The organism is Planctomycetaceae bacterium (assembly GCA_041398825.1).
In the GTDB taxonomy this organism is placed as follows: Bacteria; Planctomycetota; Planctomycetia; order Planctomycetales; family Planctomycetaceae; genus F1-80-MAGs062.
The window spans coordinates 461,370-519,040 of record JAWKTX010000001.1 but is presented as its reverse complement, the minus strand read 5'-3'; the positions used below and the strand labels follow the sequence as shown (position 1 = coordinate 519,040).

Below are 57,671 nucleotides of genomic sequence, written 5' to 3'. Positions count from 1 at the left end.
CACAGAATCATCAAACGATATCGGCCCGTCCGGAGACAGGATCTCGAACCCTTCGATGGATGCCGTAGCACCGTCTGATTCGGATTCGAACAGTACCTGGCCGACCGGATTTGACGGTCGATCATTCGAATTGCCTTCTGCAGGGCCTGATGCAGCCCAAACAGCAATCATGGCACACAAAGACGCTATCAACAACAGGGCAATGGCCATCAGTCCGGCAACAGCATGATCATGACGCTGGAGCGGAGCAATCCGCCGCGTAGACAGGGATGCCTGAACCCGAAGTGCGGGAATGGGCAGTGAATCTGTAAGCATTGATTCTCCCAACTCAGGATGCCTGACAAGCGATCCTGCCTCAGACACGGACTACTTCAATTTCTGATCAGTCACTTTGAACGCATAACCGCTTCCGGATCGCTGAACTTCAAAGTAGGTCCGACGAATCTGTTCTGCCGGGCGTCCGGCAAACGACAACTCCAGTTGAGCCAGCTGCTGCTCAAGTTCAGTGGGATAAAAGTGAAGGATGGCAGCCTGTGTTGCATCGATTCCTGCCTTCTGAAAGAGCTCTTCATCGGCTTTCTTTCGCTCACCACCTTCCCAGTTCATGAACAGCCGCTTTTCGTTGTCGCCGGTCGACACTTCACGAATCGTCGGACGATCACTGCTGACGTTCGACATGTAGTACAGCTTCTGCTGTGCCGCGAACATCGCTCCCAACTCGATTTTGAAGAAGTCCAGCTGGCGTGCGTAACTCTTCAGATCTCCTTTTTCAGCGAACTGCACAAACCAACGCTGTTCACGCTTCGCCCCCCCTCGTCCGGGACCACCGCTTCCAAGCGGACGTCCTCCAGTCCCCTCAGCACTTCCTGGGTTACCCGAATTGTTCGGGTCAGTGAACGACGTCGGTTCTACCAGTGCAGCAGCCGAATCAGCCGCTTCCATGACAGGGTCTGTGATTTCCATAAGCTCGGTCACGTTTGACTGATCATTGGAGACAGAAGGATCGTCGGTTGGATCTTCCGGCGACTCAACATCCGGAGTCGCATTCTCTTCACCATCTTCATACCCACCATCGCCAGGCGTCATCATCGGGGCCAGCGTGACCTTCGTGGGAATCATGTTTGCAAGCCAGATCGCGATCAGTGTAATCACGGCCATCACAAGCATGCCCAGACAAGCAATCAGCATTGCCGTCGTAATGTCGTATCGCGTAACTTTGGTCTGCGGCAAGTGAGTCGCGTGCGACTTACCAGATCGCTTCGGTGGCGGTGAAACGGTAGCCATTAAAAACCCCGGCGAAGGTGCCGTGTAACGAGTGACAATGGATGACAGGATCCCAGCCTGAAACAGCCGGCAGATGGGTCGGACCTTCGAAGGATGACACCCACCTACTCATATGTCAACGAATTCAACCTTCAATACCCGAGCCGAACGAAGGGTTGGAACGGATGGGATACAGAGGCTCGCCCACTGCGACAACACAAACTCACTTCCCGCGAACCCCGCGGTTCACCAAACCCAGCGCAGCCGAACGCATTTCTAAACAGTCATCACAAAAATCAGGCACGGCCGCAGCGGTCTCATCCGCCATCGGTCCCCACGCTTCCCGCACCCGGCGCTACGGGCCGAACTTCCGAATTCCTGAAGCAATCGTCCAGCATCGTGAGGCAAGATCCTGATCGATGTGACCGCTCTCGAGCGAAAAAATAAGCCCGATCGATATCGACCGGGCTTCAGCAGTTTCAATTCACGTCTGAAAACAGAACACGAATTTGGCTCTAGCGGGCCGTGGTGGCCGGGAAAGATGCGGCGGAGTCGCTTCCATCCCCGGCAGATCCCTTGACTTCTTTCTCCAGTTCCTGAATCTCTTCCAGCAATTGTGTCGCCTTTGGGTCTGCCGATTCAGCCACACTGTCGTTCGTGTCACCACGAACTCCCAACCCGACTTTTGCAACCAGGGCAACCACGGCTGAAAATACCGAAAACACCGCGCCCATCTTTGCCGCACCCATCAGAGCAGGATCAGTGAACGCCTGCCCGCAAACAAACAGGGCAACGGTCAATCCCAGGCCTGCAACTGAACTCGTAACGATCAGATGTCGATGCGACATGCCGGCGGGCAGAGGAAAACCGATCACCTGAGCGACCGAAGAAAACAGCGTGATGCCAATCATCTTCCCGGCAACCAGAGACAACATGATGATCCAGCTCAGGCCGCTGACTTCCCCGAAGGAAACCCCGGCATTCACCAGGGCAAAGAAAAACAGCCCCAGATCCACAAACAATTTCAGGCTGTGTTCGAAGTTTTCCAGCGGGCTGTGTGAATGATGATCGGTGTTCTCATCATCGACGAACAAACCAAGGTCTTTCTTTGGTCCGGGCAGAAATGGAACAATGAAGACGAGAGCCAGCGCCGGATGCAGATGAGCACTGTAAAGGCCCCACCAGGTCAGAACGCCACCACCAAAAATGTACGGCACCCAGTTGTGGACTTTTGCCTTGCGAAGACCGAATGCAAGCGCCATGCCTGGCACACACCAGAGCAGATTCATCCATTCCGTCGGGTGAGCCGGATCGGGGTAGCCGAAGGCGATGATGCCCAGACCAATCGCATCGTCAGCGACGGCCAGTAGCAGCAGAAAACTGACCGAAGGATGACGAGCTCCAAACAACAACTTGATCACCAGCCATGCCAGCGCAATATCGGTCGCTGTTGGAATCCCCCAGCCGCGCTGCCACTCGGTTTTACCGAACGCCAGATTCAGGAGCAGAAACACACCGATCGGTCCGACGACGCCGCCGACCGTCCCGAACAGCGGATTGACCGCCTTGCGGACAGGATTCAACGCCCCGTTCGGCAGACATGCTTCCGTAATTTCCTTCGCCGCAATTCCGAAGAACAACGCCATGAAAATGTCGTTGATCAGAAAATGCAAAGTCAGATAATGATCCCAGCCGTGGGCTGCAGCAGACGTTTCATCGGACGTCTTCACCGCTTCAGACTCGTGCCCCGCGTCAAGGCCCGGGCCATCTGTCTCTGCGACCGAATGATCGGGCTCATGGCCCGCCTGATGATCGAAGATCGTTCCAATCCTGTGGACAGGTGTGTGCACAAGATTGTGGTAGCTGTCAGGCGATACGTTGGCCCACAGCATTGCCATGATGACCCCTGCAATCAGAGGGATACTGAATTCCTGAAGCCGCTGAACAACTTTACGCATAACCCGATTCTCACTGTCTGGCCGAAGATTGAAAGCATTGACTGAAACACTAGCTCGAACAACAACCGTTCGCGCAAAGCATTTCCCATAGCGCGTGACCAAACGCCCAACGGGCGGCGTCATCGAATTTTCAGTCCGCGTTCTGCAGCGCATTCATCGGTAAAACAGACAATCCTGGAAAAGCATGACGACTCTGTCAGTCGTTCGTCATATTCCTGCCGAGACGTCAGGAAAACCCTTCCATTTCCTGCTCACGCAGGATGGCTTCACCCGCAAGAGTCCGTTTCACTTTCGCGAGCATCGCATCCTGATCACCAGTTTCCTCGCTGCCGGGATACAAAGTTTCAGGAGGAAATCTATGCAATGTCTGTGCCGGAAGCTGAAGTTTACAACTCACAGGAAAATCGCCCGGCCACTCGTTCCGGGCAATTTCTGCCTGGATCCACGTTCCAAAGCGTCCCGCTTCAGGAGAGTTCGAAGCCCGAAACACTTTCCGCGGTGCTGCTGCCAAACCGACCCACTTCCAGTCCCATGTGCTGCGTGATCGATACCAACAGGTTCGCGAGCGGCGTATTGTCTTTCGGATCACCGGCCACATGACCGGCATGACGGAAACTGCCCCCGGCAACCACAATGGGGACATTATGCCAGTCATGAGCACTGGCGTTGCCGAGGTTGGACCCAAACAACACGGCTGTGTGATGCAGCAGTGACTGCCCATTCTCATCCACAGATCGCAGTCGGCCGAGGAACCTGTTGAACGCTTCGAATTCCGCTTCTTCAATAATCTTCAGCTCATCGATCTTGTCCGGGTCTTTGCCATGATGAGACAAATTGTGCCAGTCATTCTTCACGCCAGGGATCACCGGCACTGCATTCATGCCGGACAACTGAAACGTGACCGTTCGAGTCGAATCGGTCTGCAGCGCCAGAGCAATCATGTCATACATCAAATTCTGCCGACCGATGGCATCGTTCTTCTCTGAAATATCCTTCGGCTGCGCAGTATCCACTGGTGGCTTCGGTTTCGTTGCCCACCCCTCGGACTGCTGCAGTCGAAACTCCAGATCTCGCACGCTGGTCAGATATTCGTCCAGTTTGTCACGATCCCTTTGACCAAGCTCCCCCTCCAGTTTGTGAGCTTCCCCAAGAACGGTGTCCAGAATACTGCGGCCTCGCCGTAACTGCCGAAGCTCTGCCGCCACTTCCTTTTCTGTGCCATCGATAAACAACATTTTGAACAAACGTGAAGGACTGGTCTCCCCCGGAATTTCAACGCCGCTGGACGTCCATGACATCGAGCGGCCGCTGGTGGAGAGCACCAAAGATGGAAATCGAGTCCTGATGCCAATCTCCTGCGCAATCATTTGATCCACGGAGATCGTATTGCGAAAGCCGGCGAGGCCCGGTCGCTGTGCTGACGTCAGCCAGGTCATTTCAGATGCATGACCGTTGTTCCCCTGTTGTTCGGGATGAGACAATCCGGAAAGTACGGTGAAATGTTCCCGGTGATCTTTCAGCTTCTCCAGATAGGGAGTCAGCTGGTAATCCTTGCCCGTCTGTTCCGGAAAAAGAAACGGTGTGTGAAACCCCAGCGTCGCACAAGCTGCAACGAACCTCTTCGGCGGCGTGCGGGTTTCATCTGCAGCTCGCGCAGCAGCCGAAGCAAACGTCGGGACCATCGCTTCCAGAAAAGGCAGCCCGATAGCAGCGGCTCCGAAGCCCCTGAGCAAACGACGGCGACTGAGTGCGGTTCTTGTCGAAACGACCGGTGCAAACGAAAATGCCATTGTCTGATCATCCTTTGGCCTGAACTTCACGGCCTGTATTTGTTGGACGGGTTGTCATTCATTTGGTCAGGAATCATCACTCCATCCTGACGAAATCTCTATTGCTCAAAATCACTGGTGCCGGGAATCACTGGTGCGAGAAGTGACCGGGCTTCGACCGTTTACTTTTTCGCGACAGCATCCTGATCCCGTTTCGAAATCTGTTGCAGAGTCGACTGCAATTCCGCCAGATGCTGCAGTTCGACCTGACTCTGATCGTCCGATTCCTGCGGATCCGTCGACAAATTGTACAACTCATAACGTACCTTCGCACCATCTTTCAATTCGATCAGTTTCCAGTTGCCCAATCGGACAGAGCGACCTCGCCACCCGGGAGCAACAGTGTAGAGCGGCCGACTGACGGGTACTGTCCCCTCCGTCAGCAGGGACGTCAGGTCGATGCCATCCCATTTCAGGTCGCTTGTTGGTACAAAACCCGCCAGACGGCAGAACGTCGGCATCCAGTCGATAATCTGAACCGGCGATTCTGCCTTCCCGGCTTTGATTTGTCCCGGCCAATTCACAATTGTAGGTACGCGGGTTCCACCTTCGTACAGCGTTCCCTTTTGGCCGCGCAATGGCAGATTGTTGCCCGGCAACCTGCCGTTGGGACAATGGTCGTCCGGGTACTTCAGGTCGTTGTTCTGAGCCCAGCTGCCTCCGTTGTCACTCGTGAAGACTACCAGCGTGTTGTCGCGTTTGTGTGTGGCTTCTAACGCCCTGACAATCTGACCAACAGCATCGTCCAGATGCATAATGCTGGCGGCGTAGTGTCGCGGCACCTCGCCCTGAATTTCCGCTGGAACGCGGGCAAGCCATTCTGTCGGTTCCTTGACCGGCAAGTGCACCGCAGTAAACGGTAGGTACAGAAAGAATGGCTGATCAGTTCGAGATGTGATCCACTGCACAGCTTCATTCGTAATGAGATCGGTGACGTGCCCCTCTTCCTCAATCAGGGCTTCATCACGATGCCATGTCGTAACGTATGGACCCTTCTTGTAAAAGTGATTCCATGGGCTGACGCCGCCTGCCAGGGAACCGTAGGAGTGATCGAATCCGAAATGATTGGGGCCCCATTTCGGCAGAGACCCCAGATGCCACTTGCCAGTCAGGCACGTTTCATATCCGGCCTTTTTCAGAGCGCGAGGAAGCGTTACTGTGTCAAAGGGCAGGGCAAGCTCGTTTTGAGGATTGGTGACATTGAATCGGCTCCAGCACCGCCCCGTTAAAAGGCCCGCTCGAGTCGGGCTGCAAACCGGGGCGACGTAATGCTGCGTCAGTTCGAGTCCGGTCGAGGCCAGCTGATCCAGATGCGGTGTCGGCGCGTTGCCGCCATGAAACCCAACGTCTGCCCAGCCGAGATCATCTGCTATGATAAATACGATGTTCGGCGCGCCTGCGAATGACCGTTCGCATCGCAAAACAACGACCAGCGCCAATACGGTGGCCACCCGGATTAGAATTCTTTTCACGGCTCTTGGACCTGACGGGGAGTACGCTTCAGGATGTGCGAGTGGCGATCAACTGCCACCTGTTCGCACGACTTGTCGGCAACAGTCTACCCGCCGCCACCGCCGTTTGCGATTGTCCCACCTCGGCAGACTGCAGCCCCCACCAACGACTGCTCTGTCTCTCCGCAAATGCAATGACTGCCGCCCCGGTGTATCCGCAGCTTGTCTGGTGAAAAACCAGAGAATGTGCCAAGCCGTTTGCGTCGAGTCGACGGCCGATTCAGAACGATGTGTGGCCCCCATTTGTCGATCAGAGCCTCAAATCTCTAACCATCTGCGTGGTCAGACCGGTGAACGTCGACTGACTGAAATCATCTCGGGTGGAAACGTCCGAACAAGCGGCACTCCGGCTCGCAGAGAATCCCCTGATGGCAATCCATCTTCCTGGCCAATTGTATGAGTGCAGAATTGGCATGACCGCGTTCAGTGTCCAGTTGGATACTTGAGACGCCACTGGTCTGATTAAATCTAACAAACGGAAGTTCAGGGAGAAGGGCTGACATCAGAGCTAAGTTTCTGCGGTTCAACGCGAACCAGGACACCATGAACAGCATCACGCTCCGGCTTGTTTTTCAGAAACGCCGATGCACGTACAAGCGGGCTTTCAGGTTGTGAAGGTGTCGTCTGGCTTTCGGGCCACCACGCGAAGATCAGTTGCTTGTCCCGCATCCTGGCAGAAAACTCCAGGACTTCCGTCGCAGTCTCCGGCACCTGAATCATCGCACTCCCACGACCTGTGCTCGATTCACGAACCGTTCGGATTGACGCCATGCGAAGACCGCAATCCAGCTGAAAGACGGTACTGGAAAGGGGCTGTACCCGAACCGCGACCCGATTTCCGTCCCGAAGTATCTCCGTCATCGGCTTCAAACGAGTCAAATCGACCCCATTTACATCAGGCGCGAAACCCACAAACAGAGGACGTTTCATTTCGTCAGAAAGTTCACCGGTGCGTCCGGCATCCAAGACGATCTTCGGGCAGAACAACAACTCGCTGCTTTCGTCCTGCTCGATGGAAACAATCAACCTTCGGGCCTGATCCTCCGAGACAGAAACGATTGAAACCGGAGGTTGACATTCCACAGCCGCGCGACTTGTTCCGACGTAGACGCCCGGCCCATCCAGCGAAAGCTGAACTCCCTTCAACGAAGAAAATGCGTCTGTTTCTCCACGGGCAGGTACCGTAGCAAAACCTGAAATCTCTGCATTTCGGATGACTTCGGCATGCGTGACAAGGTACCGGACCTCCACTGAGAATGTGCCCGGAATTTCATCTGCCCGAATCCATCCGGTAAGAAATGGCAGCACTATCGACAAAGCAATGATCGATTTCATAGTGGAATCCTTTCCTGGCTGACTTTGCATCGGATCATGCGCATTTTTCAGGATTGCGTCGAGAGCGAATTCCTGCCAACCAGCCCGGTCGTCGAACAGCCACTGGATTCGTAACAATTCGGGGATGTCGCAGCTGAATCCTTCCGAGCTGATCTGCCAGGTACGCTCAGACGTCTTCAAGATCCGGCCGCATACGAAAGTGGAAAAAGGGCCAGACGACATGTCGCTGATCCCATTCAGGAAGTGCTGACTTTAAACCGGCAAGCGACTGCCACTTGAGCTGAACCCTCTGGTATTTCAAGCAGCGTTCTGTCGGCCTACCGATTCGAAGGCCCCGCGAATAGGTGCACAAAGACAAATCTGCGTCAGATCTGTAGTCGACTCTCCTGATGATTCTTCTTGTGACTGCGGCCCCCAACCGGTGAAAACGGCGGGCGATCGCGGCTATCTGCTGCCGGCACAGATTGGCTCAATCTTCGGTCGAACCGAGAGCTGCTGCCGTCGGTTCGTCATCTGTCTGTTGAGATTTCCGGACGAACCAGGGACTTGAAAAAGAATCGCAACCAGCACTTCCTGTGAGTCGCTCAGCCTTTGTAGAATCAAAGCCGTTTCATGGGTGCTCGTCACGCAGTGATTGCGGGCGACCAGCCAGATAACAAGTGGGTAGCCGGAGCCTTCGTCCCCCCGCCGTTAAAAAACAACCGCCTTGCTCCGACTCGGTTACCTGTCGCGTTATGCCACAAACACTAAGCTACCCCGATCAACTTCCTTGCTCCGTAACAGCATCTGCACGCCGCGGGCAACCATGACCGAAAACCCATACCAAACAGCCAACACTATTTCCCGAAAGCCTCCAACGAAGTCGACGCGGTGGCTGGTTCGGTCCGGCATTGCGTGCCTTGCAGTTGCATTCGCTTGTTTCCTGGCGACTCTCGTCGGCATGCTCCAGGCATTCGACTCAATTGCCAGTTCCACAACAGCACCGAAACCATCTGAGTTAGCCGAAGGTATTAGTGCCGCATCAATTCCGTCAATTGCCGTCGTTCCACCTGAAATCCTCGGTAACATTCTGATTATTGCAGGGCTCATTATTCGTCAACCCATTCAATCCGGAGATCGGCTGACGCAGGCGACGTGAGCGTACAAGCGAATAGGCATAACACCACTGTGAACCGGAGCGATCATATACACACGAATTGAAATCAAAGTCTCTTGTTCGTGCCCGTTACGGCAATCTTAATCTGACAATTTCAGGAGCACTCCCATTCGACGCGGAATTTTTTCAGATCGCTATTTTTGCACCGGCCTTGTTTGTCTCGTGGTTGCAGCTTATTTTGGTTTCGACTCCCTGTTGCCGCGCGGCCCAACGACGATTAACGGAGAATACGGCGAGTACGATCCTGCATTCCCGAATATTTCGGCCGCTGCAGCTGCCCTGGGATTCGCGATCGCCAGCGGCTTCTGTATGCTGGCTTCCGTCATTTGCCAGCTTATTCCGGCGCTCAGTCGTAAATCGCAACTGACTTCAAGCCTCCACTCAAGCTCTGGAGACTCGCAGGTGCCAACGATTGACCCAGAATAAAGTGAAGCATTTGACAACGTACGTGATCGGATCGGCAGTCGCCAAGTACCCTGCGGTCGAGGTTGCCGTATCATTTTGTTCCGATTAGATCGCGGTTCAAGTACGGCGAACCAAGCCACGCATCGGCGAATTCAGAGTCATTGGAAGCAGCGGGATTCAAAGGAAACCTGTTCCCCCATGCGTCCACTGGCACATCGATCGATAACACACACTCAAATCCTGTGAATCAGAATCTCTGCCGTACTGCTGATACCACCACGACCGACTTGATTACTGCAGAGCTCTTCGATTCCGGAGGGAGTTGGCGAGTAGTGTTGTAAACAGCGCGACCGAGCAGAGGGTAAAAATCGTTCTGAGAAGAAGGTATGCGCCGCACGGTATGCCTTTGGATTTCTGTGATGTAGTCCGGCTGAGTGATGCTGAAGTAATCTTTCGAGCGGCTTGGGGACATCGCAGCAGTGATCTCGCTCGGCTTTGGAAGTCCCTCGACGAGGAATCGGAAATCACTTGCTTCTTCGGGTGACTGGTCGCGGACATCCAGCGTCATCAGGATCAAAGACAGGGATTGATTCTGGATCGCGTCTCTCGACGGATTGCTCTACAGCTCATCGAAGTCCTGATTGCCGATAGAAGCCGCCGCCGGGATCAACAAACGAGCGAGTTTTGGTGACATCGAGCCAGCGTGAAGATGATCGTCCGTTTCCGCAGAAGAAACCTCCTCAGGTTTCACGCGTTTCAGTATCAGGACAATGTCATTGACTGAGTTCGGCTGGGAGTCGAAGGCTGTTGGACGCTGTTCGCCGCTTTCCGCGATGCATATTCGTAGCGTGTCGCCCACCAGATCGTAGATGCCTTGCTTCGTGCGACCTTTCTCTGTGATATCGATGGATTTTGGACTTGTCGACGGATCGAGTTTGTAGGTCGAGACACTCTTTCGCCCGCCAATTTCAGTGGTCAAATTTTGCTCGTCAATCACAAAGCGAAGTTCTTTCAGCATCTCCTGCGGAGCGAGTCTGCCGCCGTCTTCAGAGTAAGTCACCTGCCAGGTGCCTTGAATGGCCGACATATCTTTCCACACCACGGGTTGTTGCGCTACAACTTTAACAGTGCTATCTGGTGCCCGCCGAAACTCCATCAGAAGCAAGTTGCTGCCAATTGGAGAATCGAAAGCCGTGGGCCGCTGCACTGGCGTCGCTTCCGGGATGCGTTCCTCGTCGGGAGCATCAGTCACGTGTTGTTCGACCACGCAAATTCGCAGCACACCGCCCCTGAATTCGTAGATACCGATCGTTGACTGGGAGCGACCAATGAAGTCAATCGCCCCGGGTGTCGTTGTGTTGTCAATCTCGATCCGACCAGTGTCAACCTCTGACTTTTCACCATCAGGCTGCCTTTCCGCAATGACAAACGTGTTGTCCTTGATCTGGAGCAGGAGACCGCCAGCGCCGTCTTCGGTGGTAAGTGTTTTTCCGCTTTCGGTGAGTGACACCGTTTCCCAGTCTCCCTGCAGTCGTTTGAGTTCCGGACTCGCGGGCGACCAGTCGACCGTAACGAACAGGAAGGTGGTATTGCCGTCTTTTGTCGCTGCGGTCATCGACTCCAGCGAACGATCATGAGAGATTTCCCCTTTCCAGTATCCCAGGGCCAGTATCAGTTCTGTTTGACCGGAGGCGATGTTCGCCAGATCTTCCTGTTCAATTCGGTCGCGGAAGGTTTCTTCGACGTCGATTGAGAACACCTTGTCTTCATTGACAGTTGCACTGCGCGAAGGGACTGGAGATTCGACAAAGAGAGCTGCGTTCACACGACGTCCTTCTGGACTCCTCGCATCGTCTTTTACCTCCAGGCGAATCTTGTTGGCAAACTCAGCCGGAAGTTCTTCGAAATCAAATTCCTGGACGACGTCGGTCTTTCCATTCTGAGCGAGCAGTAGTCGCACCGTCAGCTGACCGACGTCAAAACCCTTGAAGTTCCAGTCGTACACACTTGGGAACCCTGGCGTGCCCTTGTTGAAGGTCTTGCCGGTGATTTTGAGTTCAGGCTTGCTATTCGATGCGCCGCGCGACCTGGATTTCCCATTACCCGCAGATTCCCAATGCAGTATGACGACGAGAAATTCAGCTCCCTGCTGGGATGCCCGCTCCATAGCCCCGAAGTCGTCCATGCGATGACCGGTGCCGGCATTCACATCAGAGGGATATTGAGCTCGGGTTAGAAGGAATGCGATGTCATCTTCCCCGATGTGCTGAGCATCCCAAAGGCTCTGTGACGATATGGAACTCAGACCAAGCCCCTTTGCAAAGGAAACGGGCTCGGACTTCGATTCTCCATGATCGTTTCCAAATGAGAGATCGAGTGACAAAGCAACCTGGCCATTCGGGCGATCCTGGCTGTTGAGCACAAGCTGCCCCTGCCGATCACCTTGACCGTCGTCATTCAATTCAAGTTTTGTTTGATAGGCGGTCCGCCTTTCTCCATTCGAAATGTGCAGAATCTGGGCGAAGACCATGTCCATACCGCGGCCCTGCAGCTTCCATGTTCTCTTGACATCATTGCCGAGATTTGTCGATTCCTCCTCAACCCGCATGATTTGCAACGTTGGGAACGCGCCGCTTACCTGATCCTGGTCGCGAACAAATGGATGACCATTCCCCGATCCCGCCATTACGCGCGTAATCTCAACTCGGTCATCCACGATGCGGATCGTGTCGGTCGGATGCTCGAGCGTATATTTTTCGCCGTTCACCGTCAGCACATTGTTGACCAGCGTGATCCTGTATCGACCGTTGGCACTTTTGAAGGAATGGGTTGTGACTCCAGAGGCATCGTCCTGATGGGTGCTGGCTGTGCCGCCCAGCGGTTTCTCTCCGGAAGTATCAACGATTGTCAGGGGGTGTGTCCCCAGAGTCATACGGTCAGATTGCGGCGTTACCTCGAGGTGCCCATTACCGTCGCTCATGTGGTTTAAGAAAATAAAGGCAGAGACGGCTAAGCAGATAACAATCAGTGCAGTCTGGTCCTTCGTCACCTGGTGAGCGTGCTGACCATCACGAATGCCTGATAGCCCTTGATGGATACCTAATATGATGCCGCCAATAGTGCTCAACACCACCGTTGTGAGCATGCCATACCAGAACCAATCCGTTTCGCCGCTGAATATTCCCAGGGGAACGAATTCGTTCACGACGATAAACCCGATAGGAAGTAGCGACGTGTAGAGCAGAAACTTCGCCACCATCGGCAGCCAGCTGGGATTCGATTCGTCATTCAGGAACTTTTGCCCGAGTGAACCGGAATCGTTTCCACCATTTGAGGCACCTTGTCGCAGCGAATTCTCCTCACCTGGTTGCCACCTTCGCAAGAACGACTCAAGAGCTTCGGCAACTTCTTTCGGTGTGAGATATCGCTCATCGGGATCCTTGGCCATCATTCTGGACGCGATGGCCACAAGTTCTTCAGGCACGTCGTCGCGCAACGAACTCAACGGGGCAGGTTCGACCTGAGCGTGACTCTTCAGTTTGTGCATGACGCTGCCATCAACAAACGGAACTCGACCGGACAGCAGGTAGTACAGAGTTGCCCCGAGGCTGTAGATGTCGCTGCGAATGTCGGCCTGGCGAGCGTCTTCGGCTTGTTCGGGTGAGATGAAATCGGGAGTCCCTATGATGGCTCCCACTGCCGTCAGGTCAGATCGGGCTGCCACAGCGTCAGAGGCTTGCAGTGCTGCGGGGGCTGGCATTGCGTCGGGGGCTGACATTGCGTCGGGGGCTGACATTGCTTCGGGGGCGAGTGAAGCGAGGCCGAAGTCGAGAATCTTGACCGTGCCATCTTGAGTGACCATCAGGTTATGAGGCTTGATGTCGCGGTGCACCATGCCGCGTTCATGGGCGTGCTGCAATCCAATTGCCGCCTGTCGGATGTACTCGCATGACTCGTCGATTGGAAGTGCGCCGCGGTCTTTGATGGTTCGAGCCAGGTCCACGCCGTCAACGTATTCCATGACCATGAAGTGGAATTCGCCAGCCTGATCGGCATCGTAAGCGGTCACGATGTTTGGATGGGCCAGTTGTGCGGCTGCCTTGACTTCACGATGGAATCGATCAATGACTTCGGCTTTTCGAAACAGTCCGCGATTGATGACCTTCAGCGCCACAGTGCGTTCCATCTTGCGATGACAGGCTTTGTAGACATCGCCCATTCCGCCTTTTCCGATTAAACCGAGAATCTGATAGCGAGGATGCTCAGTCAATTCTGCCGGAACGTCCGGAAATGACACTGAAGGCATCGCGGAGCGATGATCGACCGTCCGTTCTACTGGCAACTGCCGGGCTTCTTTTAACAGGCCAATAAACGTGTCGTCGGTAGACAGACTCATGATCGTATCGCAACACGGCTCACACTCGTTGATGTGGCTTTCAATTGCGTTTGCTTTATCGGGCGGCAGTTGCCCCAGGTTGTAGGCGCTCAGTTGCTCACGACTGGGATGCGCTGTCTTTTGAGTCATGGTAAACCGGTCCGAAGGGTCGTGGGTTTTGGATTCGGGAGTCAGCCAAAGTCACCAGACTCCTGGCGGCGTTGGTATTCCACTGAACTCTCACGAGTCCAGTGATCTTCCGGGATATTCATGAAGACCCGCTCGCCACCAAACATTTCAGTTCCTGGCTGGAAAACCGGAAGAAGATTCGACTAACCCTTCGGATTCCTGCCTTAACCTTTTCAGAACACGGCACTTAGCAACGATCACTGCATTTCTGGAAATCCCCAGTTCCTGGGCTGCGACGTCAGCTTTCAGCCCGTCCAGCGACACCAGACAAAATGCTTTCCAGGTTTTCGGGTCGAAATGAGGCTCAACCAGGGCCATCAGCTGCCGGAGCACGTACTGGTCGTGTTCCCGATTCCAGATCTGGCTCATCTCGCTGGCCGGATCGTCCAGTTGAGCGAGTCTGGCGTCGACATCCGAGTCTCCGCGTGCCTGTGGGCGACGGTCCCGCGCTCGCCAGAATTTCCGCAACCGGTTGATCAGAATCGCCTTGAGCCATCCTCGAAAAGCCCCCGGCTGACCCCGATGCTCGAACCTGGAAAGATCCTTCGACACGGCCAGCAGGACTTCCTGAACGAGGTCATGTTGGTCGCTGTCCTGAACGTCGTATCTTCGCAACCAGGCCCGAATTAAAGGCGAATAGAGATCCGATAAACGGTTCCAGCCGTCGTCCTGAGGCGAATGACGCAGACTTTCGAGCAGACTCAGGGAGGTTTCATACATTCAGGGATCATCCTTTCCCAATTCAGTATCCTCCAGTAACAGAACTGCGCCAATCCAGTTTATTCACCCGCGATATCCAAAGTTCTTTGTCTGCCAATTTCACATGCGAACCTTAATTCTTTGGACCACGGAAAGTTATCGAATCTTTGATGGCGCAAGCCGGATTCGGGTTGCTGTCGCGGGTCTGCAACCTCGGGCGATCGTTGCACGAAATACCAGTGCTGCATCGATCGGTGCCATCCCTCCATCTAAAACAGCGGTCAATTTCTGAATCGGATCATTCTGGATTTTTCCTGAGACAAACGTTGCTCACAGACGTCTCATTCAATGCAGAACGAATCACAAGCAAAATTACAGGGTCGTCCAGAAACGTGATCTCGCCACAGCAACTCCAACAACTCTGGACAGAACATTCCGCTGCGCTGCTGCTGGTGGCTCGCGGTTATTGCAAAGGAGCGACGGAAACTCTGGCGGATGACTGCGTTCAGGAGGCCTTCATTCGGCTGGCAGCACAAGACCCGCGACCTGACCATCCCAAAGCATGGCTGCTGCGAGTCGTCCGCAATCTGGCAATCGACACAATTCGCAGGAAGCAACGACAGGCAAATCACGAACAGCAGGCAGCATTATCCGGACCACAACAGATGGCTCAATGGTTCGAGGCGGCGAATTCGGCCGACAACCACGACATTGACACCGACCAACTACAGGCAGCTCTTCAGGAACTGGATGATGAAACCCGTGATGTGGTCGTCGCTCATCTCTGGAACAACATGACATTCAGACAGATCGGCGAAGCCTTCGACATTTCTCACTCGAAAGCCCACCGTCTCTATGACCACGGTCTTGCAAGGCTGAGACTACTACTACTTCAATCGAAAACGGTATCGCCAGCATCGGATTAACAGAACGAACCACATGATATCACCAGTTTCTTCAATGAGCTTTGTTTCGTGGAGTGGTTGCAGGTTCGGTTATCTTATGAACCGAAGCGTTCGGGAGAGCAGGGGAGGGGCTTACTCAGGTTGATGCAGCGATTTTTGCTGAGCAACCACACAGCATCTCAAAGAGTCAGCTCACTTTGTGACAAGTGCCGTTTTTGAGGAAGTCACTCGCTGATATCTCGGATGACCTGAGCAGGACGCACAGGTCGAGCGACCAGGACTTTCACACTTCAGGAGAGCGAAACTGCCGCTGTCCAATTCAGTACGGCGAAACGCAAGGAACCGAAACATGACAAACGAATCGTCCGACGGGAACACAGATTCCGTTTTTGAACGACAACTGCGAGACATGCAGCCGACGGCTGTGAACAACAATCTGTACGAAATGTTCTATCAGGCAGGATGGCAGGCCGCGGAAGCGCAGGGCCGGTCAGCACAGACCCCGACGGCAGCCGTCGTACGATCACGCCCCTTTCTGACTCAAATTCGACTCGCGGCTCGAACTTCCACAGTGTTCACGACTGGTGTTTTGTTGGGGCTGGTCATCACGGGAGCAATGCATTCCTGGAAGACTGGTTCTCCGCAAAACATCACTTCGATTGTCACGTCGGGAGATGCTTATTCCGGATCAGAGCCAATCTTCTCTGGCAGCGCCGATACCGAATCGCCATCCAGCAATTTGCCGGCAGCAGATGTGACATCAGCTGTCCGAAAGCCTGAATCAGAACAAACAATCGCCGAAGAGCTCGCCGCCGCAGATATGCAGAAAGGCATTCTTCAATCTCAAACCGGCATGTCGTCGATGACGGACGTACTGAGTGTGGCGGCTCGCGTTCAGTGGGCACTGACCGCATCTTCAGTCACGCATTCTGGCAGCTCCGCAGATGCGATCCAGCCACTGGTATCTGACAACCAAGGCATCGAACAAACCCCTTTGCGAGCCGTTCCCTTTACGCAGGCAGTCGCGGAGGACTGGCTTTAGTGGACGGCCATCAGCCGGTCCATTGCCCGGAAAGATGCGTTTCGACGCAGGTTGGACACAACCGTGTCTTTGTTTCTTTACCAGACCCGTTCTTCTGCACTTACCTGAATAATGACCGTCAGCTAAATCGAATCGCGATCCTTTTTCGCAGGAACATGTCATGCGTTCACCACACTTTATCGTGTCGGCAGCTGCCGTACTTCTCACGCTGCAGGCCTGCGGCACACAAGGTCTGATTGCCGAGGAACAATCATTCCTGCTCGCATCCTCGTCAGGCAATTTTCAGGAATCTGCCAGGCCTGCCGACCTGAAAGGCGACGATGCCGAGCCACTGGGTTCCACCATGACGCTGGAAAGTTTGCAGGCACAATCGGTGCAGAAACAACAGCAGAAAGAACCCCCAACAATTTCTGTACAGCCAGCAGCCGAACCTTCACCCGCCTTGCGGCTGAAGTTCTACCCGCCCAAATGGCAACGAAAACCAGACCAGGCCGTGCTGCATTTTTCGCGGGCCATGCTGCTGGCCAACCAGATCCCGGCAGAAGCGAGGAAGTTATGGCAGTCCGAAGAATGGCAGACTGACAACGGAAATGGCAAGTCACCTTCTGACAAAGAACTGGGCGATGCGGTAGGTGGTCTTGCCAGTGTCTTTGCCGAATTGCACGCAATGGCGATTTCGGAAGACTTTACATTCGACCATCGCCTTCGGGACATCCGTGGCGCTGCAGTTTATGAATACCTGCTCCCTGATGTGCAGGAGGCCCGAACACTGGCCCGACTTCTGAAGCTTCAGATTCGGCATCAGCGGCAGCAACGAGACTTCGACGGAGCCGTCGCGTCGATTAGCGATGGCATTCGCCTGGCCGAATTCGTTGGGCAGGGAGAAGGGCTGATCCAGCAACTGGTCGGCATTGCCGTCGCAGGCATGATGCGTGACGAAATCACTCTTCTGATCCAGACGGAAGGCTGTCCAAATCTCTATTGGGCGCTCGCATCCATACCACGTCCGCTGATTTCGGTTTCGGATTCGATCCAGTGGGAGCTGCACAATCTGGCTCAGGTGTTCCCTATGCTCGAGGAGTCCACGCAGGGCATTTGGTCGCAGCAAACCGCCGACGAAAAATGGAGAAGCCTGACAGAAGGAATTCAGAAACTCTCCTGGGGCGATAGCAGCGATTCGCTGCTCGCAATGGCCGTCATCGGAGCCACTCAGACGGAAAACGCACGTCAACGCCTCTTGCAAAGCGGCTTTCCCGCTTCACAGCTGAATCAAATGCCACAACTACAGATTCTGCTGCTGGACACGCACCACGAAGTTCATCGACTGGGCGATGAAGCAGGCAAAGCCCAGTTGCTGCCGCCCGCCATGGCGATGCAATTGGGCATTCAGCAACAGAAACAGTTTCAGACGTGGCTTCGAGAACATCAGCTCACTTCTGTCTCCGGAATACTTGCCGGACTTCTTTTCCCGTCGGTAATTCAGGGTCAGGAAGCCGGCCTGCGCTGCACTCTGGGTTTCGATCGACTAATGACGCTGGAAGCTCTTCGCATGCATGCCGCCACACATGATGGACAACTGCCAGCAACACTGGAGGAACTTGCCCCGGTCCCTGCGATGCTGGATCCCTATACAAATCGGCCGTTTGAATATTCCGTAACGGAGAAAGACGGACACAGAATCGTCACGCTCAAAGCCGCCGGACCTGCGACGTGGAAAGCACTGCAAATCCTGAAAGTGCAGTTCTGATTCGACTATGGGTCAGCAGCATCCTTCGTTCCTTCAATCCCTCGTTCTGGAGAAATCCATATGCCCGGCCGTCCCCTGAAACCAATTCATGCCCATCGCACACGAAACACGCACTCACATCAACACCGCCACTGGCGACAGCTTGTTGCAGGCTGTTGTTTGCTTGGGTTGGCTCTACTCGGGAATTCGTCCGCGAATGCCGATGAGCCAACATCATCACATACGGCCCCGATCGAGAACTATATCAACGCACAGACGACGATCATCGGCTGGGTTGATATTTCACAAGTTGATCTGAAAAGCCTGGCAGATTTCGCCCAGCGTCACGAAATCTCTGCCGACGCATTGTTGCACCTGTCCTCTGCACATGAAGTGTTGGTTCAACTGGGCGTGCGTCGAATCTACTGGTCTGGAGATCTGTCAGACCTTAGCGCAGGACCCGGTGCTTTTATTGTTCCGTTGGAGCAATCGAAAGCCGATTCCATTCGACTGGCCCTTGATATCATCGTAGCGGAACAGGTGACTGCCGTGGTGGATGGTAGCGCCGTATTGTTCGGTGACGCCGCCAGAGTTCAGGAACTGAAGCAGCGCGAAAAAAACCCGGCCGACAAAGAGTTTTTGGCGCATGTTAATGCTTTGCGGCAACCGCATGGACTTGCAGTGCGACTCTCGTCGTCCATGCTCAGCCCTCTTGGCGCTGCTCTGCCTGAACTATTAAAGGGACGCGATGTTCATGCGCAGGACGCTATTGACCTGCTCAGTCATCTGAAGGCTGTCACGTGGTCAACGGACCTGCCGCCAACGTCCGGTCAATTCAGGATCATGACGGATTCTTCAGAGGATGCCGCCTTGATCACCGACATGGCGAACCGTCTGATAGCTGAAGAACTGAAATCGGATGCCGCACCTTTGCGACTGATGGCCGAGGGCAATTCAGCTGCGCTGAAGTACGGCGATTCCAATCCCGCCAACGAAGTGCTCGCAAGCCTCCAAAAGCTGGCAACCCCGGCCCGGATTCGAGCGACAAGCAGCCGTGTCATGAATTCTCTCAAACAATTGGCCCTTGCGATGCACAACTTCCATGCATCACACAACTCCTTTCCGCCACAGTCGTTGTCAGACGAAAACGGAAATCGATTATTGAGCTGGCGAGTGCTGGTACTGCCGTATCTGGATGAACTCGAGCTGTATGAAAAATTCAGACTGAATGAACCGTGGGACAGTGAACACAACAAGAAGCTCATTCCATTGATGCCTGCCGTCTTTCGGAATGATCCGGCAGTCTCCGACGAACAGAGCGAGAAGGGTCTGACGCGGTTTGTTGCACCACTGACTCAAGACAGCCTGTTTGGCCACCGCGGCCCGGGGGTAGCCATCGGCAACATGATTGACGGCACCTCCAACACACTGATGCTGGTTCAAACGACGTCTGAGCAGGCTGTCATTTGGACAAAACCCGAAGACCTGACCATCGATCCAACTGATCCTCTTGCGTCAATCATTTCGGAGAAGGAATCCGGCTTTCACTGTTGTTTTGCTGACGGATCGGCCCGCCTTATCCCACGAACAATCTCAACCAAAACCCTGAACGCTCTGTTGAGCTTTGCAGGCAGGGAAGTTGTTGACGAAGAATTCTAACCAAACCGCCTGTTGAAAAACGGGACTGGCTCGCAGGCGAAGTTCATTTGCTCAAATGGACTGCATCATCTGCGATAACCTGACGACAAAAGGCTCAGTCGCCTCAAGGGAAAACACGCTGATGCACATGGGCCGGGAATATGGGCCGCAAACGCGGGACGTAGCTGGTCGCAAACAACCTTTTCTCTCGGACACGGGTGAAGCGAATCAAAAGCCACGGCCACACGTTGGGGAGTGATTACGCTTCAGAATCCTGTGTTCGGATACCAGCGGCTGAAGTGATTGTCTCCCAGACGAGTCAAAGGCGTGGCCAAAGGCTTGTACAACAGTGAACCGTCTCGAACTTCGTCCTGATGGCCCAGACGGGACAGCAATGGCCAGTACGGATGTTTGCCGTGTTCCCATTTCTCAAACTGATTCGGGTCCCACACTGCGATGCCATCCGCACCGTTATCATAGTCCTGAGCCACTTCGTTCAGCAGATCGACGGCGTCGGTCATTTTCCAGCCGACATAGAATGGAAAGACCTTTACGTCCGTCCCTTCGGTGATTCGCGAATAGTAGCGGGTGTCACCGGATTTTTTCTCCAGACCGCTGGTGTAGTGAGCGAACCAGGCAATGCCGATCTGATCGATCAGCTTTTCCTGGATCCATGTTTCAACGTCCAGCCCGAATCGCTGGTTGTCCGCCTGAGTGGCAAACGTTGTCACGGCCAGTTTTAACCGGCGTCCCGAATCGCCTTGCTGATTTGAGGTCTCATCCAGTACGGCCCGAACTTTCCGCAGGAAACCGGTCACGATTTCGGCTCGCATCTGAAACACGCGAGGGTCGTCTTCGGCCAGATTGCGAGGATCTTCGCCAAATCTTTCGATGAAGCGTCGGCAGAATGGTTCCTCCCACAGCATCATGGGCATGCCTCGGTGAAACATAAATCCTGCACCATCCGGATGTCGCTGCAGGACTTCACGGTAGACGTCAATCAGATGCTCCTGAACCTCTTCAGCCGCGTAACTCAGGTGCATGGTTGGTGTGCCGTCATGGTCGATGCATCGCCATTCCGGGTGAGCTTCGTAGAAGTTACTCATGAAGAATTCTTCCCACGGCGGCGCACCTTTCCAGCCAGCGGCACGCAGGCAGATCAGAATCTCCGCGTCCTGAGCATGAGCTTCATCAATGGCCACCTGCAACGGATCAATTCCGTTCGCGTGCAGATGCCGCACGGATTCCACGTATTCACGATCGACCGACCGAGGAAACGTATCCAGATGCCCGCCCATCAGATTGCCAACTTTGGACGGATGATGCACCAGATCGGCTCCGCCCACCTGAAACCACCACGTCTTGAAGTCGCTGTCGCGATACGCCGCAAACGTAGCCGCCAGGTCCGCTCGATTCTGCGGCCGGAACGGATGAATCCATGTAAACCCATCGAACGTCGCCACGGACGTCTTTGTCACCTTCTGTTGCCGATCGGCCAGCACAGCAGCGACTTCGGAATCCGTCAGCGGAATCGTCTTGACATAATGAATTCTCGCAGGCATCTGGTAGACGGTGGAAAAACTCAGATCGTTGTGGCTGAGGTCTGCGACACCCAGAAAAACATCTTCCAAAACGTCACGACGCGGAGAAGCAAGATCCAGGCGGTTGCTGAGTCGCGTGTAGGCTGTGTCCTGAGTGAATTTTGCTTCGACTTTGTTCCTGTCAGGCCGCACCAGATCCGTAATTGTGCTGAGCCCGATATAGACCGCGTGCCAGCCCTGCTTATTGAGTCGCAGCGTCACATCGGGCGCAGACGATTCGCGTCCGACCGAAAGGCACTTGCCGGAAAATTCTGCGGTCTCGTATTCGAACACTTTCCACCTGGCATGTTCGCGTTTTGTCGATAACGCTTCAGCAGGCATGCAGCGAGTCATGTCGGTGATCAGTTCCGCCTTCGCGACATTCTGCCACTGGTCTGAATGCGGCATGGGAATCTGTTCGCCAAACGGACGACTCACGTTCTGGTTGCTGACTTCGAAGCCTTCGAAGTTCACGTCGGCCTGTTCCGAATGCAGGACTCCACCCACGACAAAGTAGCCCGGCCCGGAATGTTCGACGACAAGCTTGTGGATTGCGGAATGAGCCTGACCATTCAGCAATGATGTGCAGTCAACCTCCGACTCAGCACGACGCGTCGCCGGATTCGGTTTGGCATTGCCGGACGCCACCAGCTTTCCGGAAAGATCGAATATGCTGTAACGAACCCGGTTGTTCAACACCGACGTTCCGGTGAGTCGAAAGGCAACTCGCGAAACCGTCGCCGCACGTCGTGGATTTGCCGGATCAACAAATCGAAAGATCAGCCTGTCGGCCCGGGCGTCTGCACAGTCAACCTGCGAACTGGGGTCGTAGAAACCGACGGTGTCACTGGAACTTTCGATCAACAGTCCAACAGCGTCCGGCAGCGGCAACACCGTTGTATTCGCAACATGTGGAGTGATCAGCCCGGTAAACGGAACGGGAAACTCGCGGACCCAACCTTGTATCGGTTCGCGATGACCGGGCGGTGGATTGGACACGTAGTCTTCGAAACGAATGCTGGTCGTTTCCGGGTTGGTTGTCGTGAAGCTGGACCCGGCGGGGTTCTCCAAGATCTTCACGTCGTTGGTTTCTGTGGTTGCCGAAGAGGCTGGCAAATCTGTCTGTTCGGTCTTCAGCAGAACTTCCTTCAACAGGTCAGCAACCAGACGGTGTCCCTTTTCGTTGGGGTGAATGCCGTCCAGCAACAAATCATCGACGCTCTGTCCATCGATCGTTCCAAACTCTTCGAAGCGTTGATAGACGTCAATCAGAGGTACGCCTTCTGTGCGGGCCACCTGACGCACTGCTTCGGCATAGCTGGCCAGTTTGACATTGAATCCGTCCACGTTGTTGGGCAGGTACGGCGGCTTGCCATACATTTCTCGCATCTTCGGCGTCCAGCGCAGAGGATTGGGAGTCATCAACACAACACGCGTCCGGCGGTCAACCAGCGTCCGAACAAAGTGCCGCAGGTTCTTTTCATAATCGGTGAGAGAAACCCGTGATTCAGTCGCCGGTGGATCCTTCCAGACATCAACGGCAGCGTCGTTGATTCCAAATTGAATAACCACGATATTCGGTTTCTGCGACAGCACATCGTTCTCAAATCGCTTGCGCGCATTGTCGGTGTGATGACCACCGACGCCCGCATTGATCACTCGAACAGCCAGCCCATCTTTGGGAAGTTCGTCCTGCAGAACGTTCGCGTAGATCTTTAGCTCACCTCGAACTGCCGTTGTGGAATCGCCAAACGTAACAATGGTCAACTGGTCAGCGTCCTCGGCGGATAAATGTATTCCACTGAAGCAAATCACGGCAGCGGTGAGCAGGCGAAACTGAAATGTTGAATTCATCTCTACGAACACCTGTTCAAGCGGAGCACCGAAGGCGATTCACGCACCACAGTTCGCGGACCACAGTTCGCGAACATTGCGTCCCTTTTTGTTGCCGAAGCAACTTCTTGTCCACGCGGTATAGCGGCATGTAAGTTTTCCGGAGTCTACCAAACCTCACTCATTCAAAGAATTCCCCGCCCTCAGCGGATCTGGCCATCTCTGCCGGAGCATTGCAATGCCTTTCGTTGCGTTCCCCGCCTTGCGACGGCGGTTACCACAGATCCGAAGATTCACGCAAAACCAGGCAAGACCCTGATCGCGCCTCGACAAACTTCATGGCTTCACATCACCGTGAGTTGACCAGACATCACGATCACAGCCTGACCAGTGATGGATAGCAATGTGTCGCTCAACAATTCTACCGTCATGAAACCGGTTCGTTTCGACGCCTGAAACGAATTCAGCTTCGACTTGCCAAGTCGCCTGGCCCAATAGGGAGCGAGGAACGTGTGTGTTCCGCCGGTGACAGGATCTTCGTTGGTTCCACTCCATGGCCAGAAATAACGCGAATGAAAGTCGTAGGGCCCATTCACAGCGGCCGCAGTCACCAACACCCCGTTAATGCCATCATGGGAAGCCTGCAATGCCGCGAAGTCGGGCTGAAGATTGGCCAGCACTTCTGTTGATTCGATCTCCAGCATCAGGATCTGCGTCTCCTGATTAAACGCAGATGCGAGAATCTGATCCAGCCCGAGTGCGGCAAGCAGTTGTGAAGGCGCATCGGCAGGCTGAGTTTGGTAGACCGGAAATTCCATGCGAAGCCAATCGCCTTGCCGAGAAACTCGCAGACTTAGCCCCTGTTGAGTCAAAAAACAGATTTCGGTCGGAGCCGAATCAGATAAAACGACCTTCGCCGCGGCCAGGGTTGCGTGTCCGCACAATGGAATCTCCATTTTGGGCGAAAAGAAGCGGACCGAAAATCGGTCAGCATCGACTGGTCTGACAAACACGGTCTCCGAAAGTCCAAGTTCCTGAGCGATCAACAACATCACCTCATCGGTCAGCTCTCTGTCCACCTGACAAACGCCCGCCGGATTCCCCTTGAACGGTACATTCGTGAACGAATCAACGATGCTGGTTTTCATATCACGCTCCGTTTAGCTGGCATCTTGCGAAGACTTTTCGATTGCCTGATCGAGATCCGCTATCAGGTCACGCGGACTTTCGATTCCAATCGATAGTCGCAACAAGTTGGGAGTCACACCACTTTGCCGGCGGTCGTCTTCACTGACGTATTTGTGTGAAGTCAATGCTGGAATACTGATAATCGATTCCACGCCGCCCAGGCTCATCGCAGGTGTAATCAGTTTCAGCCTGGTCAGAAACTCACGAATCGGCTGATTAGGATGCAGTTCAAAGGCCATCATTCCGCCAAAACCTCGCATCTGCGTTTTGGCAAGCGCGTGTTCCGGGTGTGAACTGAGACCGGGATACAAGATCCTTGTGACTGCATGATGCGATTGCAGAAACGTGGCAACAGCCATCGCGTTCTCGTTTTGACGAGTCACTCGAACGTCCAGCGTCTTGAGACTTCGCTCCAGCAAGTGACAATCCTGCGGATTGAGTGCGCCGCCAAATTTTCTTGCCTGCTCAGCAACGCGGTCGAGCAAATTCCTGCTGCCAACAACCGCGCCGCTTGTGAGATCGCTGTGCCCGCCGAGATACTTTGTTCCGCTGTGCACGACCAGATCAATGCCAAAGTCGATTGGATTCTGGTTGATCGGCGATGCGAATGTGTTGTCGATGACCGTCAGCACTCCTGCATCACGAGCAAACTGCACCATTGCGCGCAGATCAAGAATGTCAAGGCACGGGTTTGTCGGAGACTCGATGTAGGCCAGCACCGTATTCGGACGACACTTTGTGGCGAATTCTTCGATGTTGGCAGCAAAGTCAAAGTCAACTCCCCACTTCGTCAATTCGCTGACCAGAAACGAATGCGTTCCGCCGTATAAGCCTCGCAGCATCAGAAGATGATCACCGGGCCTCACCAGCGACAACACGCAGGTGCTGATCGCCGCCATTCCCGAATTGAACACGATAGCCGCCTCGGCATTTTCGATCGCTGCAATCTTTCTGGAGACGGACTCCTGATTTGGCGTGTTAAAGTAGCGAGGGTAAGGCTGAGCCGCTTCGTCCAGATAATGATACGACGTCGACGTGTAAATGGGTTGCACCAATCCCTGTGACGGATCATGTTCGTGAGCGACGCATCGACTCGCCTGATCAAGCAATACAGAATTTCTGAGTTGTGTCATATGAATTCTCTTCTTTCTTTTTGCAGGCACCTGATGAAACGTTTTTAGTCGGAAACAAGTTCAAAGCCTTCGTCCTTCCAGCCTTCGATACCGCCGATCATTTCCTTGACTGGCAGGCCCAGCAGAGCGATTCTGATGGCCGCCTTGTTGGCTCCGTTGCAGTGTGGTCCTGCACAGTACACAACGTAAATTCCGCCGGCTGGCAAGGGAGGAAGCGTCTCGGTTCGAATCTGAGAATGAGCCAGATGAACGGCGGTGGGAACGTGCCCGGCGTTGAACAAACTTTCGGATCGCACATCCAGCAGTACAAAATTCGCAACATCGTTTTCGATCGAATGGTGAACGTCCCAGCAATCAGTTTCGAACGTCATCCTTGTCTGGAAATGAGCCAGCGCAGTTTCCGGTGTGGCTGCGTCGATCGCCGTCACTTGTGATTTAATTCGCATATCGTGTTTTCTCCCTGAAAGAACTGTCGCGTGGAGTTTCACGAGAACGCTGAAGAGAATCGAGTGGCATAAAAGACAACTTACGATAAAATACTGCCATGTCGCCGAAGAACCTCAATGTCGTGGCAGTCGCATATGATCGAATCGCCTTTTTCGAATTCGGAATCGCCGTGGAAGTGTTCGGTCTGCCGCGGCCCGATATCAGTCCGTGGTATCACTTCACGACATGTACCGCAGAATCAGGCCCAATCAGAACTCTGGCCGGAATCTCACTGCAGATCGACAAGGGACTGAAGACGCTCGGCAATGCCGGAACGATCATCATCCCCGGCTGGCGAGACATCAACGAACGGCCTCCTGAAACTCTGCTTCGCTCCCTCCGCCGTGCCCATGATCGAGGAGCAAGAATCATGTCGTTGTGTTCCGGGGCGTTTGTGTTGGCGGCGGCTGGATTGCTGGACGGTCGTTCCGCAACAACGCACTGGCGTTACGCCGATCGACTTCAACGTGACTACCCCGACACTCAAGTGGACCCAAAGGTTCTGTACATCGATGGCGGAAATATTTTAACTGCCGCCGGCAGCGCTGCCGGAATTGATTTGTGTCTGCATCTGGTCCGTCGAGACTTCGGGGCGGAGATCGCCAACAAGGTGGCTCGCCGTTTGGTCGTTCCTCCTCATCGCGATGGCGGACAGGCTCAATTTATTGATCGACCCGTTACAAAGTGCGAGGACACTCGCCTTGCGTCGTTGCAGCAGTGGCTTTTAATGCATTTGTCGGACGAACACTCTATCGAATCAATGGCCGACAGAGCCAGCATGAGCAGCCGCACCTTCGCGCGTCGATTTCGAGACCAGACCGGCACGACGCCCGCGAAGTGGCTGGCCTTTGAACGCATCAAACTGGCTCAACGCCTGCTGGAAACAACCTCACTGAGCGTTGATCAAATCGCCGCACGATCTGGGTTCGCTTCCGCCCAGTTGCTGCGAATTCACTTCCTGAGAATCACCGGCCGAACTCCGACGGCCTATCGATCCGCTTTTCGACAACATTCGACAAAGCCAGTCTCATAGGGAGAATGTCACCGGGAGTGCGACGGGACCGCATCCCGATTCTTCAAGTCACTATTGGATATCGACAGAGCAAACTGACTCAGGACGTGGTGCCGTCGACATAGCTCCGCCACCATCTTTCACCGATTGGCGTCTATCGAACCATGCTGCCCCAGATGACTCCCTCCGATTGCAATTGGCTTCGAAAAAAAAGCAAGAAGTGGATGCACTGGCTCTTTCAGTAAGTTTCCGACAGAAACAGCGGAAACAATGCGCTTATTCGGGAAACGTGGCATCCAGCATTTTTGACCAGGTTTGCGCCAATTCCGTTTCACCAGCCCCCCTGGCCTCATTCACCAGTCGATTGGCGACGTTCAGGTATTCGGCCCTGTCAGCGCCCCCCGCGAGACGGAGTTTTTCAAAGACCTCAGCCAGTGTTTTCAGGTTGGAAACTTTCTGATGAGTCTGTGAAACCAGCTGGGGCTGGATTCCTGAAGCGCGAATACAGAGATCCGAAGCCTCCTCAAGCCGCATTGAATCAATGCAAACAGAGGCCAGCTGGCAAACAGCAATGAATGTGTGGACATGGACCGGACCAAATGCAGACTCAACCCTCTTTAACATGTCCCGACTCAGCGTTTCGGCTTCGACGGTCTTTCCAAGTTGCTGATAAACAACGGCCAGTTTGCTGCCTGCAACCAGCGTCAGTGGATCATCCCCGTCGACAGTATCCGTCGACCGAAAAAAAACCGCTCCAAAGACCTCCTCAGCAGACTCAAGATTCCCCTGCGAAAGGTATTCGGCCCCCAGAGCCAACTGGCAGAAGACAGCGTCCGGATGCTCTGCTCCAACGCATTGCAGAATCTCCGTGGTGACGCGCTGTAACTGTTCCATGTCATGCATTAAAGCGTAGGTTGCGCCTTCGTCTCTGAGTGAACGAACTGCTCGAGGGTCGTCGGAGCCGTAGAGTCGCGATTCCGTTTCCGCAATGATCCCATGCAGCCGGGCCGCATCCGAGAACCGCTGTTGAAACTTCCGAGTTTCCGCAATGAACTTAAGACTCTGAATTGTGGTCGCATCAACATCTGCCTGATCCAGAACAGACGTAAAGTATTCCGCAGACTTATCCAGCTGAGACAGTTCAAGATACAGACACCCCAGTTTCCTGCGCGTCTGCACGGTCAATTCGTCCTCCTGCCCCAGGTCATTTTCCTGTGTTCTGAGTACGTTGAGCAGGATTTCTTCGGCTTCTTCCCCGCGTCGACATTTCAACAGTGTCTCTGACAGACGGATACACGCCTCCATGGTCTGGGGGGCTCGACTGCCCAGCGCTCGTACTCTTGAAGCAACCTGTTCACGACACGCCTCAACGGCCTTCTGCAGTTCATCCGTTTCCTTTGTTGAACGTCGGTGTCGCCGCTCATCAATGGTAAGCTGTACTTTGTGTGCCTGTTCTGTTTCGCCATGGGCTTTCAGGAAGGCAACCGTTTGTTCCAGACAATCCATGGCTCGATGGTCGTTCGGAGCAGTCGCCTGGGTGAAGCCCGCATTCGCCCGATCGAACATCAGTTGAGCATCGGCGAACCGTCCCGAACGACTAAAACACAACGCCAGGTGCCCCATGGTCGTGAGCGTATCGGGATCTGACTCTCCCAGAGCCTCCCGCTGCAGCTTCAGAGTGGCTTCCAGTTGCTGCGCAGCTCTTGCCGAACGTTCTTTGAGCGTCAAGTCAGAGGTACGGTCGTACGACGCAAGAATGTTACCCTTATGGAACATAGCCTTCAGGGTATCTCGGTGGAGCTCCCCCAAATGGGAGGACTGAAGCTGAAAGACACGATCCATGTGTCGCATGGCTGCTCGCTGTTCGCCAAGCGCGTTGTACGCAAGCCCAAGCGTCGATCGAATTTCGGCTTCGACAAGTGGCTGATCAGCATATCGACCTTCAATGGCAACGGAGGCTTTGTCCAGGGCTTCACGTAAACTGATGCTGCGATCCGCACCCTCCGATAGTGATGAGCGGAGCAGATCGTCGCGAAGAAAATGGCTGATAGCACTTGCAATGGTCGCCTTGAGTTCTGCCGAGTCCTTCGCGTCGGACATGAGTTGACGGGCGCGGGATGCCTCGAACGCAAAGGCCGTTGAAATCGCTGTTGCGCTGACAAGCAGCAGGCCCGCGATCCCGGCGGTGATGGCTATCGAACGATGCCTTGCCAGAAGTTTTCGAAGTCGGTAGGTATTCGACGGGGGGCATGCGTTGACCGGTTCATTGGCCAGGTAGCGACGAATATCCTCGGCGAATTCCTGAGCCGTCTGATACCGGCGGGAACGATTTTTTTCCAGAGCCTTGATGGCAATCCAGTCAAGCTCGCCTTTCAGAAGTTCTCCGGTACGTTTTAAATTCAGGACGCGTTTATCGCTGATTGTCTCGCGATCTCTGCCTGCAGTACTCACTCGCATGCTTGGTCGTGGAGGTTCTTCTTCCCGAATAATTCGTCTCATTTCATCGAAGCCGACTCGTTTCAGACGCTCTTCGTCGAACGGGGTCGATCCAGTCAGTAATTCGTACAGCAACACGCCCAGGGCATAAATGTCGGTGCGAGTGTCAACACCAAGTCCGCTCATTTCGGCCTGTTCAGGGCTCATGTACAACGGAGTCCCGATCATTTGAGCATGATTCGTGAACAGCGTTCGATCTGTCAGTTGTGAATTCAGAGCCTTGGCAACTCCAAAGTCAATCATCTTCACAACCGGCTGCCCATCATGCAGTGTCACCAGAACATTCGATGGCTTGATGTCACGGTGAATGATGCCCTTGGAGTGTGAATGCTGTACCGCGAGACAAACTTCAGTGAACAGCTTCAGCCGATCGCGGATGGTGGTGTCCTGACGTTCGCAGAACTCGGTAATCGGAACACCGCGAACGAGCTCCATCACAAAATATGGGCGTCCCTGTTCGGTTTCACCAACGTCCAGCACATGTGCAATGTTCGAATGTTCCATCATCGCCAGTGCCTGGCGTTCAGATTCGAATCGAGCAATCACCTGCCTCGAATCCATTCCTGGTTTGATGACTTTGACCGCGACTTTGCGTTTGACGGGAGATTTTTGTTCAGCCAGATAGACCGCTCCCATGCCACCTTCGCCAATTTGCTCCAGTAGACGATACGGGCCGATGTACTCACCTACGATGGCTTCATTTTCGGGCAAGCGGAGTTCGCTGATCGCTCCGGCAGCCGGTGAATCCACCGGCAGGTCATCCGCACGATGAAATTTCAGCAGCCGCTCGACTCGCCGACGAGCCGATTCGTCACTACAGACTCGCTGCAGGAATTCGGCTCTCTCTTCAGGGTTCTCCAGTTCCAGAGCTTCCGTGAAGATTTGTTCTTCGTTCATTTCGGGCATCCACTGAGTCCGGGAATTTGTCGAAAATCAGTCCTTGTCTCTCGGCACAGAACGCAAAAGACAAGTGCGACGCGTTGTCAGTTTTCACGCACGGAAAACGACTTTTTTTGCTTCCGAGAATGGAGTGGCGTTGAACACAGCCTCATTAAGTGTAGTGTTACGGGATGCTCGACATAACCAAAATGCTGGCAAACATAGAAGCCGGGGCCGCGAATGCGTCTGACCAGCTGTTGCCGCTGGTTTATAAGGAACTCAGAGCGATTGCGGCTCAAAAGATGTCGCAGGAACCTCCAGGGGCCACAATACAGGCAACGGCGCTTGTTCATGAAGCTTACCTCCGTCTGGTCGGATCAGGCAATGAGCAGCAATGGTCCCATCGAGGGCACTTCTTTGCTGCCGCAGCAGAATCGATGCGACGAATTCTGGTGGAAATTGCCCGAGCAAAGTCGCGGCAGAAGCGGGGTGGTCAACAGAAACGGCAGGTTCTCCACGAATCTACAATTGAAGCTCCAATCAAGTCAGATCAGGTACTGGCCATCGATGAAGCTCTGGAGCGATTGAAGCAGGTGAACCCGCAAGCGGCCCAACTGGTCAACCTTCGTTATTTTGCAGGTTTCACGATTGAAGACTCCGCCAGAGCAATGGAGATCTCACCAAGAAAGGCGAACCAGGTATGGGCCTACGCCCGTGCCTGGCTTGCCGATGAACTCGGATATGAATCCTGAGATCACCAGCGCCCCAGGATTGTTTGCGTCCATCACTGCTTGATTTCTACGGACTCAACGTCGCTGGGCCCCCAACTGAAACGCGAGGGGGCCTGTCTGTTTCATGGCGAATCTCGCGCGACGGGGCACCAGTGCAACAGAACGGATCCGCATGAATTTCAGGTTCGATTCGCCTGCCGGACGATTCCGGCTGCAATGAAGACACTCTTCAATCCTGCCACCATTCCACCATCAATAGAACATTTTCTTCCTTAAATTCTGATCAGGCAATTGGCCTTCAGGATCAGGATCTATTCTGCAGATGCAACTTTTCGCCAAAAAGATTGCGCAATTGGGTTTCGCATGTCGCACTAGGTTCTGAGGCAACCGAGGCATACCCAAATGAAACAGGAGAATCCGATGAAAATGACAACGCCCTCAATGATGTTGGCAGCAATGGCCGCAGTGTTTTTCATGAGCGAAGTGCACGCGCAGACGTCCTACCAGGACAACAGTGGTACGGTCCACGTCAATGGCGAACGGTCCAGTGATGAAATTCATATTTCAGGAGGTCAACCGGGGTATCTGGCGATTGATTTCCTTTCGAACGGAACCGGAATTGATTATGAATTCCGCAGGGTGACTGCTCTGATCGTTCAATCTGGTCAGGGTCTGGACATCATCGAAATTGATGGTATTGAAATCGATTCTCTGACAATCGACTCAGGCCTCGGACGACCGCGAAATGGGATCTGCGACAACATCAGCGTCCGCAACTCGGCGATCACCGGACTACTCAGCATTGACGCGAACGGAACTCAATCCGGGAACATTGTGATGTCTAATGTCACTGCGACGGAAATTCAGGTCGGAAACTGCGACGCGCCTCGGTACTTCAATATGATTCAGGTTCAGGCCGGTATCGTGGACATCACCTGCTCGGGCGACAACATCGCGGGACAATCCTTCAACTATAACTATGTGTCGACACTGAACAGTCTGATCGGCTCTTTTGACTTTGCCAGCACAGGGAGTATTCAGAATAAGGTCCACCTGACTGGCACCGATGTCGTTTCGGTCAACTGCAGAAGTGAAGGCGGTCGGGCCGATGTCCAGATTATGAACGCAATCACGAACATGATTTCCGTCGTCGGTTCCTCAGGTGATGATCAGATCAAGCTGTCGGGCATTTCGGCTGATTCCGTTGAACTTCGACTGGAAGGCAACGATGGATTGAGTAACGGTCTTGGTGATGTGGTTGTCGTAGAAGATGCTGACTTCGGTGACTTTGCAATGGAAGATGATAAATACAGCACACCCGGGAATTTTACTCACGTTGACTTCGATAACGTGAATGTGGAGGGTGACTGCACATTTATCACAAATGACGAACTAACCCACATCTATCTGACGCATGTCTATATGCCTCATGCGAACAGTAGACTGAGAGTGGCCAGCAGTGGCATCGGATGTCGGCTGGACCGAGTGCGTGGCAGTGTCAACCACGTCCATTTCAGTGGGAGTGGCCTCGATGACTCGTACTGGCGACACGTTGGAACGACTGGCAGCGAACGTCTCAACGGTATTGAAATGTCATATTTCTACTAAGCACAGGTCAAAAAGTGCAGTATCCAAAGACCACCGTGACGCCCGGCCATTCATCGAATCGGCTGGGCTTTCTCGTTGTAATTTTCTGGAAAGAACCGATTGGCAGGCAAACCCTGAATCTTGCACCGGGACTTACGTAGTTTTCGCACGGCGCCAGGGCAGAGAAAAAGGATCGCCGCCCAAACAGGAATTGAAGAATGGTTCTGTATTTCGGTGAGGGGCGTCGATGCCATGCATCCGTCGGGAAACGCACTTCAACGTCTGGGACGGAACCACAAATTCGGCTGATGGCCGCTGTCCGACAGAAAACGTCACCCATTCATCCCGGGTGGCCGACGACCTTCATTTCCGTCTGAAAATCGAGCTGTCCAACGACGCCAGTATCAGGCTGCGGATACCGTAGTTCACCGATGCCGTGGAACTGGTAATTCGCTCGATCTCTGCCCTGTCAGAAAATCCCATTTCGCGCCCCGTGGAAAACGTAAGAAATGTCGTCACGAACGCTTTCGCCAGGCGATGGGGGTCAGAAGCTAACAATTCGCGAAACTGTACGTAGCTGTCAAAGGTACGGCCGTCGGGCAGAGCCCCGGTCGCATCCACCGAAGGTCCCAATTTGTAACGAACGTTGTTTCCGTTGATGCGACGGACCACTCGTTCTCCTTCGCCAAGACTGCGGAAACGATCACGATACAATCCAACCGGATCAAAACTCTCCAGAGCAAATCCCGGTGGGTCAATCATTTGGTGACAGCTGCGGCATGAGTCGACGTTTCGGTGTTTGTCGAGCAGTTCCCGCAGTGTTGTCGCTCCGCGGATATCCGGCTCGACTCCGGGAACTCCGGGAGGTGGAGGTGGCACCTTTTGGCCCAGAATGCGTTCCATCACGAACACGCCCCGAACAACCGGAGACGTATGATTGCCGTTGGCGGAAACTTTCAGTACCGCTCCCTGCGTGAGAAAGCCGCCTCGAACAGCATGCTCTGGTAATGGCACGACGCGCAACTGCGGGCCATCGACGTCTACGATTCCATAGTGTTCTGCCAGTCGTTCGTTCAGCATCGCAAAGTCGGACTTCACAATACTGGTCACCGGCAAATCGCGAGTTACGATTTCTTTCAGGAAGGCTCGTGTTTCCTGAACCATTGAATGCTGCAGATATTCATCGAACTCCGGGAACAACGCCTTGTCGGGATTAGTGAATTCAATTTCCCGCAGATTCAGCCACGAATCCGTGAAGTCCGTCACGAAACGATCAAAATGAGTGGACTGCATGAATCGGCTTGCGTGGATCCGCAGAGCAGCCGGATCATTGCAAAGCCGTTGCTGATCGGCGGCAGCCGACAATTCGGTATCGGGAGACGTCCTGGTAAGAGCGTAGGACAGGCGACTGGCCAGCTGATGATCGTTTAGCTGTCGTGCCGGTTCTTTCAGAAACAGAAAATCGGGCGAACAAAAAATGGCGACCACAGCCGCGCGATAGGCCTCCTCGGCCGAAATACCGTCTTCCTGCTGAGCCAGAAACAGTTCAACAAATGGCTTAACTTCGGCATCATTGACGTCTCTGCGGAACGCTGCGGTGGCCACACGTTTCAGAGCAGAAGTGACCTGCGGCCCGGCATCGTTGAGCATCAGAGCAAAAGTGGGTTTGTAGTAAGAACGTTCCCGATCACGTGGATTGCGAGGCATTACTTCCTGACGATCCAGCCCGTCAAACAACAGCTTGTGGCCGCGTAAAGGCCATTCGTCGATCAGCGGGCCTTCGACTTCAATGGATTTGATGGCAAGGCCCGGACCACGATAATTCTCAATGCCTTTGTTCTTGATTTCATACGCATCGTCGATGCCCCAGGGTTCTATGCGAACCATGTAATTTGATTCGATCCACGTTTCAATTTCCACGGTGTGAACGCTGGAGTCGTTGCCAACAGGCATTGAGTAGTAACCCCAGTTCGGTTGTTCAACCCCCCGTTGAAAGGTTGTGCCGGAGATTGAAAAAGTCACTGGTACATCTGATTGATAGGCGTATCCGTTGACCCGGATCCTGTATCGGCCTGCCGTCCGGACATTGGTTTCCCGCAGCATGCCTGTCGGGTAGCCCCATTGTCTGAAGAAAACGACGGCGCCATCGTCCAGCTGCAGCCAGTTCTTACCCAGGAAATTCTCACCGCCGCGGGTATCGGCGTAACTGGAACTGGTCGTGGTGTTCTGAGGTTTTGCGATCGTACTGACGATGGCAGCGTCGATCACAGCTTCAGCCGCCTCCAGGTATCGCTGCATCTGTACCGCGCTGATGCTCAGTGCTTCGCCGATCGTATCAAAGCCGTGGGAACGTCCGTCTTCCGGGAGAAGTTCCTGCAGTTGCAGGTTTGTCCCAAACAAGTCGTTCATCGTATTTTCATATTCACGACGATTGAGACGTCGCAGCACTGTACCTTTACCGGAGTCATGCGCGCGGGTGATGGTAGTGGTCAGTGTGCTGAGCAGTCGTGCCCGCTGATTCTCGGTCATCGTGTTCGCGTCAGCGGGGGGCATCTCACCGTTTGAAATGCGATCGTGAATACGAACCCATCGCGCCAGAATACCAGGATCAGTAAGATCATGTGACAGGGACGACAAGTCGAGCCCGCCTTCATGAGATACTGCGTTGTGACAATCAGCGCAATGCGAAGTGAGTAGCGGCGTTGCGTTTTCCAGATCCTGAGCCGATGTCGTGCATACGATCGGCTGAAGGCATGACAAGACAATGATCAACAGTCGCTTCAGCGGCACGCCCTGATACGATTGGTTCATACGTGGTCTTCTCCGACAGGCGGAATGTAACGGTTCATCAATTCGGCGTAGTCTTCCCGAACCGGACTGAAAACGTCCATGACAACAGCGGGGCCATCCACTGCTACAGCGCGGTGTGGTACATTCGGCGGGATGATAAACATCGAGCCCGCCTCACAGATTCGAGTTTCCTCGCCGATTGTCAACTGCATCCGTCCCTTTAACAGAATTCCGCCCTGTTCGTGTGGATGATGGTGTAAAGGTATCTCCGCGCCTTCATCCATTTCCAGATAAGACAGCATCAGGTTTTCGCCATACGGAGTTCTCAAGCGACACCCCGGGACAGGTTCAACGGCCTGGAAATCGTTGATGTTGATGAACGGCATACCGGACAACCTTTGCTCTGTCGATTTCACAGCTGGATTCCTGGCCCGGTTGAAGTGTGGGTTCCCATACACACGATCAACCGAAAACACTCAGAAACCAGCTGCCGAACGATTCGGATGAAGTAACCGAGGGGCCTCAGAATCAGAGGATACATTCAGGCATCCATGCTTCGTGCAGTCAGAATTTTCATGCGACTGTACTGAACTCAGGATGATCGACCGTTCCGGTTTCTTAATGACTGCAACCGCCGCCGCCGACCGTTTCGAAGAAATCATTTCCTTTGTTGTCAACCAGAATGAAGGCCGGAAAGTCGACAACTTCGATCTTCCAGATCGCTTCCATTCCGAGCTCTTCGAATTCAACGACCTGAACGTCGCGGATATTCTCCTTGGCCAGAATTGCAGCCGGCCCTCCAATACTTCCCAGGTAAAACCCACCATGACGATGGCAGGCTTCCGTAACCTGCTTGCCTCGGTTTCCTTTAGCGATCATCACCATGCTGCCACCAGCGGACTGGAACAAATCGACGTAGGAATCCATACGCCCCGCAGTCGTCGGGCCGAAGGACCCACTTGCGTAACCAACCGGTTTCTTGGCAGGCCCTGCATAGTACACCGGATGATTCCTGAAATAGTCGGGCAGAGGTTGCCCCGACTCAAGCCGTTCACGCAGTTTCGCATGGGCGATGTCGCGTGCAACAATGATGGGACCAGACATCAACAGACGAGTCGTCACAGGATACCTGTCTAATTCTTCCAGGATTTCTGACATAGGACGATTCAAGTCAATCTTCACAGCACTGTCATCCTTGCGATGCCGCAGATCTTCCGGGATGTACTGAAGCGGATTGAATTCCAGTTGTTCCAGAAAGACTCCTTCCTTTGTGATCTTCGCCTTTGCCTGACGATCCGCGCTGCACGACACACCAATTCCAATCGGCAACGACGCTCCATGTCGGGGCAATCGAATGACTCGAACATCCAGTGCAAAATACTTCCCTCCAAACTGCGCGCCGATGCCACAGTTGCGAGCGGCCTCCAGCATTTGCTCTTCCAGTTCAACGTCGCGAAAGGCTCGGCCAAGTGGACTCCCCGTGGTTGGCAGGTGGTCGTAGTACTTTGTTGACGCCAGCTTTACCGTCTTCATCGTAGCTTCTGCCGATGTTCCGCCGATCACGAATGTCAGGTGATAGGGAGGGCAGGCCGCGGTACCAAGTGTCACCATTTTCGAGGTCAGATAATCGACGAGTGATTTCGGATTCAGAACAGCTCGTGTCTCCTGATAGAGGTACGACTTGTTCGCGCTGCCTCCCCCTTTTGAGATGAACAGAAACTTGTATTCGTCACCATCACAAGCCATCAGATCAAGCTGAGCAGGCAGGTTGGTATTGGTGTTCTTTTCATCCCACATTGTGAGTGGAGCATTCTGCGAATACCGAAGATTGTTTTCGGTATAGGCATTGTAGATGCCGCGTGAGAGAGCCTCTTCATCTCCCGTGGACCAAACTGAATTGCCTTTTTTCCCCAGGACGATCGCTGTCCCGGTGTCCTGGCAGATCGGCAAAACTCCCGCGCTGGCCACGTCGCAATTTTTCAGCAGCGTCAGCGCCACCATGCGGTCGTTTTCTGAGGCCTCCGGATCGTCCAGGATGGCAGCAACCTGTCGCAGGTGGGCGGGCCGGAGAAAAAAGTTGATATCGTGAAAGGCCTGAGAACTCAGCAATGTCAGCGCCTCCGGCTTCACACAGAGGACATCGTTGCCATCAAACGACTTGACGGAAACATGATCACGCGTCAGGAGCCGATACTGCGTATCATCGGTCCCCAGATCAAACATTGGTTCGAAGGCAAAAGGAGCGGTGGGCATGGTGAGCACTTTCCGGGCATGAAAAAACCCTTCCACGATCATCCTGTTGATGAACCTGGAAGGGCGTTCGTAGATTCAAACAGGTCCGACTACACGTCGGAGGTGATCATCGCCTTCACGTATTCGCGATTCAGGCGAGCGATATTTGTAACACTGATTTCGGCAGGGCAGGCAGCTTCACATTCAGACGTATTCGTACAGGAACCAAATCCTTCCTCGTCCATTTGTGTCACCATCCCGACAACACGAGATGCTCGTTCTGGTTGTCCCTGCGGCAGAATTGCAAGTTGCGAAACTTTCGCCGAAACAAACAGCATTGCAGACGCATTCTTACAGGCAGCCACGCAGGCACCGCACCCGATGCACGCAGCAGCGTCCATCGCCAGTTCCTGACGATGGCCGGGCACTGGAATTGCGTTCCCATCCGGAGCATTGCCAGTGTTGACAGAAACGAATCCCCCCGCGCTGATAATCCTGTCAAACGCAGATCGATCAACGACAAGATCGCGTACAACCGGAAACGCAGCGGCACGCCAGGGCTCAATGACGACGGTTTGCCCCGACTTGAATCTTCTCATGTGCAACTGGCAGGTGGTTGTTCCTTTATCCGGGCCGTGAGCCTGACCATTGATCATCAGGCTGCACATACCACAGATACCTTCGCGGCAGTCATGATCGAAGGCAACCGGCTCTTCACCAGTCTGAATCAACTGCTCATTCAGAACATCCAGCATCTCAAGGAACGACATGTGAGTGCTCACGCCGTTCAGTTGGTAGTCCCGAAATCCCCCTTTGTCATTCGGTCCAGACTGGCGCCACACACGAAGAGTAAGGTTCAGCACATCATCGCTCATGATTACTTGTAACTCCTCGTCGCGAGCTTAACGTTTTCGAATTTCAGATTCTCTTTGTGCAGTGTTGGTTCCTCACCAACGCCGCCAAATTCCCAGGCAGCCACATACGAATAGTCTTCATCGTTGCGTGCGGCTTCGCCCTCAGCAGTTTGATACTCCTCGCGGAAATGACCACCGCAGGATTCCTCACGATTCAAAGCATCGAGAGCCAGTAGTTCGCCAAATTCCATGAAGTCTGCGACACGCCCCGCCATCTCCAGGCTTTGGTTGAGTGATTGTCCGGAACCCAGGACGCGAACATCTTTCCAGAACCGATCCCGCAAACCACGAATCTCACTGATTGCCGTTTCAAGACCGGAACGGGTCCGCCCCATCCCGCAGTATTCCCACATCACCTTGCCGAGCTCACGATGGAATGAGTCAACGGATTGACGCCCACCGATGTTCAGCAACTGGCTCATCCGATTCTCTGCATCCTGCTTTGCCTGAATACATGCAGGATGATCGTCAGAAATCTTCGGAAGATTTGCCTGAGCCAAATGATCTCCGATTGTGTAGGGAATAACAAAGTAACCGTCCGACAGCCCCTGCATCAGGGCTGACGCCCCAAGCCTGTTGGCCCCATGGTCACTGAAGTTCGCCTCACCCAGCACATAAAGCCCCGGAATATTGCTCATCAGGTTATAATCCACCCACAGACCACCCATTGTGTAGTGAACGGCCGGGTAGATCTTCATTGGCACCTGATAGGGATTGTCCGCGGTGATCTTCTCATACATATGGAAGAGGTTGCCATATTTTCGGCGAATCACGTCTTCGCCATCGCGTTTGATGGCGTCCCTGAAATCCAGGTAGACGGCCAGCCCCGTGCTGCCAACGCCATAGCCGGCGTCACAGCGTTCTTTGGCTGCTCGTGACGAAATATCACGTGGTGCCAGGTTTCCAAATGAGGGGTAACGGCGTTCCAGGTAATAGTCGCGTTCGTCGTCGGGAATCTCGGACGGTGAGCGCTTATCACCCTTATTCTTCGGCACCCAGACTCGACCGTCGTTGCGAAGACTTTCGCTCATCAGTGTCAGTTTGGACTGATAGTCACCCGTCACTGGAATACACGTGGGATGGATCTGTGTGTAGCAGGGATTTGCAAACAACGCTCCCCGGCGATGACACCGCCAGGCTGCGGTAACGTTACATCCCTTTGCGTTCGTGGACAGGTAGTAAACGTTGCCGTAACCACCAGTACAAAGAACCACAGCATCGGCCGTGTGAACTTCAAATTCGCCAGTGACCAGATTCCGAACGACGATCCCCCGCGCGATTCCATCGACGACGATCAGGTCCATCATTTCGCGGCGAGCGAACATTTTGACCTTGCCGATACCAACCTGTCGCATCAAAGACTGGTACGCCCCCAGCAGCAGCTGCTGACCGGTTTGCCCACGGCTGTAAAACGTTCGGGAGACCTGAGCGCCTCCGAAGGATCGATTGGAAAGAGTCCCGCCGTATTCACGCGCAAAAGGCACCCCCTGGGCAACACACTGGTCGATGATGTTGTTGCTGACCTGAGCCAGTCGATAGACGTTGGCTTCGCGTGCCCGAAAGTCTCCGCCCTTGACAGTGTCGTAAAACAACCGCCAGATGCTGTCACCATCGTTCTGGTAATTCTTTGCCGCGTTGATTCCCCCTTGTGCGGCGATGCTGTGTGCGCGGCGGGGGCTGTCCTGAAAACAGAACGCCTTGACATTATAGCCGAGCTCACCGAGCGAGGCCGCAGCTGCGCCACCCGCCAGCCCGGTCCCCACGACAATCACGGAGAATTTCCGCTTGTTCGCCGGGTTAACCAGTTTCAGGTTGAAACGGTGCTTATCCCACTTTTCCTGAATCGGACCATCGGGAACTCGCGAATTCAGCGTTTCACTTGCCACGCGAACCATCGCAGAACCTCAAAGTTTCTTCGTTGCAACAGGTATGAGAAAGATTCAACACAACCCAGAACAGACTGAGTCGGGGACTACTGCGGAGCCGCGAACGCCCACACGATCAGGCTGATAAAACCCACCGCAATTGCCCACGCGAAGAGAACACTGATGCATGTCAGCAAGCTGTTCCAGCGACGATGATTCACCCCCAGCGTCTGCAACGCGCTGCGGAAACCATGAGAAAGATGGACTCCCAGCGCGATTAACGCAATGAAATACGCGACGGCATTCACAGGAGAACGCAGCACCTGACGCACGACAATGAACTCATTCATATGACCGTCGCCATGGGACGCACTTCCAGCATCATCAACCACGACAGCCGGTGTGTAATCAACCAGCGGGTCAACTTTCAGCTTCATGTCGACAATGTGCAGAACCAGAAACAGGAAGATAACTCCCCCGGTCAGCATCATCCAGTTCGAAGCCCCGCCACTCGGTAAAGCGAACGGTGGCTGTTTTGACTCCTTCATCAGATAGCTGCCACCGCGAGCGGTTCGATTCATCGCGGCTGTCGATAGTGCCAGTCCGATGTGAGCCAGAAATGTGGCAAACAGTCCCACCTCTGCAGCAGCAAGCAAAGGCCCAAGACTATGCAGCGTCTCTGCATAATGGTTGAATTTCTCTTCGCCTGCGAAGAGGTTCAGATTGCCCAGCAGGTGCATGACAAGAAAGCCGCACAGCGACAATCCTGTGATCGCCATGACGATCTTTTGACCGACAGACGTGGAGCAGGCACGTATCAGGGGACCGAACCCCGGCACTTTGGAGAGTGCCACAGCGGGAAGACTCAGAATGCGAACCAGAGCGTTCAAGAGCACGCTCCTCCGTCAAAAGAGTAAGTGATTCAGTAGATACTGGTACTTCGACAACGGTCTCGCGCCGGATTATAGGTGGATTACCATGAACTGCAACGACACCGAAAACGCTTCCGATCATCGCGAACAGGACGATGTTAACCGCCAAATGCCCCGTAGCGCTTAACACCAAAATGGAATGCCGCGCGATTCATGCACAACAATGCCACGATCCAGCACACCTGAATGAGCAATTCCCGGGGCAAAGTCTCCGGAGGAATCTTCCCAAGCATGATTGCGGCGGGAAAATAAGCCAGATACTTAAAAGGAAGCCACTCAATCCATGGCATCCACTGCGAAATCCATTCCAGTGGAATCATGTGCCCGGATAAAAAATAATTCAGCATCATGTAGACAAAAATCAGCGAACTGACCTCGAGAAACCAGAATGCGATCAACCCAATCAAAGATTCAATCAGAAATCCCGCCAGAAACGACATCAGCAGCGACGCGGTCCAGCCGACAGTGATCCAGGCGGAAGGCCAGCCGGGCATATAATCGCGACATAACCAGAAGACCAGTGCGAACGGCGCACCTGCGATGACGTAGTAGACCAGCTTATGGGCAACTCGGTGCCAGAAGAGATGTTCCAGCATATCGACCGGCTGAATCAGGTACTTCCGCACAGAACCATTTGCAATGGAAACAGCAATACCGCTGGCAAGCCCCGGCATACTGGAAAACGCCCTGGCCAGCATGACAAGAAGGTAGTAGGCAACCATGTCCTGATAGCTGTAGCCTTTCATCCGGGCCGCTGTGTCGCCCGAATAGATGGCATTCCACAGAAAGACCTGTGTCACAATGGGAAGAAAACGCACCAGTGTTGAGAACGCGAAGTCCCCGCGATACATCAGCCGTTCTTCAATTCCCGTTTTCAATATCAGCCACTTGACGCGCCACCGGGCAGCGAATTCTGACCAAAAACTCAATTCAGCAACTGCCGACACAATCGTATTTCCCAGTCTTTTGTTCGGCAATCTGCCGCATCACAACACATAGAGCTCAGCCAACGACCGCTTCTGTCCTGTTGTCACTCACAGTCTGATCGTCCGACGAGAACAACTCCGCAATCACCTCTTCCAGAGGGCGTTCCAGGACACTGATGTCATCTACTGCATGCAAGCTCAGAATACTGGACAGGCTTTCTGACACATACTGTTTCTCAATCTGCAGTCGAACTCGTGGCGGCCGGGATTGAAGGAGAAGCCCAAACCGCTCCAGCCCCGGTGGGATCACATCATCGGCAAACTGAAGTTCAACAATCTTGTGACGGCTGAAGCGATCAACAATGGCCGCCAGGGGGCCATCGTGGACCACCGTTCCTTTGTTGATCACAATCGCACGCTCACACAGCGCTTCGACATCTTTCATGTAGTGGCTGGTCAGGATCACCGTAATTCGTTGTTCTTTCTGGTAGTGACGCAGGAACTCCTGCACGCGACGCTGGCTGACAACATCGAGGCCAATTGTTGGCTCATCCAGAAAAAGCACATCCGGACGGTGCAGCAGGGCGGCAATCAGTTCCATTCGCATCCGTTCGCCCAGCGAAAGCTCTCGCACGGGTTGCGACATCAGCTTGCCAACTTCCAGCAATTCCGTCAGTTCGTTCAGTCGGTCATTGTAGTCGGATGTGGAAATCCGGTAGATCTCTTTATGAAGACGAAACGACTCCTGCGCAGGCAGGTCCCACCAAAGCTGCTCCTTTTGCCCGGTCACCAGTGAAAACCGTCGCCGGTAAGCGTCTTCGCGCTTCCACGGCACATAGCCAAGCACCGTTGCGGTGCCGGAAGTTGGCACAATCAGGCCCGACAGAAGCTTCAGTGTGGTCGTCTTTCCGGCTCCATTGGGCCCAAGAAAGGCGACCATTTCACCTTCCTCAATCGTGAAATTTACGTCGCGAACCGCCCGCACCTCATTGTATTCGCGATGCCATAGCCCGCGCAATGAGGCAAGCAAACCTTCCTGCTTGCGAAAGACCTTGTAAACGCGATTCAGATTTCGAACTTCGATGGCAGCCATGCCCGGATCGTAGTGACAGACCTTCCCTCCGGCAAATCTGCCGATGCCGTAACTCAGGAAAGGAAAACGACGCCAATGTCGAACAGGCTCGATTCTGTCGACCGCATCCGCAACAATCGCGATCCCTATGCATACTTCCCGAAAGAGGAGAAGTCCAAATGACCCGTGCTTTGCGGTTCCTGCTCAGCTTTGCAGTTCTTTGTTCGCTCTTGGCATTCGGCACTATCAGGTTGTCCGCAACCTCGGCCCAGGATGCATCGAACGCTTTTCTCAGCTACGTGAAGCAGCGAGCCGCTGCCGACAGACAGGATGATCAATCGCCCGCAACCGTGGAAGCATGGCAAAGCGAACGTCTGAAATTGAGGGAAAGCCTTGAAAAAGCGTGGGGCGGGTTTCCCGCAGAACACGCGCCGCTTGAACCACGAATCATCGATACGCTGCAGCGTGACGGTTACCGCATTGAAAAACTGGTCTTTCAGACGTTCGAAAATGTCTGGATGACGGCCAATGCCTATGTGCCCGAAGGTGCCGGAAAACGACCGGCGGTTTTGTGTGTTCACGGCCACTGGCGCGGCGCCAAGCAGGATCCACACGTTCAGGCTCGATGCATTGGACTTGCAAAACTGGGTTTCTTTGCGCTCGCTGTCGACGCACTTGGCGCGGGCGAGCGCGGGCTCAACAAAGCACTCGGTGAATATCACGGAGAAATGGTGGCAGCTACGCTTTTGCCGACAGGTAAGCCGCTGAGTGGTCTGCAGGTTTACGAAAACATGCGAGCCGTTGACTACCTGCAGACTCGTGCTGAAGTCGATCCACAGCGAATTGGAATTACGGGAGCAAGCGGCGGCGGAAATCAGACCATGTATGCCGGAGCCTGGGATGAAAGATTCCGCGCCGTCGTTCCCGTTTGTTCCGTCGGAAATTATCAGGCCTACCTGGGCGCAGCGTGCTGTATGTGTGAAGTCGTTCCCGGCGCGTTGTCGTTTACAGAAGAAGGCAGGGTGCTGGGATTAATTGCCCCGCGAGCTTTGATGGTGATCAACGCCACGAAAGATGCGTTTCAGTTTTCCGTAAATGAAGCTTCAAAATCTGTGGCAATCGCGAAACCGATCTTCGGTCTGTATCAGCGCGTGGATTATCTGCGTCACGAAGTTTTTGAATCACCGCACGACTACAACGAGGAAATGCGGGAGGCCATGTATGGCTGGATGGCACGTCACCTGAAGAACGAAGGAGATGGCTCGCCGATCGATGAACCCATGATCAGAACAGAAGACCCGGAGGTGCTTCGATGCTTTCCTGACGATTCCCGGCCTGACGACTGGACAACACTGCCTCAACTGGCCGCGCGCTTTGCCAGACAACAGGTGATACAAGAATGGTCCTCTGAACAGATCAACTCGAATCCAGCGATTTCCCGAATCGAAACAGCCAGAGCGATGCTGAATGAAAACGTGCTGGGGGACACGCAACCGTTTTCACTGCCCGATCCACTTTCCCGGCCGTCCGGTCCCGGGATCCGGACCTTTGTTTTCAACAGCGATCCGGGAATTCAACTAACGATGCAGGTCATTACCGCAGGCAGCGCCCCACATCGCAACATAACCCTGATCCTGACAATGGGGGACGAAACAGAGGAAGATCTGAATCAACTGCGGTCAAACGCAGGCGATAACGACATGATCGCCATTCTTTCCCTTCGGGCCACCGGCAAAGAATCCTGGAAGTCAGACAAAATCGGACGTGCACCTGACCACAACACTGCAGAATGGTCATTGTGGATCGGACAGCCTCTCCTGGGCCAATGGACGAAAGATGCGAGGACAGCGGTCACGGTGCTGCGGGAACAAACAGGGAACGAAAGTCGAGTCACCGTCCTTGGCAATGGCCCCGCAGGAATTGTCGCGCTTTGTTCCGGTGCGATCGATGACAGGATTAATCGAGTCGTCACAACCAGGTCTCTCGGCAGCTTTATCACAGAAATCCCGTACGAAAACCAAAGGCTCGGAACACTCGCCAACGGGATCCTGCGCGATGTTGGCGATATCCAGCATCTGGCCTCGTTGATTGCGCCAAGGCAACTGACCATCATTCAACCGGTGAACGGACAGGGCCGTGCGCTGGATGCCGCAGAGGCCGCAGACGCTTTCCTGTTCGCTCGATCGATATGGAAAGAGGCGAACGCGGACGACAGACTCATCATCAGCGCTGACCAATAGTGAAGCGCTGACCAATAGTGACCAGTCCGACGGATGGAAGCTACGAGATTCGGTTGCGGATGGATTCCAACACCTGTTCGTCGGTCGGCAAGTGGGAGGGAAGCAATGCTCGAAGGGGAAGCGGAACATTGTCCATTCGATAGGCCGTTCCTGCCGCATGAACACCATAGACTGCCGTGGTAATGTGGACATCGGGCGAGAAATCGATTTTGGCAGACGGGTAATCGATCAATATTGTTGGGATGCTTCTCATGAAACGCTGAGCGGCCGATGAAAAGCTGGAGACGGTCTCTGCCCCAATGATCAGCATCGCATCCACATCTTCACGCTCGAGCAACTCTGTCGCGGTGTATTCACCGGGATTGTACCGAGGATAGCCGCGTGAAAAGTCAACTCCAAACGGATAACCGGTTTGCCAGCAAAGGACGTTGTCTGCTCCTGAAACGTCCCCCTGAAGCCTCATCCGCCGGGCGATGAAACGAGTTCGTGAATTCAGTTCAGCAACCAGCTGAAGAAGTGTGGAAACGTTTGCGTGCCCGGCATGAGTATCCATGGCATGCTCCCAGAGGCTGGTGTCTGCAAGTCCAAGACCGAAGAACACGGCTCCGTAACGACAGGATGTCATCAGGCTGAGCAGTTGCTCGGGGGCAAGAACTTCCGGCTGTTCGGAGGAAGTCGGGGTATCTTTTCCAGCGAAACGTGCCTCTGGAATTAACATGTTCGACGCGGGATCAAAATCACCGACGGATTTGCTGCGATTCGCAGTGCCGGCATCCTGTTTCAACATCGCACGCAACTGGCAAAGCAATTCAAAATCGGCACCGGGGGAAACGGGAATAACGTAGTCCGGCAGGGTTCCCTGATCATCCAGCCTCCACGAATGCACCCAGCGTTCATCTCCGATCATAACGACGATTCGATCACCACGGCCTTCGGGGACAAATCGCCCACGAGCTGTGACCGAATAACGATCGGAATGTCGAGGGTGCGAAGAGGCAGGATCGCACCCCCAGAACACAACAAGATCCGCTCGATTACGAACTTCGCCCAGCGTGCACGTGACCTCACCAAAATCCTGAATGGCCATGATGGAGGGTCCATGACACAACGAAGCTGTGGTATCCACCACACCCCCCAGATGTTCTGCCAGGGCGACAGCCGCACGCTGACCGGGCGTCGCGCTTCGAGAAAGGCCGTAGACCAGAGGATAGATCGATCCCTCAAGGATCTCGGCAGCTCGATCAACAGCAACATCCAGATCAACCGCTGCCCCATCAACTCGGTTCTCCGATGCGACAGATTGGAGCTGAGCACGAAACCAGCTTTCACCTTTCGGACAGGATGGAGAAAAACCCGCCAATTCCCCGTCGATGATTTCCACGGCAACGTCATCGCAAACACATCCACAACCCGGACAGACGACATTGCTTTGGCAACAGGTTGATTGTGAAGGATTTGAAGTCGTCGACATATTCAGCGGCATCAGCAGGACGGTTCTTTGCAGGAACATTGAAGCGAAGTCAGACACAGTTTCATCGCCCGACCACCTGCTCAGCCAACCTGGCACAGGAGAAATCGCAGAACTTCCGGGAGACCGGAATCAACCAACGACGGCAGAAACTGGCTCCGGATTCGCCATGACCGGCGGTTGCAAATCCTCCTCCCCCGGAAACTGAACAGACAAAATCTTCGGTATCGGCGGGACAGAAACCGCAGGATCATTAACATGGGCAAATCTTTTCAACGGCCCCCTTCGTCAGCAATCCGTAAAACGTGAATTCCAATATGCCTGGTATGCCCATCCTTAGTCCGCGAATGAAATCTGTGAACGCGGTGATGTTGGCCGCAATAGCGATGAAGATGTCGCTCTGCAGCGTTTGTTCGGCGCAGGAGGCAGCGGCTGGATCCGGCAGAGAAACTCCGATCGTGCGGGCGATTCAGAAATCGACTGCCGGTATCGTTTCGCTGTTCGTCGTTCGCGAGGGTGCAATCGTTTCGGGCAGCGGAACAATCGTTCATCCGGCAGGATTTGTCCTGACCAACAATCACGTCCTTCCGTCGGATGAAGGGTTTGCCCTGATTGGCTCCAGCCTTCCCAACTCACAAAAACCGATTCAATTTCAGACCATAGGACGCTACCCGGAGCGAGATCTGGCAATCGTTCGCCTGCTCGGCGACGGCCCCTGGCAAACGGTTACACCGGGACGGAGCCACGATTTGATGAATGGTGAAACCGTCATTGTCGCAGGCAATCCGGGCGGACGGGGACTGGTATTTACCTCCGGAATTGTCAGTTCAAACGCGGTTCTGGCCGGCGCTCCGAATGCCCTTGTAATGACAAACTACCAGATTGATCGCCGCCCGCGATTCATTCAGTTCGACGCGGCCAGCAATGGCGGCAATTCAGGGGGACCACTCCTGAATATTGACGGCGAGGTCATTGGAGTGGTTTCAGAAAAAATCTTTCAGGAACAAAACGTTGGATTCGCCATCCCGATCGATACGGTTTACCAACTGATCGAAGACATCATCGAAGCAGAACTACGAAGCGGGTTTACGACGGGAATCCGGATCCGGAACCAGGGCGGCCCGGTCATTGTCAGCGAAGTGGAAGCAGATTCAGCGGCGTCGGATGCCCGCATTGAACCGGGAGACATTGTGACCGCGGTGAATGACCTATCCACTCGCAACGTCATCGACTGGTACCTGAACCTGAGACAAATCCTGTCCACGGACGCACCACTGAAACTGAACATTCAGCGGTCCGGCGTGGCGATCACTGCCAGCATTCGGGCGACAAAACGCCCTGATGAAGCTGCAACGGCAATCGACACAACAAAGCTGCAGCCCGGACTCAATTACGAACTCTTTCCAGGACAATATTCTCTGCTCCCGGATTTCGCGCAGCTGAACGCAGCCAGCTCCGGCGTCACAAAATCCGTTTCTCTTGCCGAGGTCAAACGTGAATCCAATGACTACTACGCCGTGACAATGTCCGGCTACCTGCACATGGAAACAGAAGGCCTGATACGATTAACGCTGATCTCTGACGACGGCAGCAAAGCGTTCCTGAACGACAGGTTGCTCATTGACAATGATGGTAACCATCCCCCGTCAGGCGTTGGAGAGTGGCTTCGACTTTCAAAAGGAATGCACAGGATCCGCATCGAGTACTTTCAGGGGAACGGGGGAGCAGAGCTGGACTTCCGGTGGCAGAGGGAAAACGAAGAGCCTCGTCCGGTACCCGCCTCCCATCTCTTCCACGCCGAATGACGTTGTACCATGCCGATGGCCAGTGTCGACGCGGAATGACAGTGTCGACGCGGAATGACAGTGTCGACGCGGAATGACAGTGTCGACGCGGAATGACAGTGTCGACGCTTTCTTGCCAACATGTGAAAGGCGCGGACCGCAGGCTCCGTTAATTTAGGGCATATAGGGCAATTCTCAGGGTCATCCCGATTGTTCCTGATTCACGAGTACTGTCTGTCGTGACGACGGCAAAACCGGAGCAAGCAGAACAACCCGGCCTTTCGGAACAGACGATAAGAACCAGCAGCGCCATTACGAACGCGTTTCACAGCTGGTGGTCGAATTAGTGGATGGGCCATCCGTCACCAGCTCGAAGCCGTTTGTCATTCTTCAGGGACGACAAAATGACTACTCGCAAGCTGGTTCGAAATCTGCTCCTCACCGCATCGCTCACTTCAGCGTATGCCGCCCCAATCACAAATAGCGCGAATGGCGACGAAACGACCGGCTGGAGAGCCCGACAAAGGCCACTTCGTCCCGTTCCAACTCAAACGAGCGGTAATATGGCACGACAGCCGCATGGGCCACAAGTGTCGAACGCGCCTGCAACGCAACCCGTGATATCGGCGAACGCCACCGCGCAAGGCGGGTTCCCACGAGGAATCCAGCCTGTCCAGTACCAGGCAACGAATTCCCAACCATCGGGAGCCTCCAATCCGGCCGTGATGAGCGAATTGCAGCGCCTGTTTCATGAGAGTGGACGTCCAATGCCACAAATGAACGGTTTTGCACCACAAACCCAGCAGATGACACATAACAACCCCCAGAACAATCTGCAGAACAACCCGAACACCCGAGTCGTCACTCAGACTCCGCCCGGGATGGTTCAGAATTCCGGAGTCAATGGGCAAAACGCGCAAGTCCCATCGCAACAGCCATTCGCGGGCACTGCTACCGCCCCGGTGGCCGGCACGGGGCAGGGGATGGCTCCCCAACAGCGTCCCGCTACGCCGCCGCCGAAGAAGAACTTCTTCCAGAAATTTGTTGGGAAGCTGCGGGGAGAATCCAGCCCGCAAACTCCGGCCGCAAAACCAGTCACCCCCACATCCCCGGCATCGCATTTGTCCACCTACTCTGCGCCTCCCCCGGGCAGCCCACAGCAGCGTTCGGTGCAGCCAGGCTCCCCGGCTCGACCACCGGGCAGTCCGATGATCGGGCAGGCAAATCAGGCCTCCAAAGCTCACTCCGGACAGATGGCGCAGACACCGAATCTGAATGGCGCTCGCACGAATTCACCCTCTACGAATCCGCCGTCATACAATCCCAATCCCGTGACGGCACAGCGACCGGGAATCCCGCATGGGCAGCAAAACGGAATGCCAGTGGCTGGCAATCGAACAACAACACTTCAGCCACCCAATCGATTCCCTCAGTACGTACAGCCAGGCACAGCACCTTCGTTCGTTCAGGGCTACACGGCAGCGCCAACTCCGATGCCATCGGCAACGACAAGCACAGCTTCAGCCGCCGCATCAATGGGCCAAAGTCAACATCCGCCGGTCGATCGCACACCGATCACTCCCGCGCCTGTCGCACCTGCCCCGAGTGATTTCGTCGATCCATTCGAAAACAGTGTCGTTGAGAACGGCATTTTGGAGGGTGATCCGGAAGTGCTGGACCTGGATTCGCTGATTGAAATCCCCGGCCAGACTCGCGAACTTCCAACGCAGGAAACAGATTCTGACATTGCAGCAAACGCCGGAAATTTTGGTTCTGAACAGACCATCTCACCAGCACAGGAGGCCCCGGAAGTGGCTGCTCCCGATGCCCAGGCTGGCAATCAACAATCCGGATCCGAAACGGGAATAACCGCCACGGCAGACATGCCCATTTCCAATCCGTTCACCGGAGTTCAGCTACCAATGTCCGATGATGAATTCTTCGTTCAGGACGAATCACCGTCATCCGATGGAGGACTGTTGGTTGGCGAGCCGGTGCCACCGATGGAAGAGTTTTCAGAAGAGCTTCCCGGAATTGAACTGCCACCCGTTGAAGAGGCTTCCGCACCCGAAGATTCAGTGAAGTCATCGACCAGCAGCGTGCAGGCAACGCCTGTGACAAACACACGGGAAGAGTCTGCATTCAGTCAAACCACGCCCGAAGAACAACGTCCCAGGACCATTTCGAATGCCGGTGCTGTGGCGGCGTCGGTGACGGCAGATCAGGCACGCCGTGAACACCAGCGAAATCAGATTCGGGATCGGGCCGGCCGAGCAGGTTTCAAAGGCTTCTGCCCCGTGGAACTGCGTGACCATCGGGAACTGGTTGACGCCCGGGAAGAATTCACAGGAACATTCGGGCTGCAGGAATACCAGTTTTCATCGTCTCGAGCAAAGGCCGCCTTTGAAGCGAATCCGTCGCGTTATGCCCCTGCTGCCGGAGGACGAGACATCGTTCTGCTTGTCAACACCGGAGAAGAGACCGAAGGTATGCTGGACTACTCTTTGTGGTTCCGCGACCGGCTCTACTTCTTCAGTTCCCGGGAAACGATGAATCTGTTCTCCGAGAATCCAGCGCGTTTCGCGAATCAGTACTAAGACGTCGACAGCAGTCCGGATCGCTGATCAACGATGCGAATGAGGCCAGCAATGCTGGCCTCATTTTGCTGGCAGATAGTGCTTCCCGGAGAATGGAGTCGCATTGCGCATGCACGGCCTACTGCCTGTTGCCTGTTGCCTGTTGCAAAGATCCTTCGGCTACTGACTGAGCGAACACTGTCACGCCGAAACAGGTTCCGGCCGAAGTACCATTGATCCGGCAGGAAATGCCGTTCAACAGCCAGCTGCCTGCGAGTCTGTGTGACTGTTGATAGCAATTCTTACAAATGCACGAAAGTTTTGGTCTAATCGTTGTGAAAACGTGTTGACACTTTCTGCCGAGTCCGGATATCACTCGGCCTCTCACACGGGAAGCGAGTCTTCGCCAGCCCAAAACCTTTCAGTTCTCCTCTCAATCGTTCCACCCTGGAACAAAGAATCCAATTCGCAAAGAATTGAAATCCGTCTCTGCCAATCTCAAGCGGAGAGGGTGTTTTTGTTCGATGCTGGATTCTCCTCTCCCACCGTCCTGCCTCCGTCTCTCCACTCTCTGCTCACAGATTGAGGACATCATGAACGAGTTCCCTCCTGGTGCTCATCGTGAGCCGCAGATACTGCGTTTCCCAACCGCAGTTCAAGCGAGCTCTCCCGATCAGCCCACTGCTCCCGAAACAGAATCCCCGACTCGCAGCGTGCTTGTTTTCTCGCCGCGACCAGGTGCGAGACAATTACTTGCGGATGATGTCCGCAAGCGTGGCATGAACGTCTGTGAAACAGACAGCCCCGATGCCATGCTCTTTCATTTGAGCCGACAAGAGTTCAGCTGCTGCATTATTGATGACGCCGACAACGTCTCCCGCATGCAGGAAGTCAACGCGGCGATCCGCAGCCATTCAAAAGCTGCCCAGGTTCTCTGCATCGTTGGCGAAGATTCTCGCTGGGGTCGCGAAACTGTTCCGACCTTCGAATGCGAAGTGATTGAACGTCCCTACACTGCAAGCCGCTTTGGAGCAGCACTGCTGAATGCCCTCCGCAGGGGAGATCTGATCCGGGAGAATGAAAAACTGCGTCGACAGTTGCTCAATCGTAACCTGATGGATCTCGTCGGCAGTACGCCAGCCATGCAGTCGCTGCGTGAAAGTATTCGAATTGCTGCAGACGACGATCGAACGGTCCTTGTTCGCGGCGAACCGGGAAGTGGCACGACGCTGATCGCGGAAGGTCTGCATCGGTGCAGTCGACGGGCATCCCGACCCTTTCTGCGAATTGATTGCAGCCTGCATTCCGTTGAAACTCTCGAACTTCAATTGTTCGGCGATGCAACTGACGATGGATTCCCCGGCTACCTCAGAATGGCCGAAGGCGGGTCTATCCTTCTCGACAATGTCGACACGGTCGCCTTGCCGTTCCAGCGACGCCTGGCACAGTTGCTCGAACAACGGGCAGCAGCCGTATTGCAGGGCACTCAGGACGGACCCAACATTCGGTTCATCGCGGCCACGCACGGTGACCTGAATCGACTGGCCATGGAAGGCCGTTTCCGCGATGACCTGCTGCAACATCTGAGCGGTATCACTTTGCAGTCGCCACCGCTGCGAGTCCGGCAGAATGATATCCCACTACTTGTCGAACACTTTATCAGCCAGATTGCGTTGAAAGAGGGCAGACCCCCGCGACGCGTCAGCATCGAAGGTCTCCAGCTGCTCGAAGGTCACCCATGGCCCGGCAACGTGCGGGAGCTGCAGAATGTCATCGAACGGGCCTGCACCGTAGACATTACAGAATGCATCGGTCCGGACGATCTGCTGCCGTGGCTGCAGAATGCCTCTCCCGATGAAGAAGGCGTTGATGGCGTTGGCATGACTCTCCGCGAAATGGAACGAAAACTGATCGAATCAACGTTCGCACGCTGCAACGGTAACCGTGAACGAACGGCTCAGATTCTGAAAATCGGACTTCGCACGTTATCCGGGAAACTCCGGGAATACGGATATCCGCCACGAGGCGGCCCAGGCTCCAACATCAAGCGGCCTGGCAGTGGTGTTGCAGCGGTTGCTGCCGTCGCAATCAACCACTCTATGGACGAACAGCGCAGAGCTGCTTAGTCCGGCGACGCTTCCGTATCCCGCTCACACAACGTGAGCAGTGTGTGAAGCAGAAGAGCGGAAGCGATGAAGAAGCGACGGCAAAGGTGGGTTGCCCTCTCCGTCCTCAGGCACAATGAAAGCAAACGCAACTCCCTCCTCCCGATGGGCGAGCTTCCTTGTGAAGCTCGCCCTTCTTTTTTCCGGGCAAGTCCCCGCATACTGGCTTCCAGACGCTGCACCGGGCTTGAATGAATTCTGTCAGAGACCACAATCGATTCCTGCGAATGCCGTTCTTGCGATCAAGATTCGTTGCGGGAACACTGCCAGCCTGCCGATACAGCGTTGATTCGCGTTGATCAGGATTGGAAAATTCTTCTTCCGTCCGCAAGCTGCTTTACAACCATGAAAGATGACCGCTATACTCCCCGGCTCTTTCATTCGAAAGCATATACATCAGTTCAGTTTTCTGTCATGGGGACGGAAATGCCCAAGCAAAAGACCCATAAAGGAATGAAGCGGCGATTCAAGATCACTGCTTCCGGCAAGGCAAAGCACCGCAAGGCTTTCCGCGGCCACATCATGAGCCACAAAAGTGGCAAACGACGTCGCGGTTTGCGTCAGGACGGTGTTGTAGCTGGCAAAGATGCCCGCAACATCGTAGAAGCCCTTCGCCCCAGTCTGTGATTTGTTTTTATTGAATCGTCTTCCCTGAAGGCTCGGTAAGATGCGTGTTCGGTTAGGTAAAGCGCGACGACGTTCGAAAAAGCGACTGTTTAAAGAGGCTCGCGGCAACGTGGGTGGACGCAGCAAGTTGCTGCGAACAGTTAAAGAAACCATTATCCGCTCCCGAGCGTTCGCGACGCGCGATCGAAGAGTGAAGAAGCGAGAGTTCCGCGCTCTGTGGATCACTCGACTCACTGCGGCATGCCGCGAGCGAGGAATGTCCTACTCTGAGTTCATTCATGGACTGACTCTGGCAAATATCGGGCTCAACCGAAAATCACTCAGCGAACTGGCGATCGCATCGCCGGCTGTTTTTGATGAGATTGTTGCAGCCGTGCGTGAAGCCAAGGGTGCAACGACGGCGGCTGCCTGATCCGCAGTACGACGTCGAACAGTGTGACATCGAAAAGAATCGACGGGCGAGCATCCTCCACAGGATCCTCGCCTGTTTTCTTTGGCACCGGGCAGGAACAATCACGAACGCCACAACGCTTTAAAGTGTTTTGAACCATGAGCGACATCCTTTCTGCGTTTGATGAATTCGAACAAGCAGCTCTCAATGCACTTCAGCGCGCAGGCAATGCGGCAGAGCTTGAAGCCGTGCGGTGGAGTTCATGGGTCAGAAGAACGGCCGCGTCCGGGATCTCCAGAAGCAGGTGGGAAAGGCATCCCCCGACGAAAAGCCCCGCGTCGGCAAACGTTTCAATGAAGTTCGAGTGGCCGTTACGGAAGCGATGGAAAGGCGGCAGGCTGAGCTGGCAGAAACCGCCAAGGCTGCTTCCAGCGACTTCGACGTCACTCTGCCCGGCGAAAAAATAACAATCGGCAAACTGCACCCCATCACCCAGACAATTGCTGAGTTCCGGGAACTCATGGGACGGTTTGGCTTTACCGTTGTTGAAGGCCCCGAACTTGAGGACGAACGCCACAACTTCGAGTCACTGAATATCCCCGAAGATCATCCCGCACGTGACCCGCTGGATAACTTCTACATTGCCTGCGCTTCAAAATTCGCCGGCGGACCGGTACTCCTCAGAAGCCAGACTTCCACCGTACAAATCCGAACCATGGAAACGAGCCAGCCTCCGGTGAGGATCGTCTCTCTTGGACGGGTCTATCGCCCGGATACCATGGACAAGACACACTCGTGTATGTTTCACCAGATGGAAGGTCTGCTCGTCGATCGCCATGTAACAATGGCACAGCTGAAGACGGTCCTCAGCCTTTTTGCACGCAGCTTTCTTGGCCCCGATGTTGAAATCCGCTTCCGTCCGTCATTCTTTCCTTTCACAGAACCATCTGTGGAAGTCGACATGAAATGGGGCGACAACTGGATGGAAATCGGGGGCGCCGGGATGGTCGATCCTAATGTCTTCAAAGCTGTTGGCTACGACCCGGAAGAATTTTCAGGATTCGCATTCGGCCTGGGAATCGAACGGTTCTGCATGAAACACTACGGAGTCGATGACATCCGACGATTCTACGAGAATGACATCCGTTTTCTCTCACAGTTCTGATCTGTCGTCGCAGCACACCCTGTCATGACTGCTTTGCCGGGATACCGCCAACGCGGAAGGGGCAGGGGACATCGGTGAATTCCGTATCCGAGACAGCATTCTGGCTCACTGCGGCGTCTTCAGCAGTTCGATATGTCCAGCGCAAAACCGGCAACCGACCCTGGTTCCGACGTGTTTCATGGCCGCCCTCAGCTCTTTTGCACAATGCGGACACTGCGTATACATGGCAATGATTTTCACGCTGTCGTCATAGCGGAACGCCTGCTCGCAGTGTTTGCATTGCACTTTCTGCCCCTGATACTTGACGTGAATTCGAAGTTCTTCATGGCATCCGGGGCATTCGACATAATGACCTCGGGGAGGGGCAGCAGCAATCACGACTAACTCCGGCAACGGGACAAACTTGGGAATCTCAACACTGTCTTCAGTGAGTTCAGAATTGAGCAGGGCTCGGCACGTCCGACAATGAACAACGCGGGCTGGCATGACATCTCCACATTGTGGACATGGGCCCCCTGGCCATGCACCATTCATGAGAAAAGATCCTTTGCTGAATGCCGGTTGCGAGTCTTATTTTCAAACATCTGCCTGTCACTTCATCAAACCAAGCGCGGGGTCAGTCTATTGCGATTCGGAAGAACTGTCATCCGAAAGTCCCTCACAATGAAGTACACCATCAAACATCGACAGTGAGATGACATTCCAGCGCCTGTTCGCCATGATACGACTGTCGGGCCCGAGATAAATTTAGCTGTGCCCGCCTGTCTTCTCATCGGAACAGGCGGCTCAGGTTTGTTTTCTTACGTCCAGCGGATCCAGAAACAAAAATGACAAGCGAAGATGCCGACGAGAATGGAGCAGCTGAGAAGTTTGCTTTCGTATTGACTTGGGATGGAGCCACCTGGCGGGATGTTGTCAGGCTTCGGCAGGGTCAGGTCACAACAATCGGTCGGTCAACCACAAATCGAATCGTCCTGCAGGACGATTCATGCAGCCGCAATCACTGCGAAATCTTCACCTCTGGAGGAGAATGGCGGCTCAGGGACCTGAGTAGTCGCAATGGAACGATCCTGCGCGGGGCTGCTGTCGACGGCGAAACATCGCTGCGGTCGGGCGATGTCATTGTTATCGGTGCTTGCCAGCTGGCATTCACCACAAGCCTGGACCAGACACCCGGCACCCCGGCAAATATGGGCAACGAAGGCAAGACGCTTGATTCTCATCCGATTGCGGTTCTTCGTGACAAGCAGCCGAAGATCATGCATCGTGCTTCTTCTCCCGGGTTCCTGACACCCAGGGATGAGTCTGTGCGTGATACGAGCGGAGCAGAGCTGGCCAAGCTGTATCGCCTGGGACTTGAGATGGGATCTGCGAGAACTCGCCAGCAACTGACAGATGTCGTCCTGGCGAACCTTGCCCGCGAAACGGTGGCCAATATCAGCGCGATTCTTCTGGCAGTTCAGGAAACCGATGCGCCGACGCCGGCAGACCTGCAGGTGGTCGCCTATGACAGCAAAAGAGACCTGCCTTACCGCCGCGTGTCCGATAATCTCTCCCGGGTTGTTCTG

40 protein-coding genes and 1 pseudogene (2 of these 41 cut by a window edge) are annotated in these 57,671 nt (G+C 54.3%); 15 read left to right on the top strand and 26 right to left on the bottom strand.

Annotation, left to right across the window (positions count from 1 at the left end; translation table 11 throughout):
- From R3C20_01855 to R3C20_01805, 11 genes are all read right to left on the bottom strand, one after another.
- Nucleotides 1-315 carry the 5' portion of a hypothetical protein gene (locus R3C20_01855; protein MEZ6039220.1) on the bottom strand. The gene continues 594 nt to the left of window position 1, outside the view, so the window shows 315 of its 909 coding nt (coding positions 1-315); the start codon lies at nucleotides 313-315; the stop codon falls past the left edge of the window.
- A gap of 51 nt (nucleotides 316-366) precedes the next feature.
- Entirely contained in the window at nucleotides 367-1,284 is a 918-nt protein-coding gene (locus R3C20_01850) for a hypothetical protein (GenBank protein MEZ6039219.1), read from the bottom strand.
- 494 nt (nucleotides 1,285-1,778) lie between these two features.
- Nucleotides 1,779-3,221 (bottom strand): Na+/H+ antiporter NhaA, encoded by a 1,443-nt coding sequence (locus tag R3C20_01845; GenBank protein MEZ6039218.1) that lies wholly within the window; start codon nucleotides 3,219-3,221, stop codon nucleotides 1,779-1,781.
- Between the two features lie 226 nt (nucleotides 3,222-3,447).
- Nucleotides 3,448-3,618, bottom strand: coding sequence for a hypothetical protein (locus R3C20_01840; protein ID MEZ6039217.1), 171 nt, complete (start codon nucleotides 3,616-3,618; stop codon nucleotides 3,448-3,450).
- Between the two features lie 67 nt (nucleotides 3,619-3,685).
- Nucleotides 3,686-5,011, bottom strand: a complete 1,326-nt coding sequence (locus R3C20_01835) for a DUF1552 domain-containing protein (protein ID MEZ6039216.1) — start codon at nucleotides 5,009-5,011, stop codon at nucleotides 3,686-3,688.
- Between the two features lie 161 nt (nucleotides 5,012-5,172).
- A complete protein-coding gene (locus tag R3C20_01830; protein ID MEZ6039215.1) occupies nucleotides 5,173-6,522 on the bottom strand; it encodes a sulfatase-like hydrolase/transferase in 1,350 nt (449 codons plus the stop codon).
- A 522-nt stretch (nucleotides 6,523-7,044) separates the two neighbouring features.
- Complete coding sequence (locus tag R3C20_01825) at nucleotides 7,045-7,896, bottom strand: hypothetical protein (GenBank protein MEZ6039214.1); 852 nt, start codon at nucleotides 7,894-7,896, stop codon at nucleotides 7,045-7,047.
- Between the two features lie 732 nt (nucleotides 7,897-8,628).
- Nucleotides 8,629-8,985: a hypothetical protein gene (locus R3C20_01820; GenBank protein MEZ6039213.1), complete on the bottom strand. Its 357-nt coding sequence runs from the start codon at nucleotides 8,983-8,985 to the stop codon at nucleotides 8,629-8,631.
- A gap of 719 nt (nucleotides 8,986-9,704) precedes the next feature.
- Nucleotides 9,705-10,025, bottom strand: coding sequence for a hypothetical protein (locus tag R3C20_01815; protein ID MEZ6039212.1), 321 nt, complete (start codon nucleotides 10,023-10,025; stop codon nucleotides 9,705-9,707).
- A 51-nt stretch (nucleotides 10,026-10,076) separates the two neighbouring features.
- Nucleotides 10,077-13,982 carry a TIGR03067 domain-containing protein gene (locus tag R3C20_01810; GenBank protein ID MEZ6039211.1) on the bottom strand — a complete coding sequence of 1,302 codons (3,906 nt, stop codon included), beginning with the start codon at nucleotides 13,980-13,982 and terminating at the stop codon, nucleotides 10,077-10,079.
- A gap of 147 nt (nucleotides 13,983-14,129) precedes the next feature.
- Nucleotides 14,130-14,741, bottom strand: a complete 612-nt coding sequence (locus R3C20_01805) for a sigma-70 family RNA polymerase sigma factor (protein ID MEZ6039210.1) — start codon at nucleotides 14,739-14,741, stop codon at nucleotides 14,130-14,132.
- A 371-nt stretch (nucleotides 14,742-15,112) separates the two neighbouring features.
- Here R3C20_01805 and R3C20_01800 point away from each other — a divergent pair, with 371 nt between their 5' ends.
- The 4 genes from R3C20_01800 to R3C20_01785 all read left to right on the top strand — a co-directional run bounded on the left by R3C20_01800 (nucleotide 15,113) and on the right by R3C20_01785 (nucleotide 20,052).
- Nucleotides 15,113-15,646, top strand: a complete 534-nt coding sequence (locus R3C20_01800; GenBank protein ID MEZ6039209.1) for a sigma-70 family RNA polymerase sigma factor — start codon at nucleotides 15,113-15,115, stop codon at nucleotides 15,644-15,646.
- Between the two features lie 328 nt (nucleotides 15,647-15,974).
- Entirely contained in the window at nucleotides 15,975-16,667 is a 693-nt protein-coding gene (locus R3C20_01795) for a hypothetical protein (protein MEZ6039208.1), read from the top strand.
- A gap of 160 nt (nucleotides 16,668-16,827) precedes the next feature.
- Entirely contained in the window at nucleotides 16,828-18,414 is a 1,587-nt protein-coding gene (locus tag R3C20_01790; GenBank protein ID MEZ6039207.1) for a hypothetical protein, read from the top strand.
- A gap of 60 nt (nucleotides 18,415-18,474) precedes the next feature.
- Complete coding sequence (locus tag R3C20_01785; GenBank protein MEZ6039206.1) at nucleotides 18,475-20,052, top strand: DUF1559 domain-containing protein; 1,578 nt, start codon at nucleotides 18,475-18,477, stop codon at nucleotides 20,050-20,052.
- 245 nt (nucleotides 20,053-20,297) lie between these two features.
- Here R3C20_01785 and R3C20_01780 read toward each other — a convergent pair whose 3' ends face one another.
- The 4 genes from R3C20_01780 to R3C20_01765 all read right to left on the bottom strand — a co-directional run bounded on the left by R3C20_01780 (nucleotide 20,298) and on the right by R3C20_01765 (nucleotide 26,211).
- A complete protein-coding gene (locus R3C20_01780) occupies nucleotides 20,298-23,465 on the bottom strand; it encodes a GDSL-type esterase/lipase family protein (GenBank protein ID MEZ6039205.1) in 3,168 nt (1,055 codons plus the stop codon).
- Between the two features lie 323 nt (nucleotides 23,466-23,788).
- Nucleotides 23,789-24,592 carry a PhzF family phenazine biosynthesis protein gene (locus tag R3C20_01775; protein ID MEZ6039204.1) on the bottom strand — a complete coding sequence of 268 codons (804 nt, stop codon included), beginning with the start codon at nucleotides 24,590-24,592 and terminating at the stop codon, nucleotides 23,789-23,791.
- A gap of 12 nt (nucleotides 24,593-24,604) precedes the next feature.
- The gene (locus tag R3C20_01770) at nucleotides 24,605-25,765 is read right to left on the bottom strand and encodes an aminotransferase class I/II-fold pyridoxal phosphate-dependent enzyme (GenBank protein ID MEZ6039203.1); all 1,161 of its coding nucleotides are present in this window, start codon (nucleotides 25,763-25,765) and stop codon (nucleotides 24,605-24,607) included.
- A 44-nt stretch (nucleotides 25,766-25,809) separates the two neighbouring features.
- Nucleotides 25,810-26,211, bottom strand: coding sequence for a rhodanese-like domain-containing protein (locus R3C20_01765; protein ID MEZ6039202.1), 402 nt, complete (start codon nucleotides 26,209-26,211; stop codon nucleotides 25,810-25,812).
- 98 nt (nucleotides 26,212-26,309) lie between these two features.
- On the opposite strand from R3C20_01765, the gene ftrA reads away from it, so the two are divergent.
- The gene (gene ftrA / locus R3C20_01760; GenBank protein MEZ6039201.1) at nucleotides 26,310-27,284 is read left to right on the top strand and encodes a transcriptional regulator FtrA; all 975 of its coding nucleotides are present in this window, start codon (nucleotides 26,310-26,312) and stop codon (nucleotides 27,282-27,284) included.
- Between the two features lie 255 nt (nucleotides 27,285-27,539).
- Here ftrA and R3C20_01755 read toward each other — a convergent pair whose 3' ends face one another.
- A complete protein-coding gene (locus R3C20_01755; GenBank protein MEZ6039200.1) occupies nucleotides 27,540-30,656 on the bottom strand; it encodes a serine/threonine-protein kinase in 3,117 nt (1,038 codons plus the stop codon).
- Nucleotides 30,657-30,829: 173 nt separating this feature from the next.
- On the opposite strand from R3C20_01755, the gene R3C20_01750 reads away from it, so the two are divergent.
- Entirely contained in the window at nucleotides 30,830-31,390 is a 561-nt protein-coding gene (locus R3C20_01750) for a sigma-70 family RNA polymerase sigma factor (GenBank protein ID MEZ6039199.1), read from the top strand.
- A 399-nt stretch (nucleotides 31,391-31,789) separates the two neighbouring features.
- Nucleotides 31,790-32,977, top strand: coding sequence for a hypothetical protein (locus R3C20_01745; protein ID MEZ6039198.1), 1,188 nt, complete (start codon nucleotides 31,790-31,792; stop codon nucleotides 32,975-32,977).
- A gap of 342 nt (nucleotides 32,978-33,319) precedes the next feature.
- On the opposite strand, the gene R3C20_01740 is transcribed toward R3C20_01745, so the two are convergent.
- The 8 genes from R3C20_01740 to R3C20_01705 form a co-directional block, all read right to left on the bottom strand.
- Nucleotides 33,320-35,767 carry a DUF1592 domain-containing protein gene (locus R3C20_01740; protein MEZ6039197.1) on the bottom strand — a complete coding sequence of 816 codons (2,448 nt, stop codon included), beginning with the start codon at nucleotides 35,765-35,767 and terminating at the stop codon, nucleotides 33,320-33,322.
- On the bottom strand, nucleotides 35,764-36,162 hold the full coding sequence (locus R3C20_01735) for a cupin domain-containing protein (GenBank protein MEZ6039196.1): 399 nt from the start codon (nucleotides 36,160-36,162) through the stop codon (nucleotides 35,764-35,766). The genes R3C20_01740 and R3C20_01735 overlap by 4 nt, the downstream gene beginning before the upstream one ends.
- Before the next feature lie 202 nt (nucleotides 36,163-36,364).
- Nucleotides 36,365-37,999: a fumarate hydratase gene (locus R3C20_01730; protein ID MEZ6039195.1), complete on the bottom strand. Its 1,635-nt coding sequence runs from the start codon at nucleotides 37,997-37,999 to the stop codon at nucleotides 36,365-36,367.
- A gap of 89 nt (nucleotides 38,000-38,088) precedes the next feature.
- Complete coding sequence (locus R3C20_01725; protein ID MEZ6039194.1) at nucleotides 38,089-38,853, bottom strand: succinate dehydrogenase/fumarate reductase iron-sulfur subunit; 765 nt, start codon at nucleotides 38,851-38,853, stop codon at nucleotides 38,089-38,091.
- Between the two features lie 2 nt (nucleotides 38,854-38,855).
- Nucleotides 38,856-40,787 (bottom strand): fumarate reductase/succinate dehydrogenase flavoprotein subunit, encoded by a 1,932-nt coding sequence (locus R3C20_01720; GenBank protein ID MEZ6039193.1) that lies wholly within the window; start codon nucleotides 40,785-40,787, stop codon nucleotides 38,856-38,858.
- 77 nt (nucleotides 40,788-40,864) lie between these two features.
- Complete coding sequence (locus R3C20_01715) at nucleotides 40,865-41,647, bottom strand: succinate dehydrogenase cytochrome b subunit (GenBank protein MEZ6039192.1); 783 nt, start codon at nucleotides 41,645-41,647, stop codon at nucleotides 40,865-40,867.
- A 140-nt stretch (nucleotides 41,648-41,787) separates the two neighbouring features.
- Nucleotides 41,788-42,636: an ABC-2 family transporter protein gene (locus tag R3C20_01710; protein MEZ6039191.1), complete on the bottom strand. Its 849-nt coding sequence runs from the start codon at nucleotides 42,634-42,636 to the stop codon at nucleotides 41,788-41,790.
- Between the two features lie 55 nt (nucleotides 42,637-42,691).
- Nucleotides 42,692-43,708, bottom strand: a complete 1,017-nt coding sequence (locus R3C20_01705; GenBank protein ID MEZ6039190.1) for an ABC transporter ATP-binding protein — start codon at nucleotides 43,706-43,708, stop codon at nucleotides 42,692-42,694.
- Nucleotides 43,709-43,866: 158 nt separating this feature from the next.
- Here R3C20_01705 and R3C20_01700 point away from each other — a divergent pair, with 158 nt between their 5' ends.
- Complete coding sequence (locus R3C20_01700) at nucleotides 43,867-45,927, top strand: alpha/beta hydrolase family protein (GenBank protein ID MEZ6039189.1); 2,061 nt, start codon at nucleotides 43,867-43,869, stop codon at nucleotides 45,925-45,927.
- A 40-nt stretch (nucleotides 45,928-45,967) separates the two neighbouring features.
- On the opposite strand, the gene R3C20_01695 is transcribed toward R3C20_01700, so the two are convergent.
- Nucleotides 45,968-47,455: a formylmethanofuran dehydrogenase subunit B gene (locus tag R3C20_01695; protein MEZ6039188.1), complete on the bottom strand. Its 1,488-nt coding sequence runs from the start codon at nucleotides 47,453-47,455 to the stop codon at nucleotides 45,968-45,970.
- A 287-nt stretch (nucleotides 47,456-47,742) separates the two neighbouring features.
- On the opposite strand from R3C20_01695, the gene R3C20_01690 reads away from it, so the two are divergent.
- From R3C20_01690 to pheS, 6 genes and pseudogenes are all read left to right on the top strand, one after another.
- Nucleotides 47,743-49,200 (top strand): trypsin-like peptidase domain-containing protein, encoded by a 1,458-nt coding sequence (locus R3C20_01690; protein ID MEZ6039187.1) that lies wholly within the window; start codon nucleotides 47,743-47,745, stop codon nucleotides 49,198-49,200.
- A 383-nt stretch (nucleotides 49,201-49,583) separates the two neighbouring features.
- The gene (locus R3C20_01685; GenBank protein ID MEZ6039186.1) at nucleotides 49,584-51,776 is read left to right on the top strand and encodes a hypothetical protein; all 2,193 of its coding nucleotides are present in this window, start codon (nucleotides 49,584-49,586) and stop codon (nucleotides 51,774-51,776) included.
- Between the two features lie 572 nt (nucleotides 51,777-52,348).
- Nucleotides 52,349-53,881 carry a sigma 54-interacting transcriptional regulator gene (locus R3C20_01680; GenBank protein MEZ6039185.1) on the top strand — a complete coding sequence of 511 codons (1,533 nt, stop codon included), beginning with the start codon at nucleotides 52,349-52,351 and terminating at the stop codon, nucleotides 53,879-53,881.
- A gap of 465 nt (nucleotides 53,882-54,346) precedes the next feature.
- Nucleotides 54,347-54,547 (top strand): 50S ribosomal protein L35, encoded by a 201-nt coding sequence (gene rpmI / locus R3C20_01675; GenBank protein ID MEZ6039184.1) that lies wholly within the window; start codon nucleotides 54,347-54,349, stop codon nucleotides 54,545-54,547.
- A 40-nt stretch (nucleotides 54,548-54,587) separates the two neighbouring features.
- Complete coding sequence (gene rplT, locus R3C20_01670) at nucleotides 54,588-54,959, top strand: 50S ribosomal protein L20 (protein ID MEZ6039183.1); 372 nt, start codon at nucleotides 54,588-54,590, stop codon at nucleotides 54,957-54,959.
- A gap of 137 nt (nucleotides 54,960-55,096) precedes the next feature.
- Nucleotides 55,097-56,103 (top strand): annotated as a pseudogene (pheS, locus tag R3C20_01665) (phenylalanine--tRNA ligase subunit alpha).
- 105 nt (nucleotides 56,104-56,208) lie between these two features.
- On the opposite strand, the gene R3C20_01660 reads toward pheS, so the two are convergent.
- Entirely contained in the window at nucleotides 56,209-56,589 is a 381-nt protein-coding gene (locus R3C20_01660; protein MEZ6039182.1) for a hypothetical protein, read from the bottom strand.
- Between the two features lie 341 nt (nucleotides 56,590-56,930).
- Here R3C20_01660 and R3C20_01655 point away from each other — a divergent pair, with 341 nt between their 5' ends.
- Nucleotides 56,931-57,671: the start of a sigma 54-interacting transcriptional regulator gene (locus R3C20_01655; GenBank protein ID MEZ6039181.1), read on the top strand. It continues 1,275 nt past the right edge of the window; only the first 741 of its 2,016 coding nucleotides appear in the window; it begins with the start codon at nucleotides 56,931-56,933; its stop codon lies beyond the right edge, outside the window.

Bases quoted from the DNA above. Each gene is read 5' to 3' on its own strand.
- ftrA (MEZ6039201.1), top strand. From the start codon at position 26,310: ATGTCGCCGAAGAACCTCAATGTCGTGGCAGTCGCATATGATCGAATC.
- R3C20_01795 (MEZ6039208.1), top strand. From the start codon at position 15,975: ATGACAAACGAATCGTCCGACGGGAACACAGATTCCGTTTTTGAACGA.
- R3C20_01810 (MEZ6039211.1), bottom strand. From the start codon at position 13,982: ATGACTCAAAAGACAGCGCATCCCAGTCGTGAGCAACTGAGCGCCTAC.
- R3C20_01680 (MEZ6039185.1), top strand. From the start codon at position 52,349: ATGAACGAGTTCCCTCCTGGTGCTCATCGTGAGCCGCAGATACTGCGT.
- R3C20_01740 (MEZ6039197.1), bottom strand. From the start codon at position 35,767: ATGAACCAATCGTATCAGGGCGTGCCGCTGAAGCGACTGTTGATCATT.
- R3C20_01725 (MEZ6039194.1), bottom strand. From the start codon at position 38,853: ATGAGCGATGATGTGCTGAACCTTACTCTTCGTGTGTGGCGCCAGTCT.
- R3C20_01835 (MEZ6039216.1), bottom strand. From the start codon at position 5,011: ATGGCATTTTCGTTTGCACCGGTCGTTTCGACAAGAACCGCACTCAGT.
- R3C20_01785 (MEZ6039206.1), top strand. From the start codon at position 18,475: ATGCCCGGCCGTCCCCTGAAACCAATTCATGCCCATCGCACACGAAAC.
- R3C20_01685 (MEZ6039186.1), top strand. From the start codon at position 49,584: ATGACTACTCGCAAGCTGGTTCGAAATCTGCTCCTCACCGCATCGCTC.
- R3C20_01730 (MEZ6039195.1), bottom strand. From the start codon at position 37,999: ATGCCCACCGCTCCTTTTGCCTTCGAACCAATGTTTGATCTGGGGACC.
- R3C20_01815 (MEZ6039212.1), bottom strand. From the start codon at position 10,025: ATGACGCTGGATGTCCGCGACCAGTCACCCGAAGAAGCAAGTGATTTC.
- R3C20_01825 (MEZ6039214.1), bottom strand. From the start codon at position 7,896: ATGAAATCGATCATTGCTTTGTCGATAGTGCTGCCATTTCTTACCGGA.
- R3C20_01660 (MEZ6039182.1), bottom strand. From the start codon at position 56,589: ATGCCAGCCCGCGTTGTTCATTGTCGGACGTGCCGAGCCCTGCTCAAT.
- R3C20_01850 (MEZ6039219.1), bottom strand. From the start codon at position 1,284: ATGGCTACCGTTTCACCGCCACCGAAGCGATCTGGTAAGTCGCACGCG.
- R3C20_01745 (MEZ6039198.1), top strand. From the start codon at position 31,790: ATGAAAATGACAACGCCCTCAATGATGTTGGCAGCAATGGCCGCAGTG.
- R3C20_01765 (MEZ6039202.1), bottom strand. From the start codon at position 26,211: ATGCGAATTAAATCACAAGTGACGGCGATCGACGCAGCCACACCGGAA.
- R3C20_01790 (MEZ6039207.1), top strand. From the start codon at position 16,828: ATGCGTTCACCACACTTTATCGTGTCGGCAGCTGCCGTACTTCTCACG.
- R3C20_01690 (MEZ6039187.1), top strand. From the start codon at position 47,743: ATGAAATCTGTGAACGCGGTGATGTTGGCCGCAATAGCGATGAAGATG.
- R3C20_01720 (MEZ6039193.1), bottom strand. From the start codon at position 40,787: ATGGTTCGCGTGGCAAGTGAAACGCTGAATTCGCGAGTTCCCGATGGT.
- R3C20_01700 (MEZ6039189.1), top strand. From the start codon at position 43,867: ATGACCCGTGCTTTGCGGTTCCTGCTCAGCTTTGCAGTTCTTTGTTCG.
- R3C20_01845 (MEZ6039218.1), bottom strand. From the start codon at position 3,221: ATGCGTAAAGTTGTTCAGCGGCTTCAGGAATTCAGTATCCCTCTGATT.
- R3C20_01805 (MEZ6039210.1), bottom strand. From the start codon at position 14,741: ATGTATGAAACCTCCCTGAGTCTGCTCGAAAGTCTGCGTCATTCGCCT.
- R3C20_01775 (MEZ6039204.1), bottom strand. From the start codon at position 24,592: ATGAAAACCAGCATCGTTGATTCGTTCACGAATGTACCGTTCAAGGGG.
- R3C20_01755 (MEZ6039200.1), bottom strand. From the start codon at position 30,656: ATGAACGAAGAACAAATCTTCACGGAAGCTCTGGAACTGGAGAACCCT.
- R3C20_01820 (MEZ6039213.1), bottom strand. From the start codon at position 8,985: ATGAGCCCTGCAATAATCAGAATGTTACCGAGGATTTCAGGTGGAACG.
- rpmI (MEZ6039184.1), top strand. From the start codon at position 54,347: ATGCCCAAGCAAAAGACCCATAAAGGAATGAAGCGGCGATTCAAGATC.
- R3C20_01705 (MEZ6039190.1), bottom strand. From the start codon at position 43,708: ATGGCTGCCATCGAAGTTCGAAATCTGAATCGCGTTTACAAGGTCTTT.
- R3C20_01770 (MEZ6039203.1), bottom strand. From the start codon at position 25,765: ATGACACAACTCAGAAATTCTGTATTGCTTGATCAGGCGAGTCGATGC.
- R3C20_01780 (MEZ6039205.1), bottom strand. From the start codon at position 23,465: ATGAATTCAACATTTCAGTTTCGCCTGCTCACCGCTGCCGTGATTTGC.
- rplT (MEZ6039183.1), top strand. From the start codon at position 54,588: ATGCGTGTTCGGTTAGGTAAAGCGCGACGACGTTCGAAAAAGCGACTG.
- R3C20_01750 (MEZ6039199.1), top strand. From the start codon at position 30,830: ATGCTCGACATAACCAAAATGCTGGCAAACATAGAAGCCGGGGCCGCG.